General features: G+C 73.3%; 50 protein-coding genes and 1 pseudogene (2 of these 51 cut by a window edge). 37 read left to right on the top strand and 14 right to left on the bottom strand.

What is annotated here, in order from left to right; translation table 11 throughout:
* Positions 1-891, bottom strand: partial view of a C40 family peptidase gene (locus ACZ6X9_RS04500; protein WP_469776655.1) — the 5' portion only. 198 nt of this gene lie to the left of the window's left edge; only the first 891 of its 1,089 coding nucleotides appear in the window; its start codon is at positions 889-891; its stop codon lies off the left edge, out of view.
* Positions 892-1,213: 322 nt separating this feature from the next.
* Between ACZ6X9_RS04500 and ACZ6X9_RS04495 the strand changes: the two genes are divergently transcribed.
* Both ACZ6X9_RS04495 and pcrA read left to right on the top strand, forming a co-directional pair.
* On the top strand, positions 1,214-1,576 hold the full coding sequence (locus tag ACZ6X9_RS04495; RefSeq protein WP_469776390.1) for a hypothetical protein: 363 nt from the start codon (positions 1,214-1,216) through the stop codon (positions 1,574-1,576).
* Between the two features lie 81 nt (positions 1,577-1,657).
* Entirely contained in the window at positions 1,658-4,105 is a 2,448-nt protein-coding gene (gene pcrA / locus ACZ6X9_RS04490) for a DNA helicase PcrA (protein WP_469776389.1), read from the top strand.
* Positions 4,106-4,151: 46 nt separating this feature from the next.
* Here the strand turns inward: pcrA and ACZ6X9_RS04485 are convergent, their stop codons facing one another.
* Positions 4,152-5,762, bottom strand: coding sequence for a M23 family metallopeptidase (locus ACZ6X9_RS04485; protein ID WP_469776388.1), 1,611 nt, complete (start codon positions 5,760-5,762; stop codon positions 4,152-4,154).
* A 302-nt stretch (positions 5,763-6,064) separates the two neighbouring features.
* Positions 6,065-6,994 (bottom strand): esterase/lipase family protein, encoded by a 930-nt coding sequence (locus ACZ6X9_RS04480; RefSeq protein WP_469776387.1) that lies wholly within the window; start codon positions 6,992-6,994, stop codon positions 6,065-6,067.
* Between the two features lie 370 nt (positions 6,995-7,364).
* Between ACZ6X9_RS04480 and ACZ6X9_RS04475 the strand changes: the two genes are divergently transcribed.
* Complete coding sequence (locus ACZ6X9_RS04475) at positions 7,365-7,778, top strand: cobalamin B12-binding domain-containing protein (RefSeq protein ID WP_469776386.1); 414 nt, start codon at positions 7,365-7,367, stop codon at positions 7,776-7,778.
* Between the two features lie 38 nt (positions 7,779-7,816).
* Here the strand turns inward: ACZ6X9_RS04475 and ACZ6X9_RS04470 are convergent, their stop codons facing one another.
* Together ACZ6X9_RS04470 and ACZ6X9_RS04465 are read right to left on the bottom strand one after the other, a co-directional pair.
* Positions 7,817-9,463, bottom strand: coding sequence for a DUF5691 domain-containing protein (locus ACZ6X9_RS04470; protein WP_469776385.1), 1,647 nt, complete (start codon positions 9,461-9,463; stop codon positions 7,817-7,819).
* 157 nt (positions 9,464-9,620) lie between these two features.
* Positions 9,621-10,970, bottom strand: coding sequence for a hypothetical protein (locus ACZ6X9_RS04465; protein ID WP_469776384.1), 1,350 nt, complete (start codon positions 10,968-10,970; stop codon positions 9,621-9,623).
* Between the two features lie 132 nt (positions 10,971-11,102).
* On the opposite strand from ACZ6X9_RS04465, the gene ACZ6X9_RS04460 reads away from it, so the two are divergent.
* The 6 genes from ACZ6X9_RS04460 to ACZ6X9_RS04435 all read left to right on the top strand — a co-directional run bounded on the left by ACZ6X9_RS04460 (position 11,103) and on the right by ACZ6X9_RS04435 (position 21,518).
* Entirely contained in the window at positions 11,103-12,302 is a 1,200-nt protein-coding gene (locus ACZ6X9_RS04460) for an ATP-binding protein (RefSeq protein ID WP_469776654.1), read from the top strand.
* The gene (locus ACZ6X9_RS04455) at positions 12,299-14,692 is read left to right on the top strand and encodes a DUF5682 family protein (RefSeq protein ID WP_469776383.1); all 2,394 of its coding nucleotides are present in this window, start codon (positions 12,299-12,301) and stop codon (positions 14,690-14,692) included. Before ACZ6X9_RS04460 ends, ACZ6X9_RS04455 begins: the two co-directional genes overlap by 4 nt.
* A complete protein-coding gene (locus tag ACZ6X9_RS04450) occupies positions 14,668-15,909 on the top strand; it encodes a VWA domain-containing protein (RefSeq protein ID WP_469776382.1) in 1,242 nt (413 codons plus the stop codon). The genes ACZ6X9_RS04455 and ACZ6X9_RS04450 overlap by 25 nt, the downstream gene beginning before the upstream one ends.
* Before the next feature lie 421 nt (positions 15,910-16,330).
* Entirely contained in the window at positions 16,331-17,506 is a 1,176-nt protein-coding gene (gene sucC / locus ACZ6X9_RS04445; protein ID WP_469776381.1) for an ADP-forming succinate--CoA ligase subunit beta, read from the top strand.
* 22 nt (positions 17,507-17,528) lie between these two features.
* Positions 17,529-18,413: a succinate--CoA ligase subunit alpha gene (gene sucD, locus ACZ6X9_RS04440; protein ID WP_469776380.1), complete on the top strand. Its 885-nt coding sequence runs from the start codon at positions 17,529-17,531 to the stop codon at positions 18,411-18,413.
* Positions 18,414-18,704: 291 nt separating this feature from the next.
* The gene (locus tag ACZ6X9_RS04435; RefSeq protein ID WP_469776379.1) at positions 18,705-21,518 is read left to right on the top strand and encodes a cell division protein PerM; all 2,814 of its coding nucleotides are present in this window, start codon (positions 18,705-18,707) and stop codon (positions 21,516-21,518) included.
* A 200-nt stretch (positions 21,519-21,718) separates the two neighbouring features.
* Here the strand turns inward: ACZ6X9_RS04435 and ACZ6X9_RS04430 are convergent, their stop codons facing one another.
* Complete coding sequence (locus ACZ6X9_RS04430; protein ID WP_469776378.1) at positions 21,719-22,693, bottom strand: hypothetical protein; 975 nt, start codon at positions 22,691-22,693, stop codon at positions 21,719-21,721.
* Positions 22,694-23,245: 552 nt separating this feature from the next.
* Between ACZ6X9_RS04430 and purN the strand changes: the two genes are divergently transcribed.
* On the top strand, positions 23,246-23,845 hold the full coding sequence (gene purN / locus ACZ6X9_RS04425) for a phosphoribosylglycinamide formyltransferase (RefSeq protein WP_469776653.1): 600 nt from the start codon (positions 23,246-23,248) through the stop codon (positions 23,843-23,845).
* Positions 23,842-25,404 (top strand): bifunctional phosphoribosylaminoimidazolecarboxamide formyltransferase/IMP cyclohydrolase, encoded by a 1,563-nt coding sequence (purH, locus tag ACZ6X9_RS04420; RefSeq protein WP_469776377.1) that lies wholly within the window; start codon positions 23,842-23,844, stop codon positions 25,402-25,404. The genes purN and purH overlap by 4 nt, the downstream gene beginning before the upstream one ends.
* Positions 25,405-25,484: 80 nt before the next feature.
* On the opposite strand, the gene ACZ6X9_RS04415 is transcribed toward purH, so the two are convergent.
* A complete protein-coding gene (locus ACZ6X9_RS04415) occupies positions 25,485-26,039 on the bottom strand; it encodes a hypothetical protein (RefSeq protein ID WP_469776376.1) in 555 nt (184 codons plus the stop codon).
* 357 nt (positions 26,040-26,396) lie between these two features.
* Between ACZ6X9_RS04415 and ACZ6X9_RS04410 the strand changes: the two genes are divergently transcribed.
* From ACZ6X9_RS04410 to ACZ6X9_RS04385, 6 genes are all read left to right on the top strand, one after another.
* Positions 26,397-27,299 (top strand): bifunctional methylenetetrahydrofolate dehydrogenase/methenyltetrahydrofolate cyclohydrolase, encoded by a 903-nt coding sequence (locus ACZ6X9_RS04410; protein ID WP_469776375.1) that lies wholly within the window; start codon positions 26,397-26,399, stop codon positions 27,297-27,299.
* Complete coding sequence (locus ACZ6X9_RS04405) at positions 27,289-27,714, top strand: DUF3017 domain-containing protein (RefSeq protein ID WP_469776374.1); 426 nt, start codon at positions 27,289-27,291, stop codon at positions 27,712-27,714. Before ACZ6X9_RS04410 ends, ACZ6X9_RS04405 begins: the two co-directional genes overlap by 11 nt.
* Positions 27,715-28,215: 501 nt before the next feature.
* Complete coding sequence (locus ACZ6X9_RS04400; RefSeq protein WP_469776373.1) at positions 28,216-29,049, top strand: helix-turn-helix domain-containing protein; 834 nt, start codon at positions 28,216-28,218, stop codon at positions 29,047-29,049.
* Positions 29,046-30,050 (top strand): helix-turn-helix domain-containing protein, encoded by a 1,005-nt coding sequence (locus ACZ6X9_RS04395; RefSeq protein WP_469776372.1) that lies wholly within the window; start codon positions 29,046-29,048, stop codon positions 30,048-30,050. The genes ACZ6X9_RS04400 and ACZ6X9_RS04395 overlap by 4 nt, the downstream gene beginning before the upstream one ends.
* A gap of 385 nt (positions 30,051-30,435) precedes the next feature.
* The gene (locus ACZ6X9_RS04390) at positions 30,436-31,755 is read left to right on the top strand and encodes a helix-turn-helix domain-containing protein (protein WP_469776371.1); all 1,320 of its coding nucleotides are present in this window, start codon (positions 30,436-30,438) and stop codon (positions 31,753-31,755) included.
* Positions 31,756-32,006: 251 nt separating this feature from the next.
* Complete coding sequence (locus tag ACZ6X9_RS04385) at positions 32,007-32,996, top strand: malate dehydrogenase (RefSeq protein ID WP_469776370.1); 990 nt, start codon at positions 32,007-32,009, stop codon at positions 32,994-32,996.
* 423 nt (positions 32,997-33,419) lie between these two features.
* Here ACZ6X9_RS04385 and ACZ6X9_RS04380 read toward each other — a convergent pair whose 3' ends face one another.
* Positions 33,420-33,986: a hypothetical protein gene (locus tag ACZ6X9_RS04380; RefSeq protein ID WP_469776369.1), complete on the bottom strand. Its 567-nt coding sequence runs from the start codon at positions 33,984-33,986 to the stop codon at positions 33,420-33,422.
* Between the two features lie 830 nt (positions 33,987-34,816).
* On the opposite strand from ACZ6X9_RS04380, the gene ACZ6X9_RS04375 reads away from it, so the two are divergent.
* The 5 genes from ACZ6X9_RS04375 to ACZ6X9_RS04355 all read left to right on the top strand — a co-directional run bounded on the left by ACZ6X9_RS04375 (position 34,817) and on the right by ACZ6X9_RS04355 (position 37,156).
* Complete coding sequence (locus ACZ6X9_RS04375) at positions 34,817-35,056, top strand: hypothetical protein (RefSeq protein WP_469776368.1); 240 nt, start codon at positions 34,817-34,819, stop codon at positions 35,054-35,056.
* Positions 35,031-35,555 carry a DUF6879 family protein gene (locus tag ACZ6X9_RS04370; RefSeq protein ID WP_469776367.1) on the top strand — a complete coding sequence of 175 codons (525 nt, stop codon included), beginning with the start codon at positions 35,031-35,033 and terminating at the stop codon, positions 35,553-35,555. Before ACZ6X9_RS04375 ends, ACZ6X9_RS04370 begins: the two co-directional genes overlap by 26 nt.
* Before the next feature lie 22 nt (positions 35,556-35,577).
* Positions 35,578-36,426 (top strand): helix-turn-helix domain-containing protein, encoded by an 849-nt coding sequence (locus ACZ6X9_RS04365; RefSeq protein WP_469776366.1) that lies wholly within the window; start codon positions 35,578-35,580, stop codon positions 36,424-36,426.
* 106 nt (positions 36,427-36,532) lie between these two features.
* The gene (locus tag ACZ6X9_RS04360) at positions 36,533-36,730 is read left to right on the top strand and encodes a hypothetical protein (RefSeq protein WP_469776365.1); all 198 of its coding nucleotides are present in this window, start codon (positions 36,533-36,535) and stop codon (positions 36,728-36,730) included.
* Positions 36,731-36,922: 192 nt separating this feature from the next.
* Positions 36,923-37,156 (top strand): hypothetical protein, encoded by a 234-nt coding sequence (locus ACZ6X9_RS04355; RefSeq protein WP_469776364.1) that lies wholly within the window; start codon positions 36,923-36,925, stop codon positions 37,154-37,156.
* A gap of 29 nt (positions 37,157-37,185) precedes the next feature.
* Here the strand turns inward: ACZ6X9_RS04355 and ACZ6X9_RS04350 are convergent, their stop codons facing one another.
* From ACZ6X9_RS04350 to ACZ6X9_RS04340, 3 genes are all read right to left on the bottom strand, one after another.
* Complete coding sequence (locus tag ACZ6X9_RS04350; RefSeq protein ID WP_469776363.1) at positions 37,186-37,596, bottom strand: VOC family protein; 411 nt, start codon at positions 37,594-37,596, stop codon at positions 37,186-37,188.
* Between the two features lie 77 nt (positions 37,597-37,673).
* Positions 37,674-38,066 carry a helix-turn-helix domain-containing protein gene (locus tag ACZ6X9_RS04345; RefSeq protein ID WP_469776362.1) on the bottom strand — a complete coding sequence of 131 codons (393 nt, stop codon included), beginning with the start codon at positions 38,064-38,066 and terminating at the stop codon, positions 37,674-37,676.
* A gap of 37 nt (positions 38,067-38,103) precedes the next feature.
* Positions 38,104-38,676 carry a protease inhibitor I42 family protein gene (locus ACZ6X9_RS04340; RefSeq protein ID WP_469776361.1) on the bottom strand — a complete coding sequence of 191 codons (573 nt, stop codon included), beginning with the start codon at positions 38,674-38,676 and terminating at the stop codon, positions 38,104-38,106.
* A 115-nt stretch (positions 38,677-38,791) separates the two neighbouring features.
* Between ACZ6X9_RS04340 and ACZ6X9_RS04335 the strand changes: the two genes are divergently transcribed.
* The 6 genes and pseudogenes from ACZ6X9_RS04335 to ACZ6X9_RS04310 all read left to right on the top strand — a co-directional run bounded on the left by ACZ6X9_RS04335 (position 38,792) and on the right by ACZ6X9_RS04310 (position 47,690).
* On the top strand, positions 38,792-39,529 hold the full coding sequence (locus tag ACZ6X9_RS04335; protein WP_469776360.1) for a hypothetical protein: 738 nt from the start codon (positions 38,792-38,794) through the stop codon (positions 39,527-39,529).
* 322 nt (positions 39,530-39,851) lie between these two features.
* Entirely contained in the window at positions 39,852-41,354 is a 1,503-nt protein-coding gene (locus tag ACZ6X9_RS04330) for an aldehyde dehydrogenase family protein (RefSeq protein WP_469776359.1), read from the top strand.
* Between the two features lie 268 nt (positions 41,355-41,622).
* On the top strand, positions 41,623-43,185 hold the full coding sequence (locus ACZ6X9_RS04325) for a GMC family oxidoreductase (RefSeq protein WP_469776358.1): 1,563 nt from the start codon (positions 41,623-41,625) through the stop codon (positions 43,183-43,185).
* 533 nt (positions 43,186-43,718) lie between these two features.
* Positions 43,719-44,780 (top strand): annotated as a pseudogene (locus tag ACZ6X9_RS04320) (quaternary amine ABC transporter ATP-binding protein); the annotation flags it as partial.
* Entirely contained in the window at positions 44,777-46,729 is a 1,953-nt protein-coding gene (locus ACZ6X9_RS04315) for an ABC transporter permease (RefSeq protein WP_469776357.1), read from the top strand. The pseudogene ACZ6X9_RS04320 and the gene ACZ6X9_RS04315, both read left to right, overlap by 4 nt.
* Complete coding sequence (locus ACZ6X9_RS04310) at positions 46,719-47,690, top strand: ABC transporter substrate-binding protein (RefSeq protein WP_469776356.1); 972 nt, start codon at positions 46,719-46,721, stop codon at positions 47,688-47,690. Before ACZ6X9_RS04315 ends, ACZ6X9_RS04310 begins: the two co-directional genes overlap by 11 nt.
* Before the next feature lie 3 nt (positions 47,691-47,693).
* Here the strand turns inward: ACZ6X9_RS04310 and ACZ6X9_RS04305 are convergent, their stop codons facing one another.
* The 3 genes from ACZ6X9_RS04305 to ACZ6X9_RS04295 form a co-directional block, all read right to left on the bottom strand.
* The gene (locus ACZ6X9_RS04305) at positions 47,694-48,596 is read right to left on the bottom strand and encodes an aminoglycoside phosphotransferase family protein (protein ID WP_469776355.1); all 903 of its coding nucleotides are present in this window, start codon (positions 48,594-48,596) and stop codon (positions 47,694-47,696) included.
* Positions 48,597-48,932: 336 nt separating this feature from the next.
* A complete protein-coding gene (locus ACZ6X9_RS04300; protein ID WP_469776354.1) occupies positions 48,933-49,661 on the bottom strand; it encodes an isocitrate lyase/PEP mutase family protein in 729 nt (242 codons plus the stop codon).
* Positions 49,661-50,149, bottom strand: coding sequence for a carboxymuconolactone decarboxylase family protein (locus tag ACZ6X9_RS04295; protein WP_469776353.1), 489 nt, complete (start codon positions 50,147-50,149; stop codon positions 49,661-49,663). The genes ACZ6X9_RS04300 and ACZ6X9_RS04295 overlap by 1 nt, the downstream gene beginning before the upstream one ends.
* A 107-nt stretch (positions 50,150-50,256) precedes the next feature.
* Between ACZ6X9_RS04295 and pdxR the strand changes: the two genes are divergently transcribed.
* From pdxR to tgmB, 9 genes are all read left to right on the top strand, one after another.
* Positions 50,257-51,708 carry a MocR-like pyridoxine biosynthesis transcription factor PdxR gene (gene pdxR, locus ACZ6X9_RS04290; RefSeq protein WP_469776652.1) on the top strand — a complete coding sequence of 484 codons (1,452 nt, stop codon included), beginning with the start codon at positions 50,257-50,259 and terminating at the stop codon, positions 51,706-51,708.
* Positions 51,709-51,788: 80 nt separating this feature from the next.
* Positions 51,789-52,112 carry a hypothetical protein gene (locus ACZ6X9_RS04285; RefSeq protein WP_469776352.1) on the top strand — a complete coding sequence of 108 codons (324 nt, stop codon included), beginning with the start codon at positions 51,789-51,791 and terminating at the stop codon, positions 52,110-52,112.
* A 5-nt stretch (positions 52,113-52,117) separates the two neighbouring features.
* Positions 52,118-53,314 (top strand): glutathionylspermidine synthase family protein, encoded by a 1,197-nt coding sequence (locus ACZ6X9_RS04280; protein WP_469776651.1) that lies wholly within the window; start codon positions 52,118-52,120, stop codon positions 53,312-53,314.
* A gap of 323 nt (positions 53,315-53,637) precedes the next feature.
* Positions 53,638-54,867, top strand: a complete 1,230-nt coding sequence (locus tag ACZ6X9_RS04275; protein WP_469776351.1) for a helix-turn-helix domain-containing protein — start codon at positions 53,638-53,640, stop codon at positions 54,865-54,867.
* Between the two features lie 55 nt (positions 54,868-54,922).
* Entirely contained in the window at positions 54,923-55,363 is a 441-nt protein-coding gene (locus ACZ6X9_RS04270) for a hypothetical protein (RefSeq protein WP_469776350.1), read from the top strand.
* On the top strand, positions 55,360-55,788 hold the full coding sequence (locus tag ACZ6X9_RS04265; protein WP_469776349.1) for an ATP-binding protein: 429 nt from the start codon (positions 55,360-55,362) through the stop codon (positions 55,786-55,788). Before ACZ6X9_RS04270 ends, ACZ6X9_RS04265 begins: the two co-directional genes overlap by 4 nt.
* Positions 55,785-56,285, top strand: a complete 501-nt coding sequence (locus tag ACZ6X9_RS04260) for a hypothetical protein (protein ID WP_469776348.1) — start codon at positions 55,785-55,787, stop codon at positions 56,283-56,285. The genes ACZ6X9_RS04265 and ACZ6X9_RS04260 overlap by 4 nt, the downstream gene beginning before the upstream one ends.
* 95 nt (positions 56,286-56,380) lie before the next feature.
* A complete protein-coding gene (gene tgmA / locus ACZ6X9_RS04255; protein ID WP_469776347.1) occupies positions 56,381-56,683 on the top strand; it encodes a putative ATP-grasp-modified RiPP in 303 nt (100 codons plus the stop codon).
* Positions 56,680-56,738, top strand: partial view of an ATP-grasp ribosomal peptide maturase gene (gene tgmB, locus ACZ6X9_RS04250; RefSeq protein WP_469776346.1) — the beginning only. 904 nt of this gene lie beyond the right edge of the window; only the first 59 of its 963 coding nucleotides appear in the window; it begins with the start codon at positions 56,680-56,682; its stop codon lies beyond the right edge, outside the window. The genes tgmA and tgmB overlap by 4 nt, the downstream gene beginning before the upstream one ends.

Genomic DNA, 56,738 nt, shown 5'->3' with positions numbered 1-56,738 from the left:
GTAGGTGGTGCGTGGCAGCGCGACGCCGGCCGCTCGCCAGGCCGCCTGCGTCAGCCCCGAGCAGTCGTAGCCGGAGGGCCCGGTGGCACCCCAGACGTAGGGCTTGCCGAGCGCCCCGTAGGCGAAGGCCACGGCCTGCGCCGCGCGGCCCGTCGGGGCGTGCCCGGCGGGCCTCTCCGTCGGGCGCGCGCCCGCGGAGCGCGACGCCGGGGCGGGCGCCGCCGAGCGTCCGGCGGGGTGGCCGCCGCTCGTGCCCTCCTGCCCGTCGGCGGCGGGCCGCGTGGCGGGCGGCAGTGTGCGGAGCAGCTCCCGGGCGGCGGCCAGCTTGGCCTCGACCGTGTGCCGGTGGTGCGCGAGCGCGTTCCGCTCGGCCTCGAGCTCCCGCAGCTTGGCCTCGGCCGTGGTCCGTACCTGTCGGACCTGCCGGACCTCCTCCCGCACCCGGGCCACCTCGGAGGCCTCACGGGCTCCGGTGCGCTCGGCCATCGACGCCTGGTCCAGGAAGTGCCGCGGCGAGGACGAGAGCAGCAGCCGGACCGAGGGCGGGATGCCTCCGGCGCGGTACTGGGCCGTGGCGTACGACCCGAGGGCGTCGCGGGCGGCGTTGAGCCGTTCCGTCCGGCGGGCGGCGTCGTCCTGGAGGCCGTCGAGCACGGCCCGGGCCCGGTCCGTGCGCTCCTTCGCCCCGTTGTACCGCTCCGTCGCCACCTCGGCCTGCCGGTAGTAGCGCGTGACCTGTGCCTTCACCTCGTCCGGCCGCCGCTGCGGCGCCGCGTGGCCGGTGCCGTCGAGCGTGGTGACGGTGGCCGCGCCCGCCAGGGCGAGGCCGGCCGCCGTCCGGGCGGTGCCGCTGAGGAGCGGGCGGTGCTTGGGCTTGCGGTGCGAGGCCACGGTGGCCGTCACTTCCTTCCTGTCCGGCGGCAGGCTGGGGGCTGGGGCGGCGGCCCGCGCCACGGAAAGGGGAGGTACAGAGGGGCCAGGCCATCGCCGTCTGGGGCAGGACGCTAAACCGCGAGATCCGCCGGTAACGCACATGACTGTTAATGGCCGGAACCGGCAGTGAATCGACTGGTGCGAGCCGGGAACTCCTCGACCTCACGGAAGGATTCGATTCAGGAGTGACCGAATCGATGATCTTTGCCCGATTACGGGGTAGTTGGTGCTATGGCCCCGGTTTATGGGGAGCTCGGTCTTCCGGCTAGGGTCGGCCTCCATGGACCTTCTGATTCACGCCATGATCGGCCTGCACATCATCGGTATCGCCGCCCTGCTCGGCGGCTTCCTGACCCAGGTGAAGGCCATGGGCAAGGGCGAGGCCCGGATGGTTCCCCCGATGCTGCACGGCGCCCTCACCATGCTGGTCACCGGCATGGCGCTGGTCGGTCTGCACCGCGCGCAGGACGACGCGGTGAACATGCTCAAGATCGGCCTGAAACTGACCCTGCTGATGGTCGTGCTCGCCCTCGTCTACCTGAACCGGGACCAGGAAGGAGAGGAGCGGGCCGGGACCGCCGCCTTCGGCGCGGTCGGGGCGCTGACCACGGCGGACGTCTTCATCGCCGTGCTCTGGACGTGACCCGTGCCACCCGTCCCTCCCCGGCCCCCGGAGGCCGGGGAGGGACGGGTTGTCAGTGGGGCCGCCTAGACTCGGATGACGATGAGCAGCCTCTTTGACGACAGCTTCCTGGCGGATCTCGTCCCCTCCGACGAGGAGCCGCCGCCTCCTCCGGAGGACACGGCCCCCGAGCCGCTGCCGGACGACCTCTTCGGCGGCGCCTTCGACGCGCCCGCCCCCCGGGAGGCCTACTACCGCGACGGCGCCCCGCGCCCCGTCGTGGACCCCGCCGCGCTGCTGGAGGGCATGAACGAGCAGCAGCGCGCCGCCGTGGTGCACTCCGGCTCCCCGCTGCTCATCGTCGCGGGCGCGGGATCGGGCAAGACCCGCGTCCTCACCCACCGCATCGCCCACCTCCTCGGCGCCCGGGGCGTCCACCCCGGGCAGATCCTCGCGATCACCTTCACCAACAAGGCCGCGGGCGAGATGAAGGAGCGCGTCGAGCAGCTCGTCGGCCCCCGGGCCAACGCGATGTGGGTGATGACGTTCCACAGCGCCTGCGTCCGGATCCTGCGCCGGGAGAGCAAGAAGCTCGGCTTCACGTCGTCCTTCTCGATCTACGACGCCGCCGACTCCAAGCGGCTCATGGCCCTGGTCTGCCGCGACCTGGACCTCGACCCGAAGAAGTTCCCGCCGAAGTCGTTCAGCGCGAAGGTCTCCAACCTCAAGAACGAGCTGATCGACGAAGAGGCGTTCGCAGCACAGGCCACGGACGGGTTCGAGAAGACCCTCGCCGAGGCGTACGCGATGTACCAGTCGAGGCTGCGCGAGGCCAACGCGCTCGACTTCGACGACATCATCATGACCACGGTCCACCTGCTCCAGGCGTTCCCGGACGTCGCCGAGCACTACCGGCGCCGCTTCCGGCACGTCCTGGTCGACGAGTACCAGGACACCAACCACGCCCAGTACACGCTGATCCGCGAGCTGGTGGGCACTCCGGCGACGGCGGGCGAGGAGGGCCCCGGCGAGCTGTGCGTCGTCGGCGACGCCGACCAGTCCATCTACGCCTTCCGCGGCGCCACCATCCGCAACATCCTCCAGTTCGAGGAGGACTACCCGGACGCCACGACGATCCTGCTGGAGCAGAACTACCGCTCCACGCAGACGATCCTGAGCGCCGCCAACGCGGTCATCGAGCGCAACGAGAACCGCCGCCCGAAGAACCTCTGGACCGAGGCCGGCGCCGGTTCCGCGATCACCGGTTACGTGGCCGACACCGAGCACGACGAGGCCCAGTTCGTCGCCGACGAGATCGACCGGCTGACCGACGCCGGCGACGCCAAGGCCGGCGACGTCGCGATCTTCTACCGGACCAACGCCCAGTCCCGCGTGTTCGAAGAGATCTTCATCCGCGTCGGCCTGCCCTACAAGGTCGTCGGCGGCGTGCGCTTCTACGAGCGCAAGGAGGTCCGGGACGTCCTCGCCTATCTGCGCGTCCTGGCCAACCCCGAGGACACCGTGCCGCTGCGCCGGATCCTCAACGTGCCCAAGCGCGGCATCGGCGAGCGCGCCGAGGCCATGATCGACGCGCTCGCCCTGCGAGAGAAGATCAGCTTCCCCCAGGCGCTGCGGCGCGTCGACGACGCCTACGGCATGGCCGCCCGCTCGGCCAACGCCGTCAAGCGCTTCAACGTCCTGATGGACGAGCTCCGGACGATCGTCGAGTCGGGCGCCGGACCGGCCACCGTCCTGGAAGCGGTCCTGGAGCGCACCGGCTACCTCGCCGAGCTCCAGTCGTCCACCGATCCGCAGGACGAGACCCGGATCGAGAACCTGCAGGAACTCGCGGCGGTGGCCCTGGAGTTCGAGCAGGAGCGGGCCGAGGGTGAGCCGGGCACCCTCGCCGACTTCCTGGAGAAGGTGGCCCTGGTCGCCGACTCCGACCAGATCCCCGACGAAGACACGGAAGGCACGGGCGTCATCACGCTGATGACCCTGCACACCGCCAAGGGCCTGGAATTCCCGGTCGTCTTCCTCACCGGCATGGAGGACGGCGTCTTCCCGCACATGCGCGCCCTCGGCCAGGCCAAGGAGCTGGAGGAGGAGCGGCGCCTCGCCTACGTGGGCATCACCCGGGCCCGCGAACGGCTCTACCTGACCCGGTCGAGCATGCGCAGCGCCTGGGGCACGCCCGCCTACAACCCGCCGTCCCGCTTCCTGGAAGAGATCCCCGACCGGTACGTGGAGTGGCGCCGCACCGGGGCCGCCACCCCGTCGGCCTCGGTGTCCGGGATCGCCTCCGGCCGGTCCTCCTCGCGGAGCGGCGGGCGGGGCGCGGCGGGGCCGAGCGGTTTCGCGACGCGGCGTGCCAAGGACCGTCCGGTGGTGGCGCTGGCGATCGGCGACCGGGTCACCCACGACTCGTTCGGCCTCGGCACGGTCGTCGGGGTCAAGGGCAGCGGGGACAACGCCGAGGCGACGATCGACTTCGGCCAGGAGAAGCCCAAGCGCCTGCTGCTGCGCTACGCGCCGGTCGAGAAGCTGTAGCCGGACGGCGGGACCGGCCGACGGCCCGTCCCGCCGTCCGGCCGGATCACGTGGGGTCGAGGTCGTGGGCCCGCAGCCACGGCAGCGGGTCGACGGCCGAGCCGCCGGGACGCACCTCGAAGTGCAGGTGCGGACCGGTGGAGTTGCCCGAGTTGCCGGAATAGGCGATCACGTCACCCGCCTTGACCTGCCCGGACCGCACCCGGGTGCTGCTGAGGTGGCAGTACCAGGTCTCGGTCCCGTCCGGCGAGGTCACTATGGCCATGTTGCCGTAGGCGACGTTGTACTGGGTGCGGACGGTGCCGTCGGTGGCCGCCATGACGGGGGTGCCGTAACTGACGGGGAAGTCGATGCCGGTGTGCACGGACATCCAGTTGACGCCCGCCTGACCGTAGAAGGCGCTGAGCCCGTGCTGGGCGACGGGGAGCGCGAACTTGGGCCGCTCGGCCTCCTTGCGGGCGGCCTCCTCGGCCTTCCGCTTGCGCTCCTCCTCCTGGCGCAGGCGCAGGTCGATGCGTTCCTGCGTGCGGTTGGCGCGGGTGGCGAAGTCGTCCGCCCCCCGGCTCAGCCCGGCGAGCTGGGTGTCCAGCTTGCTGTTGGCGGCGGAGAGCTTGACGGTGGACGTGTCGGGGGCGGACGCGGCCTGGGTCTGCTGTGCCTCGTGGCCCCCGTTGGACGCGACGGTCGCGGCGGCCACACCTGCCACACCCATCACGGCGACCGAGGGCACGGCCACCGTGAGGAGCGCCTTGCGGCGGGGCCGGTAGCCGGAGCGGGGGGCGCCGCCCTTGCGCCGGTTGCGGACCGGGCGGTCGCCGGCGGGCTCGCCGGTCTCGCCACCGTCCGCGGTGGGGCCTTCCGGGGCGGAGCCTTCCGCGGCGTGGCCGTCCGGTGCGGGGCCGTCCGAGGTGAGGTCGCTCCCGGCGAGGTCGTCGGGGGCGAAGACGGCGTGCATGGTCCGCGTGTCGGCGTCGGTCACCGGCGCCGGGGGTGCGGAGACCGCGGCGGGGTCGGCGAGGACGGCCATCAGCGTCGGGTCGTGCGGCGGTGCCGGGTCGGCGGCGCCCGCCCAGGCGCGGGCGTCCCAGGTCTGCGTCTCCGCCGTGTGGGTGCCGGCCCAGGGATCGGCGGGCTGGGACCAGGCCGAGGTGTCCCAGGTCTGGGTCATGGCGTGGTCGACGGGCTGCTGCGGGGCATGCGGAACGTATGGGGCCTGCGGGGTCTGTGGCAGGGAGGCGTGGCCGTTGGTGTCCCACTGGGCCGAGGTGTCCCACTGGGCGGAGTGCCCGGTGTCCCACTGGCCCGAGGTGTCGACGCTCCAGTGGTCACCAGGAAGGTTTCCCCACCCGGCCGAACCCGACGTCTCCCACTGCCACTGGCCGGCGGGACCACTGCCGGAACCGGTGGCCCAGGTGCCGTCCTGGGCCTGTCCCCAGTCGGGCTGCGCGCCGGTGTCGCAGGCGCTGAAGTCCCAGACCTGGGTGTGACCGGAGTTGCCCCACTGGTTGGTGTTGTCCCACTGGCCGGTGTCGTGTCCGGTCCAGCCGTAGGCGGTGGACTGCTGGGGGGACGGGTGGTGTCCGAATGCTGCATCGGGAGCGGGAACGGACGGATCCGGGGCCGCCGATGGGTGACGGTCGTTCACCACCACTTCCATTTCGCCTCGGGAGCAGGAGAAGTAGCGGCGACTGTACCCGGCGGTATGCGACGGCCACAATCTTCCTCACGTTTCGCGGGACGGAAGCCTGGGCATTTAGCCGCCTTTTGGTGGACGGGACGCGCCTGAGTCGCTTTGACGTTCGAAAATCGTTCGACATTAATCGGGCAAGTGGGGTGGGATCGAAGGTTGCCCGCGATGTCGACGGGCATCATCCGGCGTCCTCCGCGCATCACACGAAGGGGCGCCGGGCGTCATCCGGGAGGGACGCCTCGCGTCACGCGACGAAAGCTTGCCGCGCGTCACGCGACGGAGGCCCGCCCGAGGCCGTCTTCCTCGTCCCACGACGCCAGCGCCTGTCGCACGCCCGCCACCACGGCCGGGTGAACCGGGAGGGCGAGGTGGCCGACCCCGCTGACCCTGATGTTCCGCGCCACCAGGTCCGGGTGGTCGAGCCGGGCCGTCTCCACCGGGACCATCACCTGGTCCAGATCGCTCCAGAAGCCGACGAAGCGCGTCCGGCAGCCGGGGGCCGGCGCGGCCAGCTCCGTGAGAACGTCGGAACCCGGGCGCATCTGCCGCACCAGTGGGTGCACCGACATCGGCGGGGCCACCCGGGTGCCCGCGTGCGGAGTGCCGAGCGTGACCAGTCTGCGGACCAGGGCGTCACCCCCCAGCCGCTGAACGTAGTAGCGGGCGACCAGTCCGCCCAGGCTGTGCCCGACGATGTCGATGTGTGCGGCACCCGTCCGGGCGCGGAACTCCTCCGCGTACCGGTTCAGCGCCCGGGCGGCGGTGCGGATGTCACGGGTGAGCAGCGAGTGGTTGAGGGAACCCACGTGACGCCAGCCGTGGCGGAGCAGCGAACGGCGCAGCAGGACGAAGACCGAACGGTTGTCGGCGAATCCGTGGAGGAGGAGCACGGGAACCCGGCTGTCCGCGGCGTCCGCCTCCCCGTACGGCGGTGGCGTGACGAGGGGTGGCGGGCGGCGCTCCTGGGCCACACCCGTCGGGTACAGCGCCGCGTGCCAGGCCAGGATGGCCAGCTCCAGCGCGGTCGACCGCAACAGGGCGGCCGAGGTACGCGGCAGCGCGGAACCGGTGGTGCCGGAGCCGGCGGAGCCGTGAACGGCGTTCTCCGGAACGGTGGCTGACGGGTTCCCGGGGGCGGACGACGCCTTCCCGGGAACGAGTGTCGTGGAAACAAGGGATAAGGCGGGCAAGGCCCCCATGGCCGACCTCCGAACGGCACACAGGCCGATGCCCTGTCCCCCGTGTGCCCTCATGGGCAGCGGTGCGCCGACTGCCGGACCACCGCCGCCGTGCGGCTGTCGGCGGCGGTGCGGCAGACCCCGTCGCGGCTCCCCTGCGCGGCCCTCTCCGCGATCCGCCGTGCCACGGCCGGGCGGCTGTACGGCGCGTGGTGGGCGGGAGGCGGGTGCGGACCGCGGCGAACGTGGTGTCCCACGTGTGATTTCCCCCTCCCTCCGCACCGCGAAACGGCCGCGTACGGGATGCTGTGGATAACGTTCGTTCACACCCGGGCCCGCACGGCACGGGATCCTCGCGGCCGGCTGACGGCAGTCGTACATGGAGGCAGTGATGGGAGTGACCGGTCCGATCCGTGTGGTGGTGGCCAAGCCGGGGCTCGACGGACACGATCGCGGGGCCAAGGTCATCGCACGTGCGCTGCGGGACGCCGGCATGGAGGTCATCTACACCGGGCTTCACCAGACCCCCGAGCAGATCGTCGACACCGCCATCCAGGAGGACGCCGACGCGATCGGCCTGTCCATCCTGTCCGGCGCGCACAACACCCTGTTCGCCAAGGTGATCGAGCTGCTCAAGGAGCGCGACGCCGAGGACATCAAGGTGTTCGGCGGGGGGATCATCCCGGAGGCCGATATTCCGCCGCTCAAGGAGCTGGGCGTGGCGGAGATCTTCACTCCGGGGGCGACGACGACGTCGATCGTCGAGTGGGTCAACGCCAACGTCCGCCAGTCCGCCGGGGCCTGACGGGCCGGCCCCCGCCGTGCGGGCCGGCCGGCCGCCCGTCATCCCGCCAGCTCCGCCCGCATGGTGGCGCGCAGCCGGAGCGTTCCCGCCAGCCGCTGGAACGCCTCCGCCCAGTAACCGCCGGCCCCGGGCGGGGCGGCGTCCTCATACGGATCACCGTCCTGGCCGTCCGGGCTCTCCGGGCCGCCCGCGTGGTCCGACCAGGCCGGCACGGCCAGCCGGCCGGCCTGGTCCGGATCGAGGCAGCGCTCGGCCAGCCCCATGACGCCGCTGAAACTCCATGGGTAGCCGCCGGCGTCCCGGGCGATCTCCAGGGCGTCCACCACGGCCCGCCCGAGCGGTTCCGCCCAGGGCACCGCGCACACGCCGATCAGCCGGAACGCGTCCGACAGCCCGTACGTGGCGATGAACCGCGCGACCCACTCGGCGCGTTCGGCCGCCGGGAGGACGGTGAGCAGCCGCGCCGGATCGCGGCCCGGCGCATCCTCGGGGGCGGGGGGTGCCGTCGCGGGGCCGAGCAGGGCCCGCGTCCATTCCACGTCCCGCTGCCGGACGGCGGCACGGCACCAGGCCGCGTGCAGGTCGGGCCGCCGGCCGTCGGCGACCGGCAGGGCCACCGCCCCTGCCGCACCGGGGACGCCCAGTCGGGCCGGCCAGACGGACAGCGGCGTCGCCTCCAGGATCCCGCTCAGCCACCACGACCGCGCGTCACGCCCCGACGGAGGCTTGGCCGTGATGCCGTCCCGCCGCATCCCGGCGTCGCACTCGTGCGGAGCCTCCACCACGACCACGCCCCGGTCGAGCGCGACGCAGGTACGGGCGCGCGCGGCCATCCGGGCCGTCAGGGCCGATCCGGGCAGGCTCCCGAGGAGTTCGGCGGCCAGGGCGCGGACGGAGCGGCCCCGGTCGGACAGGGCCGCCTCGAGGAACGGCTCGTCGTCAGGGGAGAGCCCGTCGCGCAGCGCTCCGAGGAACGCCCGGCGGTCCTCGGCCCGTTCGGTGGCCCAGGTGGCGGCCACCATCGCGCGACCGGCCGCCGGGTCGTACCGCCGCGCCGCCGTGAGAGCGGCCAGACGTTCGGCGAACAGCCCCTCCCGCCAGAGGCGCCGTAGCTCCTCCGGGTCCGCGGCGCCCGGCGCGCCGGGGACGGGCGCCCGCCCCGACGCGTGGGCACGGAGCGCGTACGCCCACTGCGGATTGAGGCCGGCCAGCCACAGGCCGCGGGGCCCGGCGAAGGCCAGCGCCTCGTGGCGGAGGTCGGTGCGGGCCCGGGCGGCGTCGAGAAGGCCGGGCAGCAGCGCGTTCGGGGGGCGGTAACCGTGCGCGTTGGCGGCGGTCAGCCACTGGGGAAGCAGCTCGACGAGGTCGGGGGCCGTCGCCCGGCGCCGGTCCCCGCCGGTCCGCTCGCCGAGGAGCAGCGCCAGCCGTCGCCGGGCGGCCGCGGGCAGCGGCGGGCGGGGGTCCGGGGGCGCGGGGTCCGGGCGTCTCCCCGGGGCGACGGGCAGGGCGGCGGCCCGGCGCCGGACGGTGTGCAGGGCGGCGGCGTCCAGCAGGGCCAGGGCGGGGTGCCGGCCGGGGCGCGGGCGGACCGGGGCGGCGCGCCGCCCGGTTCCGATGAGGGCGGTGGCGACGAGGTCGTCCCAGGGGACGTCCGTGAGCGGAGCCTCGTGGTTCGGGGCGTTCATGGGTGACCTTTCCCGGAGGACGGCGGGAGACAGCGGGGCGTGGCCGAGCACACCTCGGTGCCCGGGAGGAAGCGAAAAGGCAATGGAGGCAAGGAGATTCGTACGCGGGGTCGGGCGCGAAGGCGCCGCCACGCGACCGTCCGCCCGGTCCGGAGGGTCACCGCCGCAGAGGAGTCAGCTCGGGCCCCCAGACGGCCAACGGCGCGAAACCGCGGTACCCGCACTCGCCGAAGACCCGCACGGGCCGGCCCCCGGACACCGCCACCAGCCGCCACCAGCCCCCCTCGTCGGTGCGGCGCGCGTCGACGGGCAGCGCCGCCCCGCCGTCCGCGTCGGCCAGCCGGCGGCCGAGACCGGGATCCGGGACGGGGACCACCCCGTCGAGAACCACCGGCCACGCCTCCAGCCACGGGTCGTCCCGCAGCACCGCCCCATAGGCGGCGAGGGCGGCCTCCACACCCGCCCCCGGTGGCGGCGTGGTGCCGGGCTCCGGGTCGGCGTGGCGTGTCCCGAGCACGGCGCGCAGGGGCACGGCGGCGGGGTGGAAGAACAGGTCGGCGTCGAGGGAGCAGCCGACGGGCAGCGACAGTTCGGGTGCCCGGCCGGCCGCTCCGTAGGACAGCAGCAGCGCCGCGCGGCCGGTGCGCCTGCCGTGGAGCCGGATGCGCCGGGTGGTGAGCGTGCCGTCGTCGGCGGTGTCGTCCTGGGAGAGGACGAGCCAGTCGTCCCGGACGGCCGGCGCGGAGGCCCGCAGGGCGGCCGAGTCGACGGTGACGCCCACGCGGGCGCGCACGGTGGCGGCCAGCCCGGCGGGCAGCCGGTCGAGGCGGGCGTAGGCGCGGTGCAGAGCGTGCAGGAGCGCGCACTCCTCCAGCAGCCGGGAGGCCCGGTCGGGGCTCGACGCGGGACCGGCCGCCAACTCCCGTGTCCGCGCCGCCAAACCGGGCACCTGGGCGTCGACCATGCGGGCGGCCGCCCGCTCCCACTCCTCCCGCGCGCCCCCGCCGGAACCGGCGAGGCCGCCGTGCACCAGATCGGCGAGCCACCGCTCCGACTCCTTGACGCCCCGGGCCATCCGGCGCGCCCGTTCCGCCGCCCGGCGGTCGGCCGCTCCCGGCGCGGCGGGCCGGCGTGCGGGTGCCGGGGCGTCCGGCCGCCTCCCGCGGCTCTCCCGCGACTCGGCCGCCCGCGGTGGCGGATCCTCGTCCGGCCGGACGGCCTCCCCGGCCGCAGCCCGGAGCGGCGCCGACTCCACCGCGTGCCCGCACGGCACCTTCCGGCCCGGACGACCGCGCGTGCGGTCCGGCCGGTCGGGGTCCGGTGTGCCGGCGGCGGCCCGGTACGTCCGGCCGCCGCCTCCGCGCTCCCCCCACGGCAAGCCCGCGCGCGCTCCCGTCCCCGGCCGCGAGCCCGGCGGCGCGGGCCTGCCGCCCGCCGTGCCCGGTGCGGAGCCGGGTGCCGGCGCGGGCACCTCGTCCACCGTCCTGCGATCCCCCTGCGCATTCATGTCCCCGACGGTAGGGCCCACCACTGACAATTGCCCTGACCTGCACGTTCGTTGACGCCGAGAGTGATTGTCAGTGGTGTGGTGCAGGGTGGTGTCACATCCCGGAACGCACGACGAGGGGGACTTGTGACCGTGTCCGGAAACCGCTTCGCACCCACTGACACATCAGCCGCCACCGACACCCAAGTCACCACCGGCACGCCCGTCACCCATGTCGGCACCCGCCGCACGGCCGGCGGCCCGGCAGTCGCCACCGAGGTCCTCCGGCCGCACGCGGAAACGGCGTTCGCCGACGAACTGGCGGCCCTGGCGGCCGAGGACGACCGGCCCCGGCCGGAGCGGTGGCGGCTGTCACCGTGGGCCGTCGCCACCTATCTGCTCGGCGGGGTGCTGCCCGGCGGCACCGTGATCACCCCGAAGTACGTGGGGCCGCGGCGGGTCGTCGAGGTCGCTGTCACCACGCTCGCCACGGACCGGGCGCTGCTGCTCCTCGGCGTCCCCGGCACCGCCAAGACCTGGGTGTCCGAGCACCTGGCCGCGGCGGTCAGCGGGGACTCCACCCTCCTCGTCCAGGGCACGGCCGGCACACCCGAGGAGGCCGTCCGCTACGGCTGGGACTACGCCCGGCTGCTGGCACACGGGCCCAGCCGGGACGCCCTCGTGCCCGGCCCCGTCATGCGCGCCATGGCCCAGGGCATGACCGCCCGGGTCGAGGAGCTGACACGCATCCCCGCCGACGTACAGGACTCGCTGATCACGGTGCTGTCCGAGAAGACCCTGCCCATCCCCGAGCTCGGCGAGGAGGTCCAGGCCGTGCGCGGCTTCAACCTCATCGCCACCGCCAACGACCGCGACCGGGGCGTCAACGAGCTGTCGAGCGCCCTGCGCCGCCGCTTCAACACCGTGGTCCTGCCGCTCCCCGCCACCCACGAGGACGAGGTGGACATCGTCGTACGGCGCGTCGACCAGATCGGCCGCTCCCTCGACCTGCCCGCCGCCCCGAGCGGCGCTGACGAGATCCGCCGGGTGGTCACCGTCTTCCGCGAACTGCGCGACGGGGTGACGGCCGACGGCCGGACCCGACTCAAATCGCCGTCCGGCACGCTCTCCACGGCCGAGGCGATCTCGGTCGTCACCGGCGGCCTGGCGCTGGCCGCGCACTTCGGCGACGGTGTGCTGCGCGCCGGTGATGTCGCGGCCGGCGTTCTCGGGGCGGTCGTCCGCGACCCGGCGTCGGACCGCACCGTCTGGCACGAGTACCTGGAGACGGTCGTCCGCGAGCGGGACGGCTGGCAGGACTTCTACCGCGCCTGCCGCGAGGTGTCGGCGTGAACGGGCCCGCCCTGCTGGGCGTGCGCCACCACGGGCCCGGCTCCGCGCGGGCCGTGCGCGCCGCCCTGGAACGGCTCCGCCCCCGGGCGGTGCTCGTCGAGGGCCCGCCCGAGGCCGACGCGATCGTCCGGTGCGCGGCGGACGACGGCATGCGGCCCCCGGTCGCGCTGCTCGCGCACGCCGCGGACGACCCCGGGCGGGCGGCGTTCTGGCCGTTCGCCGCCTTCTCGCCGGAGTGGGTCGCCCTCCGCTGGGCCCTCGCCCACGACGCCGAGGTGCGGTTCGTCGACCTGCCCGCGGCCCACACCCTCGCCCTGCGGGGAGCGTCCGGCCCCGGCGGGCCGGACGGTTCCGGCGGGCCGTCGCCCGACCCGCTCGCGCTGCTCGCGGGCGCCGCGGGCCACGACGACCCCGAAGGCTGGTGGGAGGACGCCGTCGAGCACCGCGGCACCGGCCGGCCGGGCGACGGCGGACCCGAAGACGACCCCCTCGCCCCTTTCCGGGCCGTCGCCGACGCCATGTCCGCGCTGCGCACCGGGCCTGGGGAGGGGCCGCCGGGGGGCGAGGCGCCGCCGGATCCGGACCATGACGCCGTACGGGAGGCCCATATGCGGCTCCGGCTCCGCGAGGCCGTCAAGGAGTTCGGGGACGAGGTCGCCGTCGTCTGCGGCGCCTGGCACGTGCCCGCCCTGGCGGCCCGGCGTCCCGCCACCGCCGACCGGCGGACGCTCAAAGGGCTGCCGAAGGTCAGGACGGAGATCTCCTGGGTGCCCTGGACCCACCGCCGCCTGGCCCGGAGCAGTGGTTACGGCGCCGGGATCACCTCGCCCGGCTGGTACGCCCACCTGTTCGCGGCCCCTGACCGGCCGGTCGAACGCTGGCTGACCACGGTCGCCCGGCTGCTGCGGGACGAGGGCCGGCCCGTCTCGTCCGCGCACGTCATCGAGTCCGTCCGGCTCGCCGACACGCTCGCCGCCCTGCGCGGCCGGCCGCTCCCCGGCCTCGCCGAGACCACCGACGCCGTGCGCGCCGTGATGTGCGAGGGGTCGGACGTGCCGCTCGCCCTCGTGCGCGACCGCCTCGTCGTCGGCGACGACCTCGGCGAAGTCCCCGACAGCGCGCCCGCCACACCCCTCCAACGCGACCTCGCCCGCCTCCAGCGCACCCTCCGCCTCAAGCCCGAAGCAGGGGTGAAGACAAGGGAGTTCGATCTCCGCAAGGACACCGACGCCGAACGCAGCCGGTTGCTGCACCGCCTCCGGCTCCTCGCCGTCGACTGGGGCGAACCCCTGCCCTCACGCGCCGGCCTCGGCACCTTCCGCGAGGCGTGGCGCCTGTCCTGGCAGCCCGAACTGGTCGTCCGGCTCGCCGAAGCCGGCGTCTGGGGCACGACCGTCGAAGCCGCCGCGACCGCCCGCGCGGAGGCCGCCGCACACGAGGCCGGCACCCTCGCCGATCTCACCACCCTGGCGGAACGGTGCCTGCTCGCCGCGCTGCCGGCCGCGCTCCCCGCCGTCCTTGGCGCCCTCGCCGACCGGGCCGCCCTCGACACGGACGTCGGCCGCCTCGCCGAAGCCCTTCCCGCACTGGTCCGTTCGGCGCGCTACGGAGACGTGCGCCGCACGGACACCGCGGCTCTCGACGACGTGGCGGCCGGCCTCGCCGACCGTGTCTTCGTCGGACTCCCGGCCGCCTGCGCCGGGCTCGACCGCGACGCCGCGCGGGCGACGAGAGCGCATGTGGACGCCGTGCACCGGGCGGTGGCCCTGCTGGAACGCCCCGGCGTCGCCGGCCGCTGGAGGTCGGTCCTCACCGTCCTCGCCGAGCGCGAACACCTCCCCGGAGAAATCCGCGGCCGGGCGGCCCGGCTCCTGCTCGACGAAGGCGGGCTGACCGCCGACCGGGTCGCGCTCCTGCTGGGCCGCGCCCTCTCACCCGCCGTGGCACCCGCCGACGCGGCCGCCTGGATCGAAGGTTTCACCGGCGGCGCCGAGCCCGGCGGCGGGTTGCTGCTCCTGCACGACGAGCGGCTGCTCGCCCTGGTCGACACCTGGCTCACCGGCATCCCAACCGACGCGTTCGCCGACATCCTGCCCCTGCTCCGCCGCACCTTCGCGGGATACGAGCCGGCTCTCCGCCGAGCGATCGGCGAACGGATAAGAACCGGCCCGGCCGCCGGTCCGGTACGCCGGAGCACCGCACCGGACTGGGACCCGCGGCGCGCCGCGGCCGTCCTGCCCACGATGCGCCTGCTCCTGGGGCTGGACGACGACGAGGAGGGGGCCGGGCCGGGGGAGGAGCAATCCGCTGCCGAGTCACAGGAGTTGGGAGGAGCAAGAGTGAGGGGAAACCGCACGAGGGCGGCATGCGCCGGGGGAGGGGCGCGGTGATCCCGAAAGCGGCACCCGCACTTCTGGCCTCCCGCACGGCGGCCCTTCCCTCGGACGGTGCCGACGAGCGGCTGCGCCGCTGGCGGCTGGTACTGGGCGGGGAGGCCGGTGCGGACGGGACCGGGCGGGCCCTCTCGGGCCGCGACGCCGCCGTCGACCGGACGCTGGGGGCGCTCTACGGGGCGGAGGCCCGCGCGCCGCGCGCCGGTGACGGCCGGCGGAGCGGCGGCCTCGGAGCCTCCGCGCCCCAGGTCGCGCGCTGGCTGGGGGACATCAGGTCGTACTTCCCGGCGTCCGTCGTTCAGGTGATGCAGCGGGACGCCCTGGACCGGCTCGGGCTGACCGCACTCCTCCTCGAACCCGAGCTCCTGGAAGCGGTCGAACCGGACGTCCACCTGGTCGGCACCCTGCTGTCCCTCGGCAAGGCGATGCCCGAGGAGGCGAAGGCCACCGCCCGCGAGGTCGTCCGCAAGGTGGTCGAGGACCTGGAACGGCGCCTGGCGTCCCGCACCCGCGCCACGCTCACCGGCGCGCTCGACCGCTCGGCCCGGTCCGCCCGGCCCCGCCACCGGGACATCGACTGGAACCGCACCGTACGCGCCAACCTCGGGAACTACCTGCCCGAGTACCGCACGGTCGTACCGGAACGCCTCGTCGGTCACGCCCGGGCGGCCCGCTCGGTGCGGAAGGAGGTGATCCTCTGCGTCGACCAGTCGGGATCGATGGCGGCGTCCGTCGTCCACGCCTCCGTCTTCGGCGCCGTGCTGGCCTCGATGCGGTCCCTCGACACCCGGCTGGTCGCCTTCGACACCTCGGTCGTGGACCTCACCGACCGGCTGGCCGATCCGGTGGACGTGCTGTTCGGCGTCCGGCTCGGCGGGGGCACCGACATCAACCGGGCGTTGTCCTACTGCCAGGCCGCGATCACCCGCCCGGCGGACACCGTCGTCGTCCTGATCAGCGATCTTCACGAGGGCGGTGTGCGGGAGGGGATGCTCGAACGGGTCGCGGCCATGCGGGCGGCGGGAGTGCGGTTCGTCACCCTGTTGGCCCTCTCCGACGAGGGCGCTCCGGCGTACGACAGGGAGAACGCGGCAGCCCTCGCCGCGCTCGGCGCGCCGGCCTTCGCCTGCACCCCCGACCACTTCCCGGAGGTGATGGCGGCGGCCCTGGAGCAGCGGCCCCTGCCCGTCCCCGATCCGGACACGGGGGCCTGACGGAGCCGGGAACACCCGCCGGGGGGACGGGAGAAGAGGGCCGAGGGAGAAGGGGGGAGCGGAGGGGAGGGGTGGAACGGGAGGAAGCGCGGCGGGAAGGCGGTGGCCGGGCGGTGCCCGACCGGCCGCACCGAGGGCGGCCCGGCGCGGGGTGGGCGCGTACCCGCGGGCCGGCGCCGGGCGGCGTACGCTCTGTCGCGATGCGTGCGGGGTCCGTATGCGATCTGTGAGCGTAATCACGGCCGGAGTGTGATCTGCGATTTAGGGACCTCCGGCCCTCGGGGATAACCTGCGAGACGGACATGCCGCGTATCCGGCGCACGTGTGCCGCCCTCGTCATAGATCGCGTCCTCACGCTGCCACCGCGGCACGCCCGCGCAGACAACGAACCGCGATATCCATGGAAAAGGGACGGACGCGCGTGGACCTGTTCGAGTACCAGGCGAGGGACCTCTTCGCCAAGCACGGTGTACCGGTGCTGGCCGGTGAAGTCATCGACACGCCTGAGGCGGCGCGCGCGGCGACTGAGCGCCTTGGCGGCAAGTCGGTCGTCAAGGCGCAGGTGAAGGTCGGCGGCCGTGGCAAGGCCGGCGGCGTCAAGCTGGCCGCCACCCCGGACGAGGCCGTCGCTCGCGCGACGGACATCCTCGGCATGGACATCAAGGGCCACACGGTCCACAAGGTGATGATCGCCGAGACCGCTCCGGAGATCGCCGAGGAGTACTACGTCTCGTACCTCCTCGACCGCACCAACCGCACCTTCCTCGCCATGGCGTCCGTCGCCGGCGGCATGGACATCGAGGAGGTCGCCGCGACGACCCCCGAGAAGCTCGCCAAGGTGCCGGTCGACGCCAACGAGGGCGTCACCATCGAGAAGGCCCGCGAGATCGTCGCCCAGGCGAAGTTCCCGGCCGAGGTCGCCGACCAGGTCGCCGACGTCCTCGTGACCCTGTGGAAGACCTTCATCGCCGAGGACGCCCTCCTCGTCGAGGTCAACCCGCTCGCCAAGGTCGCCGACGGCCGCGTCATCGCGCTCGACGGCAAGGTGTCCCTGGACGCCAACGCCGCGTTCCGCCAGCCGGAGCACGAGGCGCTGGAGGACAAGGCCGCCGCCGACCCGCTGGAGGCCGCGGCCAAGGCCAAGGGCCTCAACTACGTCAAGCTCGACGGCCAGGTCGGCATCATCGGCAACGGCGCGGGTCTCGTCATGAGCACCCTGGACGTCGTCGCCTACGCCGGTGAGAACCACGGTGGCGTCAAGCCCGCCAACTTCCTCGACATCGGTGGCGGTGCCTCCGCCGAGGTGATGGCCAACGGTCTCGAGATCATCCTCGGCGACCCGGACGTCAAGTCCGTCTTCGTCAACGTCTTCGGTGGCATCACCGCCTGTGACGCGGTCGCCAACGGCATCGTCCAGGCCCTGAAGCTCCTTGAGGACAAGGGCGAGAAGGTCGAGAAGCCGCTGGTCGTGCGCCTCGACGGCAACAACGCGGAGCTGGGTCGCAAGATCCTGAACGACGCCGACCACCCGCTGGTGCAGCAGGTGGACACCATGGACGGCGCCGCCGAGCGCGCCGCCGAGCTGGCTGCGAAGTAAGGAACGAGGTCACTAGAACACCATGGCTATCTTCCTCACCAAGGACAGCAAGGTCATCGTCCAGGGCATGACCGGCTCCGAGGGCCAGAAGCACACCAAGCGCATGCTGGCTTCCGGCACCAACATCGTCGGCGGCGTGAACCCGCGCAAGGCCGGCACCACCGTCGACTTCGACGGCACCGAGGTCCCCGTCTTCGGCTCCGTCAAGGAGGCCATGGAGAAGACCGGCGCCGACGTCACGGTCATCTTCGTCCCGGAGAAGTTCACCAAGGACGCGGTCGTCGAGGCCATCGAGGCCGAGATCGAGCTGGCCGTCGTGATCACCGAGGGCGTCGCGGTGCACGACACCGCCTCGTTCTGGGCGCTCGCCCAGGCCAAGGGCAACAAGACCCGCATCATCGGCCCCAACTGCCCCGGCCTCATCAGCCCCGGCCAGTCCAACGCGGGCATCATCCCGGCCGACATCACCAAGCCCGGCCGCATCGGTCTCGTGTCCAAGTCCGGCACGCTGACCTACCAGATGATGTACGAGCTGCGTGACCTGGGCTTCTCGTCCTGCGTCGGCATCGGCGGCGACCCGATCATCGGCACCACGCACATCGACGCCCTCAAGGCGTTCGAGGCCGACCCCGACACCGACCTGATCGTCATGATCGGCGAGATCGGCGGCGACGCCGAGGAGCGTGCGGCGGACTTCATCAAGGAGCACGTCACCAAGCCGGTCGTCGGCTACGTGGCCGGTTTCACCGCGCCCGAGGGCAAGACGATGGGCCACGCCGGTGCGATCGTGTCCGGTTCGTCCGGCACCGCGCAGGCCAAGAAGGAGGCCCTGGAGGCCGCGGGCGTGAAGGTCGGCAAGACCCCGTCCGAGACCGCCCGCCTGGCGCGCGCCGCGCTGAGCGTCTGACCGGTCGCCTGATCCGCTCCGGCCCCCGCGGGGTCGGAGCGGTCCGGCCGGACACGTCCGGCCGGGTCGTACGCCGCCGTTCGGGCGGCTTCGCGACGGTCGCGTGGGCCCGTATCCCTCCGGGGGTACGGGCCCACGCGCGTCGGTGCCGGTGCGCGGTGCCGGTGCCCGCGGGCGGTGGCCCCTGGCCGTCCGGTCGTGCCGCCCCTCGCCGCCCGGGTCCTGTACCGCCCTGAACACGACACGACGGGCATTTGTCGCTCCCCGCCCGAAAGGCGCGTTGTTGGCAGCATGGCCCTTGTGACCCCATATGCCCACAGTGGTCCGTCGTTGCCGTCGCGTCCCCGACCCGCGGCGCGTCACAAGCCGGGAGCGGGCAGGGCGTTCCTGGGCGGGGCGGTCGCCGCCGGGCTGGGGCTCGGGGTGTTCGCCACGCTCGTCCTGGTGTTGTGGATCGTGTCGCCCTATCCGGACAGCGGGCCCGGCGGAGCGCTGCACATCGCCACCGGCCTCTGGCTGCTGGCCCACGGAGCCGACCTGGTCCGCACCGAGACCCTCTCGGGTACCTCCGCGCCGGTCGGGCTGACCCCGCTGCTGTTCTCCGTCGTGCCCTGCCTGCTCATCCACCGGGCGGCACGGCAGGCACCGATGCCGCCGGACGACGCGGACGACGCCGATGCCGACGATCCCGACGACGTGGCTTATACGAACGACTCGGACGACGCGTGGGACGCGTGGGACGCGTACGGCACCCACGGCGTCCACGAGCCGGAAGCGGACGGGTCCGGAAGCCCGTCCGGCCGGTCCGCCACCGGCGGTGCCGTCGCGTCCCGCACGGCACCGGCGTACACGGCCGGCGAGGCGCCCCTGCTCCCGGCGCGCATCCCGGTTCCGCTGCTGCCGCCGCGTACCGCGTTCACCGCGCTGCTGGGCGGCTACCTGCTGGTCAGCGCGGCCGCCGTGCTCTACGCCTCGTCCGGCCCGATCCGCGTCGACCCGCTGAGCGCGCTGATCCACGTGCCGCTCGTCGCCGCCGCGCCGGCCGCGGTCGGGGTGTGGATGGCGGTGGGCTGCCCGCCGTGGACGCCCTCGGCCCGGGTCCGCCGGGTGTGCCGGCTCGTTCCGGGAGCCGTGCGCCGGTGGTTCACGGCGCCGCACGTCGTGGCGGTCGCCCGGGCCGCCACGGCGGGTACGGCGATGCTGTTCGGCGGGGCGGCGCTGCTGCTCGCGGCCTCCCTGGCCGTGCACGCCGGTGCCGTGCGGGACGCGATGGCACAGCTCGCGGTGGGCTGGCCGGGGCAGTTGGGCGTGGCGCTGCTGAGCGTGGCGCTGCTGCCCAACGCGGTGGTCTGGACGGCCGCCTACGGCCTGGGGCCCGGCTTCGCGGCCGGTGCGGACGGATTCGTCGCTCCCGTGGCCCTGCCCGTGCTCGGCTCACCCGGCCGGCCCCAACTCCCGCCTTTCCCGCTGCTCGCCGCGCTCCCCGCGCCCGGCACGGCCGGACCGGCGGGGTTGGCGGGCGCCGCCGCGCTGGTGACGGCCGTGGGCGTCGCACTGGCGGCCGCGGCCGTGCCGCGCCGCCCGGCGGCCGTGGGACGGCGCGAGACGATCGCCGTCGCCTCTCTCGCCGCGCTGCTCTGCGCCGCCGTCACCGCCCTGCTCGCCTGGGCCGCCGGCGGGCCGCTCGGCGTCGCGGCCCTGTCCCGCTTCGGCCCTTCGTGGCGCCTCACCGGTCTGGCCTGTCTGGCCTGGACGCTGGCCGTCGGTGTCCCGGGCGCGCTGGTCGTCCGCCGGATGCGCAGGGCGGAACGGGTCGCCGAGGGGGAACGCCGTCCCTTGACAGCGTCCGACGCCTCCGACGAGGCCCGGCCGCGCGGCTGGTGGGGGCGCGTGCGGCCGGCTCTCGGGCTGCGGGACGCCGCCGCGGTGGCTTCCGTGACGGCCCCGGCGTCCTCGGCGCCCTCGGCGCCCTCGGCGCCTGCGGGGTCCACGGCGCCCGCGGCGTCCTCGGCGGCGGGTGCCGGGGCGGGCGGCGAAGGCGGAGGGAAGGCCGAGAAGGCCGAGAAGGCCGAGAAGGCCGAGAAGGGCGAGAAGGGCGGGAGAGGCGGGAAAAACGGGAGAGGCAGGAAGGGCACGAAGCACGGGATGGGCACGACGACGGAGACGGACGGGACGAGTACGCCGAACGTGTCGGACGAGACGAGCGCACCGAGTGCACCGGACGCGGCGGCTACGGCGGCCACGGCGGCCACGGAGCCGACCGTTCCGCGCCGCGCACGGGTTCGCGGTCCGCTTTCCTGGTGGCGCGGGTTCGCCCGCTATCTGGGATTCGCCGTCGGCGGGGCGGACGCGGACGCGAAACCCGCCCCGGCGGCATCCGGTCGGCGCGGGACGGAGGACCGGAAGCAGCGGCCGTCCGGGGACGCGGGCGGTTCGCGGCGCGGCGCGTCGGACGGTTCCCGGAACGGCGATCCGTACGCCGGGCCGGAGGCCGGAGCGGACGGGGGAACGAGTGCCGGAGGAGGCGGCGGCCCGGCCGCCGGAACGAGCGGGAAACCGGGCCGGGGAGCGGAGGGAGACCGGGAGGACGGGCCGGAGGCGGCCACGCCGGGGCAGCCGCACCCGTCCCGGCCGCAGCGGGAGCCTCACCGCACGCGGCAGTGGGGCGCCACCGCACCGGCCGCCCGCAACCCCGTCTCGTACGCCCCGGAGAGCCTGCCCCTGCTTCCCGTGCACGGCATCGTCCTCGGCGCCGACGGACGGGCGGAGCCCCCGCGCCGCAGGCACCGCGGCACGCGGGCGACCCGGGCGGAGCGTGCGGCGCGGCGCGAGGCGGCGCGCACCGCGCGGCGTGAGGCGAAGCAGGCGGCGCGCCGGGCGCGCAAGGCCCGGAAGGCGCCGATGCCGCCCGTCCCGGGCCCGGCACGGGCCGGACGCCCCGGCGACGACCGGCACGACGGCACCCGGCACGACGCCGACTGGCACGACACCGACGTGCGGCAGGCCCGCTGGGCGGCGCTGAAGGATTCCGGCGGCGGACTCATGCCGGACTTCGAGCCCCGCGATCCGGCACGGCTGCTCGACGAGCGGTGGGGTGAGGGGTGAGGGCGTGACGGGCGGGACACCCCGTGTCGTGACGTGACGTGACGTGACGGGTGAGCGCCTGCCGGCCGGCGTGGGACAGGACAGGCGCCGCGCAACGGGGCCGGGCGCAAGGGAACGTTCCCGGGCGTCGGCCCCCTACCGCCCCGAAAGACCTCGGTGGTCCCACCGGGCCCCGAGGTCCCGCCCGTTCCCGGCCCGCGTCAGTCGTCGACGCTCAGCAGCGGGCGGAGCGGCTTCGGCAGGTGGTTCTCGCAGGACTGCCGGGACGTCTGGGTCAGCGCGTCGTCCACACAGGTGTAGTAGTCCCGGTAGATCAACTGGAACGAGAACGTCGACACCACGATGACCAGCGCCAGCCCGCCCATCACCAGCCCGCTCACCGCCGCCGTCGTCTGCGGCCGGAAGCCGCCGGGCTGCGGCGTGGGCGCCGGGGCCGAACCGTCTCCGGTGCGCCGTCCGGACTTGGCGCGCAGCGAGCTGACCGCCCAGTACACCGAGAGCGCGCCCAGCAGCAGCGCGACTTCGGGCAGGCTGAAGAGGGCGAAGAAGAAGCCCCAGAGCCCGGCGAGGAGCGCGTAGCGGGCACGGCGCTGGGCGGGGTCGGTGGGGTCCCAGCGCGGGCCGCCGCCGGAGCCGCCGTTCGCGGGGTCCTGGCCGCCGCCCTGCGGGCCGCCGAACCCGCCGTCGTGGCGGCCCGGTTGCCGGCTGCTCCACTGGCTGCCCCAGGCGGGCGGCTGCCCGGATCCGTCCCGGCCGTCGGAACCGTCGGCTCCGTCGCCGCCCTGCGGCTCGCGCGGGCGCCACGGCTGGTCCGGCCGGTCCGCCGGCGGCGGCGCGAAGGGGTTGTCGAAGGGATCGCGCCCGTCGCGCCCGTCCTGCTCCCCGTGCCGGTCGCGCTCACCACCCTCACCGCGCTCGTCACGCCGGCCGTGCCCGTCATGCCCGTCGTGCCCGCCCTGGCCGCCGTGCCCGTCCCCGTCCTGCCCCTTCGGGCCCCAGCCCTCCCGACCCTGCTGCTCCGGCGACCGTCGTTCCCGGGTCGCGACCAGAGCCGGCCGGGGGCCGAAGGAGGCGGTGACGCCCGCCGCGGAGCCGGAAGCGAAGGAGGAGGACAGCGCGGTCAGCACCGCACGGGGGCCCGCGGCGGTCGCCGCCGGCGTGGTGGGGTCGCTCAACGCCGCCTCCATGGCGGACGGCCGCATCCCGGCGGACGCGGCGGACAGCGGGAGGGGGCGGTGAACCGCGGGGCGGCGTCGGTCCGGCATGTGGAGTGTGTCTTCCCCTGGTCTCGTCTGTGTCGCGTCCTGCAGCGGGCGCCCTGCTGTGCGGCACCCGCTGTGTGGCGTCCTGCCGTACGGCGTCCCGCACCTTGAGCGTACGGGCGCGAGACCGGTTTCCCGGAGCCGATCCCGTGCCGCGTCGGCCCCGGCGGACGCCTGGAGGACGTCCGGCGGACGCCTGGTGGGCGCCGTCCACAGACGCTACCTTCCGCGCGCGCCCCCGTCCCGCGGGGGCCGTCGGGTGTGCCGGTATCGTTGCTGGCGGTCGGCGGCTTCGTAGGGTCCCCCGTATGCGGGGACCCCTCTGTCTCGTACGACCATACAAACCGCACCGCGCGCGAGAAAGGGCCCGCCGTGGCGTCCCCGGCCCCCCAGGCTCACCCCGCCCCCTCCGACCGTTCGTCCGACCGCTCGTCCGACCGGGTCCGTCCCGGCCGCCCCGCCCGCATCGTCGTCCTCGTCTCCGGTTCCGGTACGAACCTCCAGGCGCTGCTGGACGCGATCGCCGCCGACCCCGAGGGGTACGGCGCCCGGGTGGTGGCCGTCGGCGCCGACCGGGACGGCATCGTGGGCCTCGACCGCGCCGAGCGTGCCGGGCTGCCGGTCTTCGTCGAGCGCGTGCGGGACCACGCCTCCCGCGCCGACTGGGACCGCGCCCTCGCCGAGGCCACCGCCGCGTACGCCCCGGACCTGGTGGTCTCCGCGGGGTTCATGAAGATCCTGGGGAAGGAATTCCTCGCGCGCTTCGGCGGGCGGACGGTCAACACGCACCCCGCCCTGCTGCCCAGCTTTCCCGGTGCCCACGGCGTGCGCGACGCGCTCGCGTACGGGGTGAAGGTCACCGGGTGCACCGTCCACTTCGTCGACGACGGCGTCGACACCGGACCGATCATCGCCCAGGGCGTGGTCGAGGTCCGGGAGGAGGACGACGAAGCCGCTCTGCACGAGCGGATCAAGGAAGTCGAGCGACTGCTGCTCGTCGAGGTCGTGGGGCGTCTGGCCCGGCACGGCTACCGCATTGAGGGACGAAAGGTACGGATCTCGTGACCGCCGAAGGTACGAAGCGGCCCATCCGCCGGGCGCTCATCAGCGTCTACGACAAGACGGGTCTCGAGGAGCTCGCCCGCGGGCTGCACGAGGCCGGCGTCGAGCTCGTCTCGACCGGTTCGACGGCCGGCCGGATCGCCGCCGCCGGGGTGCCGGTCACCCCGGTCGAGGAGCTGACGGGCTTCCCCGAGTGCCTGGACGGCCGGGTCAAGACGCTGCACCCGCGCGTCCACGCCGGCATCCTGGCCGACCGGCGCCTCGACACCCACCGCGCGCAGCTCGACGAACTGGGCGTGCGCCCCTTCGAGCTGGTGGTCGTCAACCTCTACCCGTTCCGCGAGACCGTCGCCTCCGGCGCGACCCCGGACGAGTGTGTGGAGCAGATCGACATCGGTGGCCCCTCCATGGTCCGCGCCGCCGCCAAGAACCACCCCTCCGTGGCCGTCGTGGTGAGCCCCGGCCGCTACGCCGACGTTCTGCGGGCCGTCGCCGAGGGCGGCTTCGACCTGGACGCGCGCAAGCGGCTCGCCGCCGAGGCGTTCCAGCACACGGCCGCCTACGACGTGGCGGTCGCCAACTGGTTCGCCGAGGGCTACGCGGCCGACGCGAGCGCCTGGCCCGACTTCACCGGCGTCACCCACACCCGCAAGCAGGTGCTGCGCTACGGCGAGAACCCGCACCAGGCCGCCGCCCTCTTCACGGACGGCACGGGCAAGGGTCTGGCCCACGCGGAGCAGTTGCACGGCAAGGAGATGTCGTACAACAACTTCGTCGACACCGAGGCCGCCCGCCGGGCCGCGTACGACCACGCCGAACCCTGCGTCGCCATCATCAAGCACGCCAACCCCTGTGGCATCGCGGTCGGTACGGACGTCGCCGAGGCGCACCGCAAGGCGCACGCCTGTGACTCGCTGTCCGCCTTCGGCGGCGTGATCGCCGTCAACCGCCCGGTGTCGGTGGCCATGGCGGAGCAGGTCGCCGAGATCTTCACCGAGGTCGTCGTGGCCCCGGCCTACGAGGACGGCGCGGTCGAGGTCCTGGCGCGGAAGAAGAACATCCGGGTGCTGCGCTGCGCCGACGCCCCGGAGGCCGTCAACGAGGTGCGGCCGATCGAGGGCGGCCTCCTCGTCCAGGCCAAGGACCGGCTCCAGGCGGAGGGCGACGATCCGGCGCACTGGACGCTCGCCTCCGGCGAGGCGCTGTCCGACGCCGGGCTCGCCGAGCTGGCGTTCGCCTGGCGCGCCTGCCGCGCGGTGAAGTCCAACGCGATCCTTCTGGCCAAGGACGGTGCCACCGTCGGCGTCGGCATGGGCCAGGTCAACCGTGTGGACTCCGCGAAGCTGGCGGTCCTGCGGGCGGGCGAGGAGCGGGCGCGTGGTGCGTACGCCGCCTCGGACGCCTTCTTCCCCTTCCCCGACGGCTTCCAGGTGCTGGCCGACGCGGGTGTCAAGGCCGTCGCCCAGCCGGGCGGTTCGGTCCGTGACGCGGAGGTGGTGGAGGCGGCGAAGGCGGCCGGCGTGACGATGTACTTCACCGGTACGCGGCACTTCTTCCACTGAGCCCGGTTCCGCTTCCCACCGGTACGACCGGAGGCCGCACCCCGACGGGATGCGGCCTCCGGGCCGGCGGTGCGCGGCGCTCAGTAGCGCGGGCGCCGGAACCACTCGGCGGACGCGCGCTTGGCGCAGAACACGATGGTCAGGATCGCCAGGACGAAGACGACCAGGCCGATCAGCCAGGCGGAGAGGTTGAAGATGCCGCTGACGATGCCGAAGGACGCGTAGACGATCGAGCCGACGCGGACGCCGTTGCCGCCCTGGGCGTAGCGCAGGGCGAGGACGAGGCCCAGGGCCGCGAAGACCACGGCGAGGGCTATGAAGAAGACGAAGACGCCCTTGCCGAAGTCGAGGTACCGGTCCACGTTCGGGTCGCGGTCCCTCTTGTTCACCTCGTCGTTGAACGCGGAGAGGGCCAGGCCCCAGAAGAGGGCCACGCCGACGTGCGCGAAGGCGATGATGAACATGAAGACCCGCGCGGCCTTGGTGATACCCGGCATCTCCGCGGGCACCGGAGCCATCCCCCCGTACGGGTCGCCCTGCGGATACGGCGCGTACGGCATGCCCGGCTGCTGCGGGTAGCCGTAGCCGGCCTGCGGGGGCTGGCCGTACGGGTTGTTCTGCTGACCGAAGCTCATGGTCGCCTGGTTCCTCCGAAGTCATGGGGGACGACGCCCCGGCACGATCATCGGAGGAAGGCTGAGCGGCTCGCCCCCCACTGACCGCCCGCGGCATTGACCGATTCATCGTTGTAGGGGGCTTGACATTTTGTCCAGCCGATATCCTCGGCGTTGTTCAAGTGCCGCGTGACCGTGATCTCCATGTGAAGGAGATCGCCCGCGAGATCCCCGCGGGCACCCCACGAGACCACGGGATCCCGACGTCCCCGTGAACACAGCGCGGCGGAACCTCCGACCGGGTCGCGACCGGAGCCACCGGGCCCCGACCGGCCCTCGGATTGGGAGGGCCGCCGCCGGATCCAGGAGTATGGAGCCATGACCGCTCAGATTCTCGATGGCAAGGCCACCGCGGCCGCGATCAAGTCCGAACTCTCCACGCGCGTGGAAGCCCTCAAGGCCAAGGGCGTCACCCCCGGCCTGGGCACGCTCCTGGTCGGCGACGACCCGGGCAGCAAGTGGTACGTGGCGGGCAAGCACCGCGACTGCGCCCAGGTCGGCATCGGGTCCATCCAGCGGGAGCTGCCGGCGACCGCGACGCAGGAGGAGATCGAGGCGGTCGTCCGGGAGCTCAACGAGAACCCCGACTGCACCGGCTACATCGTCCAACTCCCGCTCCCCAAGCACATCGACACCAACCGGGTGCTGGAGCTGATGGACCCGGCCAAGGACGCCGACGGCCTGCACCCGATGAGCCTGGGCCGCCTGGTGCTCAACGAGGCCGCGCCGCTGCCCTGCACCCCCAACGGGATCATCGAGCTGCTGCGCCGGCACGGTGTGGAGATCAACGGCGCGCATGTGGTCGTCGTCGGCCGCGGCATCACCGTGGGCCGTTCGATCGGCCTGCTGCTCACCCGCCGGTCCGAGAACGCCACCGTCACCCTCTGCCACACCGGCACCCGTGACCTCTCCTCCCACCTGCGCCAGGCGGACATCATCGTCGCGGCGGCCGGTGTCGGGCACCTGATCAAGCCGGAGGACGTCAAGCCGGGCGCGGCCGTGCTCGACGTCGGCGTCAGCCGGGACGGCGAGGGCAAGATCATGGGCGATGTGGACCCCGGTGTCGCCGAGGTCGCCGGGTGGATCTCCCCCAACCCGGGCGGCGTCGGCCCGATGACCCGCGCGATGCTGCTCGTCAACGTCGTCGAGGCGGCGGAGCTCGCCGCGGGCGTTTCCGCGGAGGGGCGTGCGGAATCCGGGGGAAGCGTCGATGCCGGCTGAGACGGGCAAGGCGGCGGGCCCCCGGCGGACCCGGGCGTCGCGCCGCTTCCCCCAGTTCACCCGTGACACCGCGCGGCCGGAGGGCGGCGGCCGTGCCGCCCCCGGGGACGCCCCCGCTCCGGCCCGGCAGTGGCCGCTGCTCGTGGTGCTGGGGCTGACGGGGCTGGGGTTGTTGATCGTCGCCCTGGACGGCTTCCGCATCGGGACGATGCTGATCGGCGTCGCCATGATCGGCGGTGCGGTGCTGCGCTGGGCGCTGCCCTCGGTGGGCATGCTGGCCGTCCGGTCGCGGTTCACCGACATGTTCACGTACGGCGGGCTGGGGCTGGCGATCCTGCTGCTGGCGATGCTCGCGCAGCCGCATGCGTGGCTGAAGATCCCTTTCCTGGACGACGTGCTGCACTTCACGGTCTGAGCCGTGCCGCACTTCACGGTCGGAGCCGTGCCGCACTTCACGGTCTGAGCGGATGCGGTGGGGATGGGGGCACGCTCAGCGGACGGTGGCCCCCCACCCCCCGATGGGGGACCACCCCCACCCGCCCCCCGCCACGGGTGCTCCGCCTCTCCCGGGGGAAGCGGACCGTCCTCTCCCCCGTAAGAGGACGGTCCCGCCGGGACGCGGCCGGACGGCGCGGGGTGGACCGCGCCGGCCGGCTCGCTGATCCGACTGTGATGCGCCACATCCCCACCTGCCAAGCGTTCCCCGGGAGACGGGTCGTCGTGGGACGTCCCACGCTCCGACCTGCGGTGCGGTCCGCGGCGTTGACGCCGCGGTGGGACGCGCCCGAGGGGCCGTGACTGGCCGGAAACCCGCGTGTCGTCCGGCAGCGCCGGAAAACCCCGTCCGGCGTCGTCATCATGTGCGACACAGGAGGCTCGTGCCTCGGGGGACCATGTGACGGGTATGGGGTGGAACATGCCGCGTTGGAAGGAACTGCCGGCCTCGCTCGACCAACGGGTGAGCCGGTTCGTCGTACAGCTCCGCAGACTCAAGGACCGCAGCGGGCTCAGTCTCGCCGCGCTGGCGGCCAAGACCTCGTACAGCCGGTCGTCCTGGGAGCGCTACCTCAACGCCCGGCAACTGCCGCCGCGTGACGCGGTGGAGGAGCTGGCCCGGGTGTGCGGGACGGATCCGGCCCGGCTCCTGGTGCTGCACGAGTTGGCGGAGGAGGCCTGGCCGTCCTCCGCGGCCCCGCGATCGGCGGTGCCGGAGGAGAGCGCGGAAGGTACCGGAACGCGGGGCGCCGGGGTGGAGGGTGCCGCGGTGGAGGGCGCCGGAGCCGGCGGCGGCCCGGCTCCGGGCGCCGGGGAACTCCGGGGGACCGGGCGGCGTCTGTGGTGGTACGTCGCGGCGGTGGCCGTGCTGGCCGTCGCGCTGGCGGCCGGGCTGCTGGCCGCCCGGCCCTGGGAGGACGACGCCACGAAGGACGACGGGCCGGCGGCCGCGGGCTCCCCGTCCCCCTTCGTCTTCGTGCAGGGACGTTCCCGCCCGTGCCATGTGGAGCGCACGGACGGGGAGTTGCGGGCCGGGTACAGCCCGACCCGCACGGTGTTGATGGACCTCAAGAGCAGCGGTTGGGAAGTGCTGGAGGCGCAGTGCCTGCTCAAGCACCACGGATTCGACCCGGGTCTGATCGACGGCTCCTTCGGCGTACGGAGCAAGGCGGCGGCCCAGCGATTCCAGAAGGCCAAGGGCCTGGTCGTGGACGGGGTCGTGGGCCCCGACACCTGGGGGGAGTTGCGCAAATGAGCGGCGGGCGCCCCCTGCCCGCCGAGTGCGCCCGGCTGGCCGCCGCCTTGCGGGAGTTGAAGGAACGCACCGGGCTGAGCCTGGCCGCGCTGGGCGGGCGGACCGCGTTCAGCAAGTCGTCCTGGGAGCGGTACCTCAACGGCAAGAAACTGCCGCCCCGCGAGGCGGTCGAGGCACTGTGCGCGCTGGCGGACGAGCCGCCCGGCCGGCCGCTCGCCCTCTGGGAGCTGGCGGAGCAGCGGTGGACCGGACGGGCCGCGTCCGCCCCCTTGGAGGGGACGGAGGGTGTCGGCGGGTCGCATGGGGCAGGCACTTCATACGGTGCGGATGCTTCGTACGGTGCGGGCGATTCGTACGGCGTGAAGGAGACCGGCGGGGGCGCCGAGGCACCACCCGTCCCGATCGCGGAAGGGGACGCTTCGGCGGCTTCCTCCTCCGACCCCGCCTCCGCCTCCGCCTCCGACCCCGCCGACGCCGGGCGGCGGCCCGGCCGGCGCGTCCCCGGGCGGTACGTCGTGCTGGGCGGGGCGGCCCTGGCGGCGGCCGTGCTGGTGCCGCTTGTGCTGGTCTCCGGTGACGACACGTCGGCCGAGGTCGCCTCGGGGCCGGGCGCGGCGGCTCCGTCCTACGCGCAGTCCTACGAGCCCGGGTGCCACGGCCAGGAATGCGAAGGGGCGGACGCGCACTCGATGGGGTGCGGCGCCCAGGGGCTGCCGGTCACGCTGGTCTCCCGGCGGTCGCCGGGCGGGCAGCGGGTCGAGATCCGGTACGCGGAGAAGTGCGGCGCCGTCTGGGCGAAGGCCACCGGTCTGCGGCTGGGCGACCGGGTGGAGCTGACGCTGCCGGGGGCCCGCCCCAAGGAGGTCGCGGCCGCCAGCCGCCGCGATACGGAGGTCTACCTGTCGACCGCGATGACGGCCACCGACGACCCGCGCCGGGCCCGGGCCTGCCTGCGCCCGGCCGAGGGCGCGGAGCAGTGCTTCACCGCGCCCGGCGGGTGACGTCCGGGGCGCGGCGAAGCGGGTGGGGGACGGGCGACGCGGCCGGTCCTCCACCCCCGTGGGAGGACCGGCCGGGCGTCCTCCCCGAGCATCCAGACGGCGGCATTCCGGTTCAAGGCGAGGCCGGGTCTTGTGACGCGGAAGAGATCATTCCGCTACGAGGTCACCGTTCTGTACCGGAACGGCGCCGGACGCCTCGCGCCCGCCCCGGGAACGGTTCCCTCTCAGGAGGGTGGTCCGGGAGCACGGCCGACGAGGGGGCGTGCGCCCCGGTGCGTTGATCAACCCGGAACGCCCCTATGCGCCCGCCGAAGAGGAACTGGGAGGCTGCGTCGTGCCCTCCCTTGGGTAGCACCGCGGTACGCAGGGGGATTAGGGGAGGGCCATGCCTCGCTGGAGAGCGCTGTCGGACGAACTCGATCCGCAAGTGCGGGAGTTCGTGGAACAGTTGCGCCGGATCGTCGAGCGCAACGGGATGAGCGTCGGCGCGGTCGCGGACCGCACCGGGTACAGCAAGACGTCCTGGGAGCGCTACCTCAACGGCCGGCTGCTGCCACCGCGCGGTGCCACCGAGGCGCTCGCGGAGTCGACGGGTACGGACGTCGGGCACCTGCTCACCATCTGGGAGCTGGCCGAACGCGCCTGGAGCCGGTCCGAACTCCGGCATGACGTCACGATGGAAGGGCTGCGGGTCGAGGAGGCGCGCGCGGCACTGGCGGAGTACGAGGCGCCGCCCGCCAGGGGGAGGCGCGGCTGGTCGCTGCGCAGGACCCGGGCGGCGGAACCGGACGCGGAGGGTGGGGGCCCTGCGGGCGGTGCGGGCGGTGCGGGCGGTGCGAGCGGTGATGCGGGTGACGGAGCGGCGGTGACACCGGAGACGTTCCCTTCGGCCCGGGCGGCCGGGGTGGACGCCCGCGCGCGGGCGATCCCGCTGACGGGCCCGTCGACGTCGGCGGACCTGTCCGCCGGTCCGTCCGCCGGCGCTTCCGCCCCTCCGCCCGCGGGGCAGCCCGGGGATCCGTCCGGGGGCCTGCCCGGGGGCCTGTCCAAGGATTCGTCCGGGGGGCCGCCCGCCGACCCGGCGCAGCGGCCCTCGGCGAACGATCGCCCCCGCCCACACCCCCGTCCCCACCCTCGTCCCCGCCCGAAGCGCCGCGCCGCGCTGCTGTTCACGGTCGGCGCGGTCGGCGCGCTGCTGATGGTCGTCGCGTCCTTCCTGCTGCTCGGGTACGGGCCGGGCGGCGGCGCCCGGAAGGCCGCGCCACCCGCGGCCGCGCGGGGCTCCGGCAGCCCGGCCGCCCTCCCGGCGGGCGTCAAGTGCGCGGGCGGCGCGTGCACGGGCAAGGACCCGGAGACCATGGGGTGCGGCGGGCAGCGGGCGAAGACGGCCGGTTCGGCGACCGTCGGCAGCACCTACGTGGAGGTGCGCTACAGCGAGACCTGCAAGGCGGCGTGGGCCCGGATGACGCAGGGCGGACCCGGCGACACGCTGCGGGTCAGCGCGGCTTCCCATACCGGCGAGGGCCGCATAGAGCGTGGCACGGACGGCCACAGCACCATGGTCGCGGTCGCGACTCCGAGCGAGGCCAGGGCCTGTGTGGTGCTCAGCACGGGGCGCCAGGGCTGCACGGCTCCCCGGACGGGCAGGGCGGACGATGCCTCCGGGGCTCGTGAGGCAAAAGAGCCGCGAGGGGCGGTGGGGTAGCGGGAGGTCTCGGAGAAGCCGGAGAGGAAAGGGGGTCCAGGGACCCCAGGGGCTCTGGGGAGGTCAGGGGCCGAAGGGGCCTCCGAAGTGTCACAGGAGGTGCCATAGGCCCAGGTGAGGCGTCCCACACCGGTTCTGGGGTTCCGGGCTTGCCTCGTCGGATAGCCTGACGCCGGATCTCTTGATACCAAGAGAGGTCCGCACAACATGGGCAGGGACACCCACCGCCAGTTTCGCAGCAGGAGATCGCCATGACCCGCACTCCCGTCAATGTCACCGTCACCGGCGCGGCCGGTCAGATCGGCTACGCGCTGCTCTTCCGCATCGCCTCCGGTCACCTCCTCGGCGCCGACGTGCCGGTCAAGCTGCGACTCCTGGAGATCCCGCAGGGTCTCAAGGCCGCCGAGGGCACCGCCATGGAGCTCGACGACTGCGCGTTCCCGCTGCTGCGCGGCATCGAGATCACCGACGACCCGAACGTGGCCTTCGACGGCGCCAACGTCGCGCTGCTCGTCGGCGCCCGCCCCCGCACCAAGGGCATGGAGCGCGGCGACCTCCTCGAGGCCAACGGCGGCATCTTCAAGCCGCAGGGCAAGGCCATCAACGACCACGCCGCGGACGACATCAAGGTCCTGGTCGTCGGCAACCCCGCCAACACCAACGCCCTCATCGCCCAGGCCGCCGCGCCGGACGTCCCGGCCGAGCGCTTCACCGCGATGACCCGCCTGGACCACAACCGCGCGATCTCGCAGCTCGCCCGGAAGACCGGCGCGGCCGTGTCCGAGATCAAGAAGCTGACGATCTGGGGCAACCACTCCGCCACCCAGTACCCGGACGTCTTCCACGCCGAGGTCGCGGGCAAGAACGCCGCCGAGGTCGTCAACGACGAGGCGTGGCTGGCCGACACCTTCATCCCGACCGTCGCCAAGCGCGGCGCCGCCATCATCGAGGCGCGCGGCGCCTCCTCGGCCGCCTCCGCCGCCAACGCCGCCATCGACCACGTCCACACCTGGGTCAACGGCACCGCCGCCGGCGACTGGACGTCCATGGGCATCCCCTCGGACGGCTCCTACGGTGTCCCCGAGGGCCTCATCTCGTCCTTCCCGGTCACCTGCAAGGACGGCAAGTACGAGATCGTCCAGGGCCTGGAGATCAACGACTTCTCCCGCACCCGCATCGACGCCTCCGTCCAGGAGCTGGTCGAGGAGCGCGACGCGGTCCGCAAGCTCGGCCTCATCTGATCCGTCTACTCTGTTCCGTCCGTTCCGTGTGAGCCAGGCGGTCGGACGCGCGGCCCTGCCGCCGGTGGCTTCCGTCACCGGTGGCGGGGCCGCGCGCGTTTCCGCGGGCTGCCGCAGCGGTTCGTCCCAGCTTGGCGTGGACTCGCCGAACCCCGCTGCGAGCGCCGCTTTCCGCCGTGCCTGTCGGGGCCGCTGGTAGGACGTTCTACGCCCCGTACGGCGACGTCGTGCGGGGGCGCCGGTCGCCGGTCCGCGCCGAACCAGGCGCTGTGCGCGCCGAACGTCGACCCATGTGCGTCGAAGTCCGGCCGGGGCTCGTCCGTGCGGGATCGCGACGTCGGCGGGGTCCGGCCGGGGCTGCCGGACGCGGGCGGTACGGCCCTGATGGCGCCGTCCAGGCCTGCGCGCGCCGCGCGCGTCGGGCTACGCGCGTCCCAGGGCCGCGCGTACGGCGGCCGCCCCTCGGACGGCGGCATCCCGCGCCGCGCACGCCGCCGCCTGCCGTTCGCGCTCCGCCCGTTCCGTCCGGCAGCCGTGACACCAGAGTTCGTCGCCCAGCGGACGGAAGTAGAACGGCTGCGTGTGGTCTCCCCGGCATTCGCGCATGCCCTTGATCTTCGGCTGGGCGGGTCCGGTGCGTGTCGCTCGGATCGGGGGCGCTTCCGGCAACTTGCGGAGCAGCCGGTTGCGGAGGAGGGCGGCCGCGTGATGAATCCGCTCGGGCAACCCGGCGGTCAACTCCAGTCGCAGGTCGGGTGCTTTCACCCCGCGCAGCAGCCAGTCCGCCGCCAGCGGCGCGAGTTCCCCGACCTCCCGGCCGGTCAGCCGCAACCGGCGTTCACCGTGCGAGACGGAGGCGAGGATCAGGGCACCGTGCTCGACGAGTTGCTCCGGGAGGCACTCGGGGGGAGTCGGGCGCGGCCCGGACGGGGGCGGCGGAGGGGGCGGCTCCTCCACGTCGGGCTCCGGATCGGGCTTCGGCTCCGGCACCGGCTCTCGCTCCGGCTCCGGCTCGGGCTCAGGCCTGGGTCCCGGCACCGGCTCTCGCTCTCGCTCCGGCTCCGCTTCCGGCACCGGCTCAGGTTCCGGCGGGTGGGAGGGAGGGGCGTGTTGCTCCCCGTCTTCTCCCTAAGGGGACCACCGACCGCCCGGGACCCCGGTCCACCGACGGCCGGTTTCCCGGCACTCGGTCCCGCCGGCACCGCTTCCCCGTCCCGCACGGCCAGGGCCTCCTCCGCACTCAACGGCACCCCGGCCACCAACTGCGTGGTCACCCACCGCCCGTCACTCCCCTGCCGCCGCCACTCGTGCGCGTAACCGGTCTCCTTGAGCTGCGCCTTGGCGCGCTGGAAGGACCCGTTCTTGACCCCGGCACGCCGCGCGACCTCGGAGAGCGAGACGTCGGTGGTGTCGGCGAGCGACAGTGACCAGACGAGAAGACGCACGGCGTCCGAAGAGAGGTTCGGGTGGCGAATGATGTCGTTCGATACCTGGGTGAAGCGACGCTGGGGCGCGCTAACATGGCGCATCATCCCGTGGGTCTCCGTTTCAGACCTCGGCGGTGTAGGCCCTCGCGATGTCCTGGCAGACACGCGGGGGCCGCTCCGTTTGTACGGTTGGAATGCGCCGAGAGTACCGACAAGTCAGAGCTGTGCGAACGTAGTTGTAGACACAGGCGCATCGGGTGGTTGTCTGGCGGCTTACAGGGGAGCGCGAGCTTGGATGTGCGCTCCCTCGCGTCTCGTACGCGCTGTTGACCCCGACGCGCCTGTCCCGGCAAGGTCGTGCAAAGGAGAGCAACCACTCGCAGGGAGGCTCGTATGGCGCTGCACTTGGTGGGTGTCGACCCTGAAAGCGCAGGCGGCAACTGCCCCACGGTGTGGGTGGACCAGGACACCCGTGACCTCGTCATCCAGGGTTGGAAGGCCGACGAGCACACCACCCAGGACTGCTTGAAGACGGGGTCGATCCCCTCGACGGAGGCAGTGGTCCGGATTCCGGCCCGCATGGTGCCGATGATGAGGGAGGCGTGCGATGCCGCGAAGCGTCCCCAGCTTTGAGGAACTGCTGGACTCGGCGCGCAGCTCGGCTCTGCACCTGGAAATGCGCGATGTGTACTCGGTGGACGAGGAGCGGGAGTCCTTCGCCGCCTGGCGGCGAGGGGAGCGGGTGGACGACCCTCAATCGCCGCTGTGGCGCGACTGGGTGGCCCTCGTGAGGCGCACTGCCGGACGTGGCGTGCTCATGCGCCGCGCGCGGATCGTCTCGGAACCGGTGACCGAATACGTTCGGTACGAGCACGCCGGGACGCCTGTGATCATCGATGCGGGCGAGCAGGTCCGGTGGTTGCCCCGGTCGGAGGCGTCCGGTATCGCGCTTCCGGGCAACGATTTCTGGCTGATCGATGGCCGGTCGGTCCGGTTCAATGTCTTCACAGGGGACGGCGTGCCGGCGGAGCCCCAGTTCAGCGAGGATGACTCCGTGACTCGCTTGTGTGCTGCCGCCTTCGAGGAAGTATGGAAACGCGCGGTGCCGCATGAGGAGTACAAGGTCGCCTAGCCGTTAACCGGACAGCCAGTTCATGCCAGAGCCCAGGCCCGGATCCGTCCAGCAGGCGCGCGAGTCCCTCGCTGCGCGGCTGAGGGACATACGGCTGGACGCGGAGCTGAACGGGCGTGAACTGGCTCGCCGGTGCGGGTGGAGCGAGTCGAAGACGTCGCGGATCGAGAATGCCAGGACTCCGCCGTCGGACGCGGACATCCGTAAATGGTGCGCCGCGTGCCGTGCGGACGACCAGGTGCTCGACCTGATTGCTGCGAACCGTGCTGCCGACACCATGTACGTGCAGTGGAAGCGGCTCCACCGTACCGGCATTCGGCGGCATCAGGAGTCGGTTGTCCCGCTGTACGAGCGGACACGGGACTTTCGGGTGTACTGCTCCAACGTTCTTCCCGGGCTCGTGCAGACGGAGGGGTATGCCACGGCACTGTTGTCGACGATCAGCGAGTTTCAAGGAACCCCCAATGACGCGCCGGCGGCCGCCGCCGCACGAGTTGAGCGTTCGCGAGTCATTCGCCAAGGGGATCACCGCTTCGCCTTGATCGTCGAAGAGGACGTCCTGTACCGCGCGCACGGCGGCTCGGAAGTCATGGCCGGGCAACTCGGCTATCTCCTTGCCGTCATGGCGTTGCCATCGGTTTCTCTGGGAGTCGTCCCCAGGGCCGCCCACCGGCACATGTGGGGACTGGAGACGTTCATGATCTTCGATGACCGCGAGGTCCAGGTCGAGTTGTTGACCGCTGAAGTGAAGATCACCGAACCCGGTGAGATCGCCTTGTACCGCAAGGCCTTTGGGCGCCTGTCGGCCATGGCGGTCCATGGTACGGAGGCACGCTGCTTGATCGGCAGTGCCATCACAGCCTTGGGGTGAACCGGGATGCAAACCCATGCAAGGGAGTGGTAGCCGTGGTCGCGGCGCTTCTGCCGTCCCTCGTATGGAGCTGACTGGCCAATCAACCGGAACCCATTCCTGGCGCGTGGAACTCACTCCGTTCCGACGCCCCTACCTGGACGCCGACGGCAATGTCTGCGTCCCGCTGTGGTTGTGCAGAGGCGGCGAGCACGTCACCGACACCACCCTGCGTCTCCGCCCTTCCGAGGCGGAACCGTTCCGGGACCACGTCGGCCGTGTGCTCGCCGAGGCCCGGTCCGCCGGTGGAAGGAACCGCGCATGAGGAGCGTCCTCGCGAGCGACGGCACCCGCATGGTCACCGTCTACAAGCGCGAGCCCGGTGTCACGCCCGACAAGGCGCGGAAGCAGGTGCCGATTTAGGAGCTCGGGAGGCTGCGGGGGGAGTGGGTGGTGTGCAGGTGCCCGCTGTGCTGGGCGTGAGGACGATGAGGTCGAGGTCCTGAACGGCGGGGGCTTGCTCCTCGCCCCGCCGGACACCCCGCACGCGTTCGCCGCCGTTCCCGGGTGCACGGCCAACGCCGACGCCCTGTTCGCCTTCACGCCCGGGACGGCGCGTTTCGGTCACGTGCGGCTGCCGGGGCGGGTCATGCGCGGCGGGGCCGGGCCCGAAGAGGACAGGGAGTCGGCGGAGCGTTTCGGCGACCACTACGTGGACAGCCCGGTGCGGAACGCCGCGCTCGGTGCGTGACCTGCGTGAACCCGGGCCGCCCGGCGCGCTCAGCTCTTCGGCTGAGTGAAGCGGATGCGGTTGCCGAACGGGTCGCGGAGGCCGCAGTCGATGCCGTAGGGGCGCTCGGTCGGCTCCTCGGTGAACTCGACGCCCTGCGCCAGCAGCGTCTCGTACGTCTTGCGGCAGTCGTCGGTGGTCAGGATGAGCCAGCCGGCCATGGCGCCCTTGGTCAGCAGGTCGCGGACCTGTGCCGCCGTCTCCTCGGAGAGGGCCGGGGCGCCCGGCTTCTCCAGCAGGATCTGGCGGTCGGGCCGGCCGGGGACCTGGATGGTCAGCCAGCGCATGAAGCCCAGGTCGACGTCGGCGGCGACCTCCAGGCCGAGCTTGCCGACGTAGAAGTCGAGTGCCTCGTCCTGGTCGAGGACGAATATCTGCGAGTGCGTGATGGCGTTGAACATGGGCACTACGTTAGTGATCATTGCGGGCGAAAACTTATCCGAAACTGCTCGGTTCCGGAGGGCCGGCCGCCCCCGGTTCAGCCGCTCGGTCGCGTCCACGCCATCGCGAAGCACGTGGGCACGCCCGCGGCGACCGCCTCCTTGCGGTACGCGCGCGGCGAACGGCCGACGATGTCGCGGAACGTGCGGCTGAAGGTGCCCGGGCTGCCGAAGCCGACCTCGAAGCAGATGTCGGTCACGCTGCGGTCGGTGTCGCGCAGCAGGGACATCGCGCGTTCGACGCGCCGGCGCTGGAGGTAGCGGTGTGGCGTCTCGCCGAAGGTGGCCCGGAAGACGCGGATGAAGTGGGCCTCCGACACATGGGCGATCCGGGCCAGGGCCGGGATGTCCAGCGGCCGCGCGTAGGCGCGGTCCATGGCGTCCCTGGCGCGGAGCATCCGGCGGTTGGTCTGTTCGGTGGCGCGGCTCACGGGACCATCCCACCATGCCGGTCCGGGGCTTCGGACCTCAGCGCACGGTCACGGGATACGTGACGGACCGGGCGAGCTCCGGGGAGTAGCAGCCGTTCCGGGGATCGCTGCCGCAACGGTTGGTGAGGACGATGCGTGTGGTGCCCGTGCCCACGGCCTCGAAGGTGAAGTACCGGGCGTGGCTCGAACCGATCGCCTCCCGTTCCTGAGCCGTCTGGTAACTGCTGGTGCCGGCTGGGCGGACGATGTTCCGGTCGGGACCGGCCCCGGACAGGTCCCAGTGCAGCCGCGCGGACGCGCTCTCCCGCATCGCGATGGTGAAGCGCTCGCCGTGCCGGACGGTGAGCGTGGCCTCCGTGCGGTCGCGCGGGTTGGGGCGCGCGGGGTCGTTCGGCGGCAGCCGGTCCTCGTGGACGGTGCCGAGCATGCCGCGCCGGTCCTCGTCCCCGCCTTCGACCCTGGCGCCACCCTTGTCCTTGCCCTTCCCGGTTTCGTGGCTCCCACCGCCACCGCCGCCCCCGCCTCCGCAGGCGGTCAGGACGAGGGTCAGCAGGGCCGCTCCCAGGGGGAGGAGGGCATGACGTCCGGCGGTTCTCTTCGGTCTGTTCACAGGGCCATGTTCGCGGGTGCGGAGCATGCCGTGCTCACGGGAGCGGACGCGGACGGGCACCACCCGCCTCCCGTACGCCGGCGGCGATGTCAGTGGCCGGCCCTAACGTGCTGCCATGACGTCGTTCTTCACGCGCTACGCGCGGCAGGGTGAGCACGAGCAGGTCTGGAACGAGCTGCGCGGGCTCGGGCCGGTGCCCGGCGCGCTCCGGGAGGATGTGGAGGCGGTGGCCATGGCCACCATGGAACGGGTGGCGCGGCACGTGGTCCGGCTCGCGGAGGCGCTGCCCGAGCTGGGGTTCGTCCAGGCCGCGGCCGGAATGGCACCGCACCGGCCGCCCACCGGAAGCACCCCGGCCGCCGTGCGGGAGGCGGAGGAGGCCGTCGGCGTCCTGCCCGCCGCGCTCAAGGCGAGCTTCCTGACGGTGGGCGACGTGTCGTTCCTCGGCGACTGCCCGGCGCTCGGGCTGCGCTACCACGACGGTCCGCCGCCCCGGACGGGCCCGCCCGGCGACGGTTATCCGGACCCGCTGGACATCGCGGGCGTCGAGCACCTCCACTACGAGTGGGAGGCGTACACCGAGGACCCGGACGGTGAGGAGGACGAAGCGTTCCTCTTCTCCCTCGCACCCGACGAGCTCCACAAGGCCAACGTCAGCGGCGGCACCCACGACGTCGTCCTCCCCGACGCCCGCGCCGATCCGGAGGTGTACGGAGTGGCCGGGCGCGAGGGCATCACCCTCGTCGAGTACCTGAGGACGTCCATAGCGTGGGGCGGACTCCCCGGCTGGGAGTTCGCCCGGGGCCCTGTGCCGGACGCGCTCGCCCGACTGGCCGTCCGTCCGGATTTCTGAGCGCCCCGCGTGCCGGGGCGCACCGGCTTTCGGCCGCCCCGGCTTCCGAGCCCCCGACTTCCGAGCTTCCCGGCTTCCGAGCCCCCGGCTTCCGAGTGCCCCGCCAGGCCCGGGCAGCGCCGCCCCGCCCTGCCGTGACCCTCAGGTGAGAGGCCCTTGCTGCGCGTGACCATGGGCGGGATTCCGGTGACATGGGTCACTCTATGAGCAAAAGGAGGCATGGGCGCCCCGCGTTCGGTTAGGCGCGCCCCGTTGACGGCCGAGCTCTGTGCTGAGACGGCCGTCGGCGGGACCGCACGGAGACCGGAAGCAGAGGAAGAACATGTCGTCAGTCGAGACGATCCACGTGAACGGGAGGTGGCGTGCCGCCGCCTCCGGCGCTCAGCGGGAGGTGCTCGACCCGGCCGATGCCAAGGTCCTCGCCATGGTGGCCGAGGGCGGTACGGAGGACACCGACGCGGCCGTGGCCGCCGCCCGGGCGGCGTTCGACCACGGCCCCTGGCCGCGGACGCCCGTCGCCGAGCGCGCCGCGCTGCTGCGCCGCGTCGCGGACCTGCTCCAGCGGGACCGCGAGGAGATCGCGCTGATCGAGAGCCGCGACACCGGCAAGACCCTGGAGGAGGGCCGGACCGACGTCGACGACGTCACCAACGCCTTCCGGTACTTCGCCGATCTCGTGGTGAACGAGAGCGGCGGCCGGGTCGTCGACGCCGGCAGCCCCGACGTGCACAGCGTGGTCGTGCACGAGCCGGTCGGTGTCTGCGCGCTCATCACGCCGTGGAACTACCCGCTGCTCCAGGCCAGTTGGAAGATCGCCCCGGCGCTGGCCGCGGGCAACACCTTCGTGATCAAGCCGAGTGAGGTCACGCCGCTGTCGACCGTGCACCTCGTCCGCCTCCTCGTGGAGGCCGGGCTGCCCGCCGGTGCCGCCAACATCGTCACCGGCGCCGGCGACCCGGTCGGCGCCCGGCTGTCCGAGCACCCCGACGTCGACCTGATCTCCTTCACCGGCGGCCTGGCCAGCGGCACCCGCGTGATGCGCGCCGCCGCCCCCACGGTGAAGAAGGTCGCACTCGAACTCGGCGGCAAGAACCCCAACGTCGTCTTCGCCGACGCCTGCGCCACCGACGAGGGCTTCGACACCGCCGTCGACCAGGCGCTCAACGCCGCCTTCATCCACAGCGGCCAGGTCTGCTCGGCCGGCTCCCGGCTGATCATCGAGGCGTCCGTCCGCGAACGCTTCGTCGCCGAACTCGCCCGCCGCGCCGAACGGATCCGGCTCGGCCGCGGCACCGAGCCGGGCGTCGAGTGCGGACCGCTGGTATCCGCCGCGCAGTTGGAGAAGACCGAGGCGTACGTCGCCTCCGCGCTCGCCGAGGGTGCGGTGCTGCGCTGCGGCGGGGCCCGCCCCGAGCCCGGCGAGACCCGCCCCGCCACCGGCTACTTCTACGAGCCGACCGTCCTCGACCGCTGCACGCGCGGCATGAAGGTCGTCCGCGAGGAGACCTTCGGGCCCATCCTCACCGTCGAGACCTTCCACACCGAGGACGAGGCCGTCGCCCTCGCCAACGACACCGAGTACGGGCTCGCCGGCGCCGTCTGGACCCGGGACGCGGGCCGCGCCCGCCGGGTGGCCGGCCGGCTGCGGCACGGCACGGTGTGGATCAACGACTACCACCCCTACCTGCCGCAGGCGGAATGGGGCGGCTTCGGCAAGTCCGGCATCGGCCGCGAGCTCGGCCCCTCCGGGCTCGCCGAGTACCGCGAGCCCAAGCACATCTACCAGAACCTCGCCCCCGCGCCCGTGCGCTGGTTCGCCGGCTGACCCCGGCACCGGAGCACGCCGTACCCGGCGCGGCGCCGGCAGGGGCACACCCACCGACCGCGGCACGCGCCTCCCCACAGGGCCTCCGGCCCGCGCGACGGAACGCACCACCACCGGAGCGCGGGCCCGGCCCGCCGCATCCCGCCCACCCCGGGCGCGGTACCGGACCTTGACTTCAGACCCATCCCGACACCCCCAGTACGACCAGCACAGCACGACCCAGCGCAGTACCTTCCGCGACCACTTCACCCCAGAGGAGCACCCCCGCATGCCCCCCGCAGTTGAGAAGCTCACGGCTGACTACGTCGTCGTCGGCGGCGGAACCGCCGGCTCGGTCATCGCGTCCCGCCTCGTCGAGGACCCGGACGTCAGCGTCGTCGTCATCGAGGGCGGCCCGACGGACATCGACCGCCCCGATGTCCTCACCCTGCGCCGCTGGCTCGGCCTGCTCGGCGGCGACCTCGACTACGACTACGCCACCGTCGAGCAGCCGCGCGGCAACTCGTACATCCGCCACAGCCGCGCCCGCGTGCTCGGCGGGTGCTCCTCGCACAACACCCTGATCTCCTTCAAGCCGCTGCCCGGCGACTGGGACGAGTGGGCCGCCGCCGGCGCCGAGGGCTGGGACTGGGCGTCCATGGACCCGTACTTCAAGCGGCTGCGGAACAACATCGTCCCGGTCGACGAGAAGGACCGGAACGCCATCGCCCGCGACTTCGTCGAGGCCGCCCAGGAGGCCGCCGGCGTGCCGCGCGTGGAGGGCTTCAACAAGGAGCCGTTCCACGAGGGCGTCGGCTTCTTCGACCTCGCGTACCACCCCGAGAACAACAAGCGCTCCTCCGCGTCCGTCGCCTACCTCCACCCGCACATCGAGGCCGGTGACCGCCCCAACCTCCGCATCCTGCTGGAGACCTGGGTGCACAAGCTGGAGCTGGACGGCACCCGGGCGACCGGCGTCCGCGCCCGCACCAAGGACGGCCGGGAGCTGCTGGTCGAGGCCGGCCGCGAGGTGATCCTCTGCGCCGGCGCGATCGACACCCCCCGGCTGCTGCTGCACTCCGGCGTCGGCCCCAAGGCCGACCTGGAGGCGCTGGGCATTCCGGTGGTCCACGACCTGCCGGGCGTCGGCGAGAATCTGCTCGACCACCCCGAGTCGGTGATCGTCTGGGAGACGAACGGGCCGATCCCCGAGAACTCGGCGATGGACTCCGACGCGGGCCTCTTCGTCCGCCGCGACCCGGACGCCAACGGGCCCGACCTGATGTTCCACTTCTACCAGATCCCGTTCACCGACAACCCGGAGCGGCTGGGCTACGAGAAGCCCGCGCACGGCGTGTCGATGACCCCCAACATCCCCAAGCCGCGCAGCCGCGGCCGCCTCTACCTCACCAGCGCCGACCCCGAGGCGAAGCCGGCCCTGGACTTCCGGTACTTCACCGACGAGGAGGACTACGACGCGCGCACGCTCGTCGACGGCATCCGCCTCGCCCGCGAGATAGCGAAGACCGAGCCGCTGGCCGGCTGGCTCAAGCGCGAGGTCTGCCCCGGCCCGGAGATCACCTCCGACGAGGAGCTCAGCGAGTACGCCCGCAAGGTCGCCCACACCGTCTACCACCCGGCTGGCACCTGCAAGATGGGCGCCGTGACCGACGAGCAGGCCGTCGTCGACCCGGAGCTGCGGGTCCGCGGCCTGGAGCGGGTGCGCATCGCCGACGCGTCGGTCTTCCCGACCATGACCGCGGTCAACCCGATGATCGGCGTGCTGATGGTGGGGGAGAAGTGTGCCGAACTGCTTGTATCGGATTCGACCGAGAGGGGTGACGGCCAGTGAGCGGAACCGACACCGTCAACCGGACGCCCGACGCGGAGCCCTCGCGGCCCGCCGCCACCGGGTCCTCGCGGACCCAGGCCACCGGGAACCCGCAGACCGCCACCACCGGGACCTCGAGGGCCCAGGCCACCGGGAACCCGCAGACCGCCGCCACCGGGACCTCGCGACCCGCCCGTACCGGGTCCGCAGGCCCCGCGAACGCCAAGTCCGCGCGCACCGAGGCCGCTTCGGCAGAGCGCGCGTCCGCAGCCGATCAGGCGAGCGGCCGCAGCGCCGCCGAGCAGGGCCGCGACACCGTCGAGGCCGCCCCGAGCGACAGCGCCGCCGAGCAGGGCCGCAACGCCACCCAGCAGGGCCGCGACACCGCCGAGCCCGCCCCGAGCGACAGCGCCGCCGAGCCCGCCCGCGCCACCGCGGCCGAGCACGCCGCCCCCACCGCCGCGGCCGAGAAGCCGGTCCGCACCGCCCCGGCCGCCACCGCCGGCCGTGCCGACGGCACCGACCGTGCCCCCGAATCCGGCGGCGAGGCGCGGCCCGCTCCCGACCCCGTCTTCTCCGTCCGCAACCTGTGGAAGGTCTTCGGGAACCGCCCCGAGCGCGTCCCGGGCAGCGAACTGGCCGAACTCTCCCCGGAGGAGCTGCGCGAGCAGGCCGGCTGCACCGTCGCCGTCCGGGACGTGTCGTTCGACGTCCGCCCGGGTGAGGTCTTCGTCGTCATGGGCCTCTCCGGCTCGGGCAAGTCCACCCTCGTCCGGTGTCTCACCCGCCTCATCGAGCCCACCAGCGGCAGCATCGCCATCGACGGCGAGGACGTCCGCTCGATGGACAAGAACGCCCTGCGCGAGCTGCGCCGGCACCGCGCGGCCATGGTCTTCCAGCACTTCGGCCTGCTGCCGCACCGCACGGTGCTCGACAACGTCGCCTACGGACTGGAGATCCAGGGCGTCGCCAAGGCGGAACGCCGCGCCCGCGCCGCCGAAATGGTCGACAAGGTCGGCTTGGCGGGCATGGAGGCGCGCCGCCCCGGCCAGCTCTCCGGTGGTCAGCAGCAGCGCGTCGGTTTGGCCCGCGCCCTCGCCGCCGACCCCGAAGTCCTGCTGTTCGACGAGCCGTTCAGCGCCCTCGACCCGCTGATCCGCCGCGACATGCAGGAGGAGGTCGTCCGGCTGCACCGCGACGAGGGCCGGACGATGGTCTTCATCACCCACGACCTCTCCGAGGCGCTCCGCATCGGCGACCGCATCGCGCTGATGCGCGGCGGCCGGGTCGTGCAGTGCGGCACCCCCGAGGAGATCGTCGGTTCCCCGGCCGACGACTACGTCCGCGACTTCGTCCGGGACATCCCCCGGGAGCAGGTCCTCACCGTCCGGCGCGCCATGCGCCCCGCCACGCTCGGCGAGGCCCGCGGCGGTACCGGGCCCACCGTGTCGGCCGGGACGACCGTCGCCGAGGCCATCGACGTCGTCGCACGCGGCGGCAGGCCCGCCCGTGTCGTGGAAGGAGGCCGCTGCGTCGGAATCGTCGACTTCAAGTGCCTCCTGAGCGTGGTCGCCGGGCTGGAAGGCCCGGGACGCCTGGAGAAAGCGGCGGCATGAGCACCACCACCCCCACCCCCCGCACCACGGTCGCGGCCCCGGACACCGCGCGGCTCCGGGCGCTCCTGCGGCGCCCGGCCGCGCGCAAGCTGCTGTCCCTGGCCGTGGCCGGGCTGGTCCTCGCCCCCTTCGCCCACGCGGCGTGGGGGAGCGGCGGCTGGCCGCACGCGCTGACCGTCTCGCTGGACGAGCCGCTGCGCTCGGCCGGTGACTGGATCGTGGACAACCGTGACAGCCACTGGCTGTTCCTGTACTTCTTCGGGCACGTCAGCAACGTCATCATCGGCGCCGTGCACGTCGTCTACGTCGTGCTGCTCGCCCTCGGCTGGGCCGGTGTGACGGCCGGTGCCGCGCTGGTGGCCTGGCGCGCCGCGGGCGTCCGGGCCGCCGTGACGGCCGTGGCGTCGTTCGCCGTCTGCGGCCTGCTGGACATGTGGGTGCCGACGATGCGGACGCTCGCGCTGATGGCCGTCGCCGTCGCCGCGTCCGTCCTCGTCGGCGCGCTCCTCGGCCTCGCGGCCGGGCTGTCCGACCGGACGTTCCGCGTACTGCGGCCCGTCCTGGACACCATGCAGGCGCTGCCCGCCTTCGCCTACCTGCTGCCCGTCGTCCTCGTCTTCGGCATCGGCGTGGCCCCCGCGGTCCTCGCCACCGTCGTCTACGCGGCGCCGCCGATGGCCCGGCTCACCGCGCTCGGCCTGCGCTCCACCGACCCCGGCGTGCTGGAGGCCGTGGAGTCGCTCGGTGCCACCGGCTGGCAGCGGCTGGTCACGGCGCGGCTGCCGATGGCCCGCAAGCAGCTCCTGCTGGGCCTCAACCAGACGATCATGATGGCGTTGTCGATGGCCGTCATCGCCTCCGTGATCGGCGCGGACGGCCTCGGCGACCGTGTCTACCAGGCGCTCTCCACCGTCGACGTGGGCGCCGCGCTGGCCGCCGGCATTCCGATCGTGCTGCTGGCGATCGTCCTCGACCGCACCACGTCGGGAGGCTCCGACGGCACCCCCGTCCGCCGGGGCCACCCCGCGGTCGGCTGGGCGCTCGCCGCGGCGGCCGTCGCCGGCTTCGTCCTGACCCGCTCGCACGACTGGCCGCGCGGCTGGACCGTCGCCGTCACCGAGCCCGTCAACCGGGCGAAGGACTGGATGGTCGACCACCTCTACTCCGGCATCCCGGGCATCGGCGGCACCGCCGACTGGGCGGCCCACTACACCGGCTGGGTCCTCGACCCGCTGCGCGACGGCCTCCAGGCGCTGCCCTGGTGGGGCGCCGTGCTGCTGGTCGCCGCCCTGGCCTGGTCCATCGGCACCTGGCGGACCACTCTGACGGCCGTCCTGTCGCTCTCCGCGATCGGCGTGCTCGGCCGCTGGGACAGTGCCATGGACACCCTCTCGCAGGTCCTCGCCGCCGTCGCCGTGACGCTCGTCCTCGGCTTCGCGGTCGCCGTCGCGGTGGCCCGCAGCCGCCGCACCGAGCGGCTGCTGCGGCCGGTGCTCGACGTGTTCCAGACCATGCCGCAGTTCGTCTACCTCATCCCGGTGGTCGCCCTGTTCGGCGTGGGCCGGGCGCCCGCCGCCGCGGCGGCCGTCGTCTACGCGCTGCCCGCCGTCATCCGCATCGCGGGCGAGGGGCTGCGGCAGGCCGACCCGCGGGCCATGGAGTCGTCGACGTCCATGGGCGCGACCGGCCGGCAGCAGCTTCTCCAGGTCCAGTTCCCGCTGGCCCGGAACGAACTGCTGCTCGCCGTCAACCAGGCCGTGGTGCTCGTCCTGTCCGTGGTGATCATCGGCGCCCTGGTGGGCGGCGGCGGCCTCGGCTACGAGGTGGTCTTCGGCCTCGCCCGCGGCGACCTCGCCACCGGCCTCGTCGCCGGCGCCTCGATCGCCTGCCTGGGCCTGATGCTCGACCGGGTCACCCAGCCGACGAAGGGAGCGCGCGATGCGCGGTAAGTGGATCGCGGGAGCGGCGGCCCTCGGCACGCTCGGGACGCTCGCCCTGACCGGCTGTGGCGCGGCCGACATGACCAAGCAGGGCTCGCCGTACGCCAACGCGGCCGGTACGAAGTCCGTGACGCTCTCCGTCCAGTCCTGGGTCGGCGCCCGCGCCAACACGGCCGTCGCCCAGTACCTGCTGGAGCACGAGCTGGGCTACCGCGTCGACACCGTCCAGGTCGACGAGGTCCCCGCCTGGGACGCGCTCAGCCAGGGCCGGGTGGACGCCATCATGGAGGACTGGGGCCACCCCGAGCAGGAGAAGCGTTACGTCAGCGACAAGAAGACCGTCGCGGACGGCGGCGACCTCGGGGTCACCGGCCACATCGGCTGGTGGGTCCCCAAGTACTTCGCCGACGCCCACCCGGACGTCACCGACTGGCGGAACCTCAACAAGTACGCGTCGCAGCTCCGCACCCCGGAGAGCCGCGGCAAGGGCCAGCTCCTCGACGGCTCCCCGTCGTACGTCACGCACGACAAGGCGCTGGTGAACAACCTGAAGCTCGACTACCAGGTCGTCTTCGCCGGTTCCGAGGCGGCGCAGATCACCCAGATCAAGCAGTTCGCCAAGGACCGCAAGCCGTTTCTGACGTACTGGTACGAGCCGCAGTGGCTGTTCAACGAGGTGCCGATGGTGGAGGTCAAGCTTCCGCCGTACTCGGACGCCTGCGGGACGAAGGGCGACTCGGACCCCGACTCCGTCGACTGCGCCTACCCGACCTCGTCGCTGAAGAAGTTCCTCAACGCCGACTTCGCCCGCAAGGGCGGCGACGCGGCCCGCTTCCTGAAGAAGTTCCACTGGACGAAGCGGGACCAGAACGAGGTCGCCCAGTCGATGGCCGAGGACAAGCTGCCCGCCGACAAGGCGGCGGCGAAGTGGGTGAAGGCGCACCCGGAGGTGTGGAAGAAGTGGCTGTGACGCTCAGCGGGTGAGCAGCCCGGCCACGTGGTCGTACATCCCCACCAGCCACTCCGCGTCACCGTTGTCACGCCCCCAGAGCGCGGCCCGCACACAGCGCAACTGCGCCCACCGGACCGTCCGTTCCCGGTCCAGCTCCGCCGCCTCGGCGAACACCGCGAGGCGGCGGAGCAGCGCCGCGCGCAGGTCGGAGGCGGTGAGCAGGTCGGCCGCGCGGCTCCGCAACAGGGTGAACGCGTCGTAGGCCGGATCGCCGACGAACCCCTTCGGGTCGATGGCGAGCCACGGTTCCCGCCCGCCGCGCAGCACGTTGGCGGCGTGCAGGTCGCCGTGGACGAGGGTGTCGGGCTGGTCGGGGACCACCTCGCGGACGGTGGCGAGCGCCGCGTCCAGCACGGCGGCCGGCAGCGGCCGGCCCAAGCGGGCGGAATCAGCCCGGAGTTCGGCCTCCCACGCACCGGCCCTCTCGCGCAGCCGGGGCAGACCGGCCGGCGCCGCAACCGCCAGCCGCCGGGCGAGCCGGCCGCCGACGGCCATGGCCTCGTCACCGTCCTCCGGATCGGCCAGTGATCCGCTTCCGGCCCGCTCCAGCAGCATCGCGAAGCACGCGTCGTCGCGTTCCAGAAGCCGCACGGCGCCGCGTCCGCCCCAGACGGCGAAGGCATCGGGCTCGTGGACGTTCCCGGGGTGCGGGAACGACACCTTCAGCACGGCGGACGAGCCGTCGGCCCGCCGGACGGGGACGACGACGCCGACCTGGCCGTGCAGGACAGGACCATCCGGCGCGCACGCCCACCGCGCGAGCAACTCCAGGACGATGTCCGGCAGCCGGCGCAGCCAGGCGCGGCCGGCGTCGCCCTCCCGGTCGGCGGTCGACCGGGCGAAGGTTTCGGGTATCCGGTGCATCGGGACACGGTAACGGCTGGGGGCGGCAGTGGAGTTCGGACCCTGACCGCCTGACCGCCTGACCGCCTGACCGCCTGACCGCCTGACCGCCTGACCGCCTGACCGCCTGACCGCCTGACCGCCTGACCGCCTGACCGCTGTCGGGGCGGGGCTGCGGCAATGGCGCGGGGCTGTGACCGCGACCGGAACGGGGCGGGGGGCGGGGTCCGAGGGCCGGGCGAAGGGCGAGGGCGGGCCGGACAGGAGACCGTGGCACGAGGCGTTCCTCCAGGACCCCGGCGAGGTGGGCGACGATCAGGCCTGGTCGCCGGTCGGCCGCCGAGGCCCGGCGGCACCTCACGCCGAAAGCAGTCCCTTCGCCGCGTCCCCCGCCGCCGTCATCGCGCGCAGGTACATCCCGTGGCCGAAGGTGATCCGGTCGGCCCCCAGTGCCCCGAGCCGGCGGACGGCCGGACCGTCCGGGGCGGACAGGGCGTTCACCGGGAGGCCGGAAGCGGCGGCGATCCCGGCGAGCGTCTCCTCGGGAGCCTTGATCGGGTACACGCAGTCCGCGCCCGCCGCCGCGTACAGCCGGGCCCGCTCGCGCGCGTCCTCGTCGGACGCGCCGTGCAGGTGGCTGTCGACGCGGGCGTTGAGGAACAGGGCGTCGCCGGCCGCAGCGCGGACGGCGGCGAGGCGGTCGGCCTGCTCGCGGGGGTCCCGGAGGCGGCCGGTGGCCCGGTCGGTGTCCTCCAGGTTGCAGCCCACGACACCCGCCTCCAGGGCGCGTTCGACCAGTTCCCGGGGTGCGAGCCCGTAACCGTCCTCCAGGTCGGCGGAGACGGGGACGCCGGAGGCGCTGACGGCGCGGACGATACGGGCGACCGCCGCGAACATGTCCGCCGCCGGGACGTCACCGTCCGCCAGGCCGAGCGAGGCGGCCACCGCCGCGCTGGGGGTGGCCAGCGCGGGGAAGCCGGCGTCGGCGAAGGCGCGGGCGCTGCCCGCGTCCCACGGGCCCGCCAGGACCAGCGGGTCCCCGGCGGGACGGCCGTGGTGCAGGGCGCGGAACGCCGCGGCCGTCATCAGCGGGCCTGGTAGGCGCCGGGCACCGCGCGGGTGGAGACGGCGAACCGGTTCCAGGCGTTGATCGCGACGATCACGGCGAGGAGCTGGGCCAGCTCACGCTCCTCGAAGACGCTCGCGGCGCGCTCCCAGACCTCGTCCGGCACGAAGCCGTCGGTGATCACGGTGACGGCCTCGGTGAGGGCGAGGGCCGCCTGCTCCTTCTCGGTGTAGTAGCCGGTCGCCTCCCGCCAGGCGCTGAGCAGGTAGATGCGGTCCTCGGACTCGCCGGCCTTGCGGGCGTCCTTGGTGTGCATGTCGATGCAGAACGCGCAGTGGTTGAGCTGCGAGCCGCGGATCTTGACCAGTTCGACGAGGGTGTGGTCCAGCCCGTTCACGGCGGCCCGCTCCAGGGCGTACATCGCCTTGTAAACGTCGGGGGCGACCCGCGAGTACTCCATGCGGGGGCCGTGCTGATGGGTTCCGGTGTTCTTCGTGGTCTCGGTCATGGCTTCGACACTACGACCGCGGAAGCCCATGGGTATGGTCCATTTCCATGGAGAAAACGTGGGCCATTCCCGGGCGGGGCGGCACCGGGGGCGACACGGGAGGCGGCATGGGTGGCGGCAAGGGTGGCGGTGCGGCGGGCGGCACGGTCGCGGGGACCGATCTTCACCTCGACCTCTCCGGCCCCGGCGGGGTGCGTGCCGCGCTGATCGGGGCGCTGCGGGACGCCGTACGCTCCGGCCGGCTGGCCCCCGGCACCCGCCTGCCGTCCTCCCGCTCCCTCGCCGGCGATCTCGGGCTGGCCCGGAACACCGTCGCCGACGCGTACGGGCAGCTCGTGGCCGAGGGCTGGCTCACCGCACGGCAGGGCTCGGGCACCCGAGTGGCCCAGGCGGCGACGGTACGGGCCGCCGTCCCCGCGCGGGCCGCCGCCCGGCCCGTCCGCCCGGCCGTACGCCCCCTGCACGACCTGCGCACCGGGACCGCGGACGTCTCCTCCTTCCCGCGCACCGCCTGGGCGGCGGCGGCCCGGCGCGCGCTCGCCCAGGCGCCCAACGAGGCGTTCGGGTACGGCGACGCCAGGGGCCGCGTCGAACTGCGGACCGCCCTCGCCGGTTACCTGGCCCGGGCCCGCGGGGTACGGGCCGACCCCGAACGGATCGTCGTCTGCTCGGGATTCATGCAGGGCCTGGCCCTGCTCGGCGGCGTCCTGCGCCGGCAGGGGACCCGCGCGGCGGCGGTCGAGACGTACGGCTTCTGGATGCACCACGACGCGTTCACCCGCGCCGGACTGCGGCAGGTTCCGCTGCCGGTCGACGACCGGGGCGCCGACGTGGCCGCCCTGGACCGGCACCGCGGCGTCGGCGCCGTCCTGCTCACCCCCGCCCACCAGTTCCCCACCGGCGTCCCCCTCCACCCCGACCGCCGGACCGCCGTCGTGGACTGGGCCGGGCGCACCGGCGGACTGATCGTCGAGGACGACTACGACGGCGAGTTCCGCTACGACGGACGCCAGGTCGGCGCCCTCCAGGGGCTCGCCCCGGACCACGTCGTCTACTGCGGGACCGCGAGCAAGTCCCTCGCGCCCGCCCTGCGGCTGTCCTGGATGGTGCTCCCGGAACACCTGGCCGCCGAGGTGGCGCGGGCCAAGGAAGCGGGGGAGTTCGGCACGGGTGTCCTCGAACAGCTCACGCTCGCCGAGTTCCTCACCTCCGGCGCGTACGACCGGCACGTCCGCTCGATGCGGCTGCGCTACCGGCGCCGCCGCGACCGGCTCGTCGCCGCGCTCGCCGAACACGCCCCGCACATCCGGGTCACCGGCATCGCCGCCGGGCTCCACGTCGTCCTCGAACTGCCGCCCGGAACCGAGCAGTCCACCCTCCGGGCCGCGCACTGGCAGGGGCTGGCCCTGGAGGGGCTCGGCCGCTACCGGCACTCCGCCGCGCCGGAGCTCCCGCCCGGTGACCGCGACGGAGTGATCGTCGCCTACGGGACGCCGGCCGACCACACGTTCCCCGGCGTCCTGGAGGCGTTGCTGAGGGCGCTGCCACCGGCCGCGTGAGGCCCCCGGGGCGTTGTCGGTGCCCCGGTCTATCGTGGAACGACCAGCCGAACGGGCGGCTGTGCCACGGGGGAAGAAGAATGGGACAGAACGCGTCGAAGCGAAGATTCCGGTCCAGCACCGTCATCCTGGGCGGCATGGGCGTCCTCGCCGCCGCCCTCACCTCCTGCGGCTCCGAACCCGACAAGCGCTGCGTCGACCCGAACAGTTATGACCTGACGCGCGGTTACCGCGTGCTGGAATCCAAGGCGTGCAAGAGCACGTCCTCGGGGTCCTCGGGCCGCTGGTACTACAACGCCGGCCGGAAGTCCGGCGGCTACGCCGCGTGCGGCACCTTCGACAAGAACCGGGCCGTCGACCGCGGCGGCTTCGGCTGCTCGTCCTCCGGCTCCGGAGGCGGATGACCGCCGTGCGCCGCCACCGCACCACCCCGCGCCCCGGCTGGCAGGAGACCGTCGAGGAACAAGGCCTCGTCTACCCCCTCACCCGCCACCCGGACGGCGAACTGCGCCCTTACTGGGACGAGAGCGCGTACTACTCCTTCACCCCGCCCGAGATCGAGGCCCTGGAGTCGACCGTCGAGGAACTGCACGCCATGTGCCTCGCCGCCGCCGCGCACATCGTGGAGCACGGCCGCTTCGCCGACCTCGGCCTCACCGACCCCCGGCTCACCGCCCTGATCACCGAGTCCTGGCACCGCCGCGCCGAACTGCCGTCCCTCTACGGACGCTTCGACCTCCGCTACGACGGAACCGGGCCCGCCAAGCTGCTGGAATACAACGCCGACACCCCCACCTCCCTGGTGGAGGCGGCGAGCCCGCAGTGGTTCTGGATGGAGGAGCGCTTCGCCGGCATCCCCGACGCCGACCAGTGGAACTCCCTGCACGAACGCCTCGTCGACGCCTGGCGCCGCCAGTCCGCCCTGCTGCCACCCGGCACCCCGGTCCACTTCGCCCACTCCGCCGGCGACGAGCTCGGCGAAGACCTGATGACGGTCGCCTACCTCCGCGAGACCGCCGCCCAAGCCGGCCTCGACACCCGCGCGATCTCCATGGAGAACATCGGCTGGGACCGCATATCCCACCGCTTCGTCGACGAGCGCTACGGCTTCCTCCGCGCCTGCTTCAAGCTCTACCCCTGGGAATGGCTCGTCGCCGACGACTTCGGCCCGCACGTCCTGGACACCCTCGACAACGGCGGCGGCACGGGCTCCACACTCTGGATCGAGCCCGCGTGGAAGATGCTCCTGTCCAACAAGGCGCTGCTCGCGGTGGTCTGGGACCTGTACCCCGGCCACCCGAACCTCCTCCCGGCGTACCTGGACGGCCCCCGGGACCTCGCCCACACCAGGGGCTACGTCGCGAAACCGCTGCTCGGCCGCGAGGGCGCGGGGGTGACGGTCCACCCGCCGAGCGACGCCGCCCCGGCACTCCGGGACGATCCCTGCTGCTACCAGGAGCTGGCACCCCTCCCCGCCTTCGACGGGAACCACGTGGTCCTGGGCGCGTGGGTCGTGGACGACGAACCGGCGGGCCTGGGCATCCGGGAGTCCTCCGGGCTGGTGACGGACGGCTACGCGCGCTTCCTGCCGCACGTGATCCTTTAGCTCCCGGGCCGGCCCGTCACAGGGTCTCGACGGGCCCTGCCTTGCTCCGGGCCACCTCCCGGGCACGCTCCATGAGCGGCTTCACGGACCGGGCCGACGCGTGCGCCCGGATCCGGCGGCGCATGACGTCGAAGTGCTCGTCGCCGCGCGCCGTCGAGAGCCGGACGTAAGCGTGTACGCGGATGGAGCTCCTGTTCTGAGGCCCTCCCCACGCCCTGTGGCCTGTGGGTACGGTGCAGGGGTACGAGCCTGACGGATGGAGCACCGATGCCTCGTCGCCCGCCTGAGCGCCACCAGTGCCTCACCTGGAATGAGGTGCGTTGATGTTGGAAGAAGCCGAGGAGATCGGCCGTCGAGCTCGTCGCGCGCGGCTCCGCCTGGGCATGGCCCAGGCCGACCTTGCGCTTGCCCTGGGAAAGTCCCAGGGGTGGGTGTCGAAGATGGAGCGCGGTCTGATCGAAATAGATCGTGTGGGCCTGCTGAACCTGCTGGCCAGTGAGCTGCACATCCACCCGAACGACCTGATCGGGCGGCCCTACAACAGCAGCCCTGGCGAGAACCAGTGGCAAGTCGCCGCCTCGTCGATCCTGCGGGAACTCCGCCGCTACGACTTGGCACCGGTCTTCGCCGGGACCCCGAGGCCGGCCCGGCAGCTCTGGCAGGAGACCACCCGTCTTCACCGCCTGAGGGACGCCGCAGCGAACGTAGCCATCATGGAGGTGCTGCCTGACCTCCTGCGTGAAGCTCGGGCCCTGGCGGAGGTCTGTACGGGCCACGAGCGGGAAGAGGCGTTCGCCATCTACGCGGTGTGCTGCAAATTCGCTCACACCGCAGCCCATGCGCTCGGCCATCCCGAGCTGGTCACCATGTCGTGCGAGCGGGCAGCCTGGTCTGCCCGCCTCTCCGGTGACCCGGTCATGCCCGCCGTGGCCGACTGGATGCGTGTGTGGGACATGTGGGCGACTGCGGACTGGGAAGATGCAATCATCCTGTCGGACAAGGCGATCCGCAGTGTTCAGGAAGGCTACGACCAAGGCGAACCGCTTGCTGTTCGCGCATGGGGCTCGCTCCAGCTCCGCGCCGCCGTGTCCGCGGCACGCGGCAACCTCCGGTCAGAGGCCGAAGACCGCATCGCGCACGCAAAGGCCGCAGCCGACCGGTTGGCCGTGTACGCCGGTCCCCCTGTCTACGACCGGCACTCTTTGACGTTCTCACCTGGCAACGTGCAGATTCATGCCATCAGCGTGGCCCTCGAGATGCGGGAGCAGCGCCGGGCGTTGGCCATACACCGACGCACGAGTCCCGAGTTGATCACCTCGCTCCCCAGCTCCCGCCAGGGGCACCATCACATGGAACTCGCCCGGGCATGGCTGTGGGACGGCAACAGGGACACCGCGTTGACCGAGCTGGAGAAGGCCGAGCGCATCGCACCGCAGCTCATCCGCAACCACCCGATTGCCCGGTCAACGCTCCGCAGCATCGTGTACGCGGAACGAGCGTCGACCCGGGAGAAGCTGCGCCGCATGTCAGACCGGTTCCACCTCGACGGATGAGGGCGGTATTCCCTCGGTTCATATTCGGCGGTCGGCGTCCTCCTACCTTCGGGCCATGGCCGACACGACTTCGGAGCAACTGCCGTCTGCGGCAGGGGAGATCGGGGCAGGCAAGCCGTATCACCCCCGATTGGGTGACCTCGCCTACGACCTCGGTACGGGTGGACGAATCGGCGTCATCGTGGGCCTCCCCCGCGAGGGCGCGAGGACGTACAAGCTGCGCCTGCCGGGCGGTGGCAGGGAATGGTCCGCGCCCTCCGACGGCTCCACCCTCCGCAGGGTGCCCGTCCCGGTCACCCACGTCACGCTGCTGAAACGCGATGCCCTGTACGACCACCGTTTCCAACGGGCGAGCTTGCTCGTGCAAGTCCACTTTGAGGACGGCAGCAGCGTCGACTCGACGCTGGTCCTGACGCCATCCGAGATGTTGATGTCCCAGATCCAGTTCGAGCGTTTGATTCGGCTTCGCGAACGGGCACGGAGGCATGAGCGGTGAGCCCCTCCACGCCGGCGCCCACGGCTCCGCCCGCCGCTGACCCGCCGCCGCATCTGACGTTGCATGCCAGTGAGTTGGCGCCTGCCATGGCCCGCGCCTACGCCCGGGTGGCCGTCGAACGCGCCGTACCCGACCCGGACGACGAGTACGTGTTCGCGGTCACGCTGGTCGTGTCCGAGCTGGTGACGAACGCGGTGCGCTACGGCTGCGAGCCCGGCGACCGCCTGCGCGTCATCGTCCACGCCACCGACACGCGCACCCGTATCCAGGTCCACGACCCGGTGCGTCGTGAGCCGCGGTTGCGACCCGAGAGCGACGAGCGATGCCGGGGCCGCGGCCTGCACATCGTCGACGCCCTGGCCACCTGGGGGGTCACCCACAGACCGTTCGGCAAAGCAGTGTGGGCAGAGGTGAGATCCCAGTGACAACACGGATCACCCCCAGCCTCGGCTTCCTCGCAGGTCTCACCTACAGCCACGGCATCCACCACGCCGACACCGGCCCCGTCGCCCACCTCCTGCTGACCCACGCCCCGCCCCGGCGGGCCGGCGAGACCGTGGAGTGGATCGAGGCCGGTATGCGCGCCCTGTCCTTCTGCCTGGGCCTGGGGCCCGTCGAGGAGGAACCCCGCTACGTCGGATCGCGGATAGCCCTGCACCGCGGCATCGCCCGGCTCGACTACGGTGACGACCGGTGGGAACTCCACATCCCCGGCACCGGACGGGAGTGGCGGAAACACGTCGCCGCCGGCGGCCCCGTCCGACTGACCCTCTCGTTCGAACCGACCCCCACCGGCCGCGCCCAAGAAAGCCTGTCCCGGTTCATCGAAGCCGGCGTCCAGGCCGGCACGGTCCGATGGGGCACCACCCGCGCCCGCCCCCGGCCCCGCCTCACGGTACGTACGGGCCACCCCGGGGTCTGACAAGCCCGAGCCGACCAACCTGCCGCTCACCCCCTACGGGGCACATCGCCACCCCGCCGCACAGTCCTGTCCGTCTCTGATCGGAAAGGCTCGCGATGTTCCATTACGCCGACCGGTTCCCCACCGGGACTCCACTCCCGCAAGGGCACCTGACCCCCACCCCGTGGGCGCTGCGCCGCATCGCCCCGTACCCGCCCGTCGAGGGGCACCAGTACGCCCGCGTCGAGCTGGACGCGGACACGCAGACCGCCCGTTACCTCGACACCGCCGGCGTCGTGGTGATGGCGCCGGGGCACGGCACGTCGTCCGGCACCAATCCGCCGACCGGCACAACGGGCCAGGGTGACCGCAACAGTGACTCACCCGACAGCGACACGGGAAACGACACCGACCAGTGACGGATCCCCGCCCGGTAGCGGTCGTCACCAACCTTGACGACCCGACCGCCGACCT

This window comes from Streptomyces sp. NPDC052910, assembly GCF_055585605.1.
This window is presented reverse-complemented; position numbering and strand designations above follow the sequence as displayed.

Coding starts and splice junctions, on each gene's coding strand:
- ACZ6X9_RS04350 (WP_469776363.1), bottom strand. CDS start 37,596: ATGTTCAACGCCATCACGCACTCGCAGATATTCGTCCTCGACCAGGAC.
- ACZ6X9_RS04285 (WP_469776352.1), top strand. CDS start 51,789: ATGGGACAGAACGCGTCGAAGCGAAGATTCCGGTCCAGCACCGTCATC.
- ACZ6X9_RS04330 (WP_469776359.1), top strand. CDS start 39,852: ATGTCGTCAGTCGAGACGATCCACGTGAACGGGAGGTGGCGTGCCGCC.
- ACZ6X9_RS04305 (WP_469776355.1), bottom strand. CDS start 48,596: ATGCACCGGATACCCGAAACCTTCGCCCGGTCGACCGCCGACCGGGAG.
- ACZ6X9_RS04465 (WP_469776384.1), bottom strand. CDS start 10,970: ATGAATGCGCAGGGGGATCGCAGGACGGTGGACGAGGTGCCCGCGCCG.
- sucD (WP_469776380.1), top strand. CDS start 17,529: ATGGCTATCTTCCTCACCAAGGACAGCAAGGTCATCGTCCAGGGCATG.
- ACZ6X9_RS04395 (WP_469776372.1), top strand. CDS start 29,046: ATGAGCGGCGGGCGCCCCCTGCCCGCCGAGTGCGCCCGGCTGGCCGCC.
- tgmA (WP_469776347.1), top strand. CDS start 56,381: ATGTTCCATTACGCCGACCGGTTCCCCACCGGGACTCCACTCCCGCAA.
- ACZ6X9_RS04480 (WP_469776387.1), bottom strand. CDS start 6,994: ATGGGGGCCTTGCCCGCCTTATCCCTTGTTTCCACGACACTCGTTCCC.
- ACZ6X9_RS04315 (WP_469776357.1), top strand. CDS start 44,777: ATGAGCACCACCACCCCCACCCCCCGCACCACGGTCGCGGCCCCGGAC.
- ACZ6X9_RS04415 (WP_469776376.1), bottom strand. CDS start 26,039: ATGAGCTTCGGTCAGCAGAACAACCCGTACGGCCAGCCCCCGCAGGCC.
- ACZ6X9_RS04405 (WP_469776374.1), top strand. CDS start 27,289: ATGCCGGCTGAGACGGGCAAGGCGGCGGGCCCCCGGCGGACCCGGGCG.
- ACZ6X9_RS04475 (WP_469776386.1), top strand. CDS start 7,365: ATGGGAGTGACCGGTCCGATCCGTGTGGTGGTGGCCAAGCCGGGGCTC.
- ACZ6X9_RS04390 (WP_469776371.1), top strand. CDS start 30,436: ATGCCTCGCTGGAGAGCGCTGTCGGACGAACTCGATCCGCAAGTGCGG.
- pcrA (WP_469776389.1), top strand. CDS start 1,658: ATGAGCAGCCTCTTTGACGACAGCTTCCTGGCGGATCTCGTCCCCTCC.
- pdxR (WP_469776652.1), top strand. CDS start 50,257: ATGGGTGGCGGCAAGGGTGGCGGTGCGGCGGGCGGCACGGTCGCGGGG.
- ACZ6X9_RS04325 (WP_469776358.1), top strand. CDS start 41,623: ATGCCCCCCGCAGTTGAGAAGCTCACGGCTGACTACGTCGTCGTCGGC.
- ACZ6X9_RS04310 (WP_469776356.1), top strand. CDS start 46,719: ATGCGCGGTAAGTGGATCGCGGGAGCGGCGGCCCTCGGCACGCTCGGG.
- ACZ6X9_RS04300 (WP_469776354.1), bottom strand. CDS start 49,661: ATGACGGCCGCGGCGTTCCGCGCCCTGCACCACGGCCGTCCCGCCGGG.
- ACZ6X9_RS04365 (WP_469776366.1), top strand. CDS start 35,578: ATGCCAGAGCCCAGGCCCGGATCCGTCCAGCAGGCGCGCGAGTCCCTC.
- ACZ6X9_RS04410 (WP_469776375.1), top strand. CDS start 26,397: ATGACCGCTCAGATTCTCGATGGCAAGGCCACCGCGGCCGCGATCAAG.
- ACZ6X9_RS04370 (WP_469776367.1), top strand. CDS start 35,031: ATGCCGCGAAGCGTCCCCAGCTTTGAGGAACTGCTGGACTCGGCGCGC.
- ACZ6X9_RS04400 (WP_469776373.1), top strand. CDS start 28,216: ATGCCGCGTTGGAAGGAACTGCCGGCCTCGCTCGACCAACGGGTGAGC.
- ACZ6X9_RS04275 (WP_469776351.1), top strand. CDS start 53,638: ATGTTGGAAGAAGCCGAGGAGATCGGCCGTCGAGCTCGTCGCGCGCGG.
- ACZ6X9_RS04375 (WP_469776368.1), top strand. CDS start 34,817: ATGGCGCTGCACTTGGTGGGTGTCGACCCTGAAAGCGCAGGCGGCAAC.
- ACZ6X9_RS04485 (WP_469776388.1), bottom strand. CDS start 5,762: ATGGAAGTGGTGGTGAACGACCGTCACCCATCGGCGGCCCCGGATCCG.
- ACZ6X9_RS04295 (WP_469776353.1), bottom strand. CDS start 50,149: ATGACCGAGACCACGAAGAACACCGGAACCCATCAGCACGGCCCCCGC.
- ACZ6X9_RS04270 (WP_469776350.1), top strand. CDS start 54,923: ATGGCCGACACGACTTCGGAGCAACTGCCGTCTGCGGCAGGGGAGATC.
- ACZ6X9_RS04470 (WP_469776385.1), bottom strand. CDS start 9,463: ATGAACGCCCCGAACCACGAGGCTCCGCTCACGGACGTCCCCTGGGAC.
- ACZ6X9_RS04435 (WP_469776379.1), top strand. CDS start 18,705: ATGGCCCTTGTGACCCCATATGCCCACAGTGGTCCGTCGTTGCCGTCG.
- ACZ6X9_RS04450 (WP_469776382.1), top strand. CDS start 14,668: ATGCGCCGGGGGAGGGGCGCGGTGATCCCGAAAGCGGCACCCGCACTT.
- ACZ6X9_RS04495 (WP_469776390.1), top strand. CDS start 1,214: ATGGACCTTCTGATTCACGCCATGATCGGCCTGCACATCATCGGTATC.
- ACZ6X9_RS04335 (WP_469776360.1), top strand. CDS start 38,792: ATGACGTCGTTCTTCACGCGCTACGCGCGGCAGGGTGAGCACGAGCAG.
- ACZ6X9_RS04385 (WP_469776370.1), top strand. CDS start 32,007: ATGACCCGCACTCCCGTCAATGTCACCGTCACCGGCGCGGCCGGTCAG.